This is a genomic window from Brevibacterium sp. (assembly GCF_052105255.1).
GTDB classification, from domain to species: Bacteria; Actinomycetota; Actinomycetes; order Actinomycetales; family Brevibacteriaceae; genus Brevibacterium; species Brevibacterium linens_B.
Map to the genome: position 1 here is coordinate 9,183 of NZ_JBQDYQ010000007.1, position 57,671 is coordinate 66,853.

The following is a 57,671-nucleotide window of genomic DNA, read 5'->3' on the forward strand; positions in this document are numbered from 1 at the left end:
CAGGTACGCGATCATTCGTGCTCGTGCAGACCCCGGAGCCGCTGCGGTCGAAGACGGCGAAGGCCGTGGTGACGGCAGTTGGTGACGAAACAGGCCGGACCAGCGACGCCGAGTTCCCGACGATCAGTGAGCTCACCGCCGAACGCATCCGCCGTGCCGCCGCAGCCCACTCCCCCGGCCTGGACTTCACCCAGCTCGAGGTCAGCGAGGGCGAATAGTGGGCCACCCTACCCACCAGCCGGACACCTGAACACGACTCAGGTCAGCAGGAGCACCGTTCGCACCGCGAGTTCCGGACGATGCGTGACGGTTTTCGGGCGCTGCCTCCGCACGGATCGTCCGAAACTCGGCACAGATACAGGCACAGGCAGGGTTCGCGCGCCCAGATACCCAGATACTGGACCCCTGCACGACATCGGTTCTGAGACTCTGCGAGCGACCAAGCGGACTTCGCAGACAGCATTCGGGTCGGAGTCGTAGGCTCGAGGTGAGCCAGCCGCTCACCGACAACCACTGCCTCTGATGAGAAGGAGCAACAATGTCAGTCGTCGCCATCAACGCCCTCTCCGTTCCCGAACCTGCCCGGGAGGAACTCGAAAAGCGCTTCGCCGAACGCAAGCATTCGGTCGACGGAGCTCCCGGCTTCGAGGGCTTCCAGCTGCTGCGCCCGGTCGCCGGCGGGGACCAGTACTTCGTCTACACCCAGTGGGCGACGAAGGAGGATTTCGAAAACTGGAAGCAGGGCCGCTCGTCCTCGCACGAATCGACCGGCAAGGCCCCGGTCTCCGAGCAGGCGAACCTCCTCGAGTTCGAGGTCGTCGACCTCGGCGACTGAAGCCCGCACCAGCACCCGGATCGGACGCGCCCGGCTCCGGGGCCGCCTCGTCGAGGGACCCTTGAAACCTCAGGCGCCTCCTCGGCGCGGTAATACCAATTGCCCAAGGACGTCGGCCTAAGCGTCGGCGTCCTTGTCCAATTCACTGAACGCTTCGACCTTCTTCGGGCTGCCGGCCACGAGGATCTCGTCGTCGGCGTAGAGGGTGACATCCCGGTCGGCAATGTCCCAATGGCCGCCGCCGCGACGTTTGAACGCGACGATCGTGACGTCATACGTCAAGCGCAGCCCCAGCGAAGCCAAAGGCACGTCGGTCGTGCGCACCGGCGGGGTGGTGCGCGCCAGGACGAAATCCTCGTCGATGGGCAGGAAGTCCGAGATATGCCCCCTGATCAGGTGGGCCAGCCGGCGGCCCATATCGTTCTCGGGGCTGATGACGTTGCCGATGCCCAACTGGTGGAGGATCTCCGCATGGGTTTCGCTGATCGCCTTCGCCCAGATGTGCCGATTGCCGAGCTTGAGGATCCGCGACGCCACGAGGATGCTCGCCTCGAGGTCGCTGCCGATAGCGATGACGACGCGGGAGACCTCGTCGATGCCCAGCTGTCGCAGCACCACCTCGTCGGTGGCATCGGCGCGGGAGGCATGGGCGAGAACGTCGGCGAACTCGGCCACGACCGATTCGTCGCGGTCGACGCCGATGACCTCGACTCCATGCTCGGCGAGCTCACGTGCCAGTGACCCGCCGAAGCGGCCGAGCCCGATCACGGCCACAGCTCCGTCCTTCGCCAGCGGCGAGGGGTCGCCGGTGAAGAACGACGCGGACCGCGCCATCCAGTTCTTCTTCTCGTTCATGGTCTCTTCCTCTCCGGCCCGGCGGCCTCAGCCGATCAGCGGCCGTTCCTTCGGCAGTTCGTAGCGGATGGGGCGTTCACGCAGGGCCAGGCCGGATGCCACGGTCACCGGTCCCAGCCTGCCGAGCGCCATGGTCAGGATGAGGACGATCTGGCTGGGCGCGGACAGATCCGCGGTGATCCCGGTCGACAGACCGACCGTGCCGAATACCGAGATGACCTCGAAGAGGACCCGGCTGAGGCCGAATCTCGGGTCGCAGAGCAGGATGACCATCGTCGCGAGCAGCACCCACCCCAGGGCGAGGACGATGACTGTCGTCGCTTGCCGGTGCACGTATCGGCAGATGCGGCGACCGAACAGGGTGACAGACCGGCCGCCGCTGACCTCCGTCCACGTCGTCGCCGCGAGCACGGCCATCGTCGTGATCTTCACGCCGCCTGCCCTGCCCGCCGGTCCGCCGACGATGAACATGAGGAAGTCCATCCCGAACCACGTCGCCGTGTGCATCTGGCTGATGTCGATCGAGTTGAACCCGGCCGTGCGTGTGATCGTCGATTGGAGCGCCGCGGCCTGGACCTTCCCCCAGACATCGAAGTGGCCCATCGTCGCTGCGTTGTTCCATTCGATCGCGGCGATGAAGACGGTTCCGCCGATGAGCAGAACCGGAGTGAGCACGACAATGATGCGCGTGGTCAGACCCCACTTCAGCGGGGTTCGGTACCGCCGGACGAGTTCGATGAGGACGGGATAGCCGAGCCCGCCGAGGATGACCGCCAGCCCGATCGGACCGCAGATGAACGGGTCGGCCACATAGTCGACGAGGTTGTCCTGACGCAGCCCGAATCCGGCGTTGTTGAACGCGGAGATCGCATGGAAGATCGCGTCCCAAAGTGCCGCCGTGACGGGTTCGTCGTAGTGGAAGAAGAACCGGCAGAACAGCACCGAGGCGACCACGAGCTCCGTCCCGACGGTCAGTGCCGTGATGCGCAGGACGAGCGGCTTGACGCCGCCGATCGCGTCGCTCTTCGTCTCCGAGGCCACGGACTGGCGCAGCCGCAGGCCGGCTTTTCCGGCCAGCAGCAGGGCGAGCAGTGCGGTGAGCAGGAGCACCCCGAGGCCGCCGGCCTGGACGAGGCAGACGATGACGATCTGACCGAAGAGCGTGAAATCCTGACCGGTGTCGAGGACGACGAGTCCGGTGACGCTGAGCGCCGAGGTGGCTGTGAAGAGCGCCTTGAGCAGTGAGATGCCGCCGTCGGCGACGGTGGCCGCCGGGGTCATGAGCAGAGTGGTTCCGGTGACCAGTGCTGCCGTGTAGCCCGCGATGACGCGGACGATCGCCGCGCGATGTGAGCTGTGCACCTGACGAAATGTAGCACCATCGCAACGGTTCAGCGTCCCGGGCAGACAACTCACCGGTAACGGTCAGAATCCTGCTACTCTGCCTTATCGGAGTTGCCGTGATTCGGCTCACGCCGGCGGCACGGCCCAGTATCTGTTCGTCCGTCCACACAGAAGTCTCGAGGTACCCATGAGTCAATCGCAGGCAGCACCAACGGATCGAGGCCACGGCTTCGTCAAAGCCCTCGGCTCGCTCGATGCGCTCTTCATCGGATTCGGCGCGATGATCGGTTTCGGCTGGGTCGTGCTCACCGGCGAATGGCTGTCCGGCGCCGGCACCTTGGGCGCCATCCTCGCCTTCGTCGTCGGCGGCATCATCATGTGTTTCGTCGGCACCGTGTACTCCGAACTCGTGGCCGCCATGCCGCACGCCGGCGGTGAGCACAACTACCTGATCCGGGCGATGGGACCGCAGGTGTCCCTCTTCGGTTCATGGGCGATCACCGGCGGCTACATCAGCGTCGTCATGTTCGAAGCCGTCGCCGTACCGAAGACCGCCCTCTACCTCTTCCCGAACCTCGAGTTCGTCAAACTGTGGACGATCGCCGACTTCGATGTGTACCTGACCTGGGCGCTCGTCGGCACTGTCACTGCGATCATCATCTCCTGGATCAACATCCGCGGCGTGAAGATCGCCTCCCTCGCCCAGACCTTCGTCGTCTCCTTCCTCATCATCGTCGCCCTCATGCTCCTGGCCGGTGGCTTCACCGGCGGCGAGGCCGCGAACACCCAACCGCTGTTCACCGGCGGCGGATCCGGCTTCATCGCCGTCGTCGCGGTCGTGCCGTTCCTCTTCGTCGGCTTCGATGTCATCCCGCAGTCGGCGGAGGAGATCAACCTGCCGCCGGCGAAGATCGGCAAGCTCGTCGTCGTCTCGGTGCTCATGGCGATCACCTTCTACGTCATCGTCATCGGGATGACGTCTCTGGCGATGCCCGCCTCCGACCTGGCCACACATGACCTCGTCACTGCGGATGCGCTGGCGGCCATGTTCAATTCCGCCGTCTGGGGCAAGATCGTCATCGCCGGTGGCCTGGCAGGCATCATCACCTCGTGGAACGCGTTCCTCATGGGCTCGTCTCGCCTGATGTGGGCGATGGCCGTGGCCGGCATGATCCCGGCCTGGTTCGGCAAACTCCACCCGCGCTACCGCACTCCGGTCAACGCGATCCTCTTCATCGGGGCATTGTCAGCCCTCGCGCCGTTCCTCGGCTCGGCGGCGCTGGGCTGGATCGTCGATGCGGGGTCGCCTGCGATCGTCATCGCCTACTTCCTCGTCAGCGTCGCCTTCCTGGTCCTGCGCAAGCGCGAACCGGCGATGGACCGACCGCTGCGCATCGGAGGCAAGGGCAACTCCGGTTTCGCCATCGGTGTCATCGCGGCCGTGCTCACGCTCGTCCTCTTCGTTCTCTACCTGCCGATCACCCCGGTCTCCGCGCAGCTCGCCTGGCAGTCGTGGGCGATGTTCGGCCTGTGGCTGCTCATCGGAATCGTCTTCATGTTCCGCCTGCCGCGCGGAGTCAAGGCCGGCCCGAACGCCGAGAACGAACTGCTCGCCAAGGTCAAGGCGCTGCGCGGGAAGTGATCGCGGGCGTCCGGCTGGCCCAGGCGCATCCGTCACCGCCAGTCGCACTTCGCACGATTGCGAGCACCCCTCACCGTCAGCAACAGATCACCCCTTTGCATCGGGGCGAGCCGTCACTGACGGTGAGGGGTGCTCTGCTGACTGCAGGAACAGCCGCTGCGGGTGAGGGATGCGAACGCGGCCGCCGGCTCGAAGCAACGGCGACCGCGCTCGGTCTCGAGAGCGGGAGTCGGCTCAGACGGCGGCGTCGAGGCCGCGCATCTTCAGACGCTCACGCTGGTTGGGGTTGACGCTCGGGCGGAACGGCATCTCGACCACCTCGGCGCGAACCGGGACTCCGGGAGCATCGGCGAACGGCTCCGGCAGATGCACCCAGTACTCGGTGCCGAGCTCGGTTGCCGACACCGGAACGTGCGCCATGGCGATATTTGCTTCGAGTTCCGGCGAATACCACGGCGAGGTCACATACCCGACGGCCTCGCCATCAGCCGCGGCGGAGACGAGCCAGAAGTCCGGCGCGTAGTCCGTGATCGGTTTGCCGCCGATCAGCAGGCCCACCAGCTGTGTGCGATACGGCGGAGTGCCGGCTTCGATGAGATCGCGCACCTCCTCGAGGCGGGCCTTGCCGATATAGTCGGCCTCCTTCTTCCGCGGCACCTGATAGGACAGGTTGACCTGGAATGGGAGTGTCTCGAAGTCCATGTCCTGACCCCACGAGAGGATGCCCGCAGCGATCCTGCGGTGGTGGCTGGGGGCGACGACCTTGAGGTTGTACGGCGCGCCGGCGTCGAGGACGGCGTTCCACATATCCTCGGCGTACTTCGTTACATCCTTCAGGTAGATCTCGTAGCCCTTCTCCCCGGTGAATCCGGTCTGGGAGATGATGACGTCGCGGCCGCCGACCTGGGCTTCCATGAGTCCGTAGCTCGGCAGCGTGCGCCCCTCCTCCCCGACGAGGTCGGCGATGACGTCGACGGATTTCGGGCCCTGAACCTGCACGGGTGCGACGTCGATCTCGGCGATCGTGACATCGAACCGGCCGCCGACGTTGACCCCCTGCAGCCAGAGCATGAGGTCGGTGTCAGAGAGGCTGAACCAGAACTCGTCGATGCCGACCCGCAGCAGGATCGGATCATTGAGGATGCCGCCGGCTTCGTTGCACAGGATGACGTAGCGGGCACGCATCACCGGGATCTTCGTTGCGTCACGGGTGATGACGAAGTTGACGAACGCCTCGGCGTCGGGACCCTTGACCTGGATCTGCCGTTCGACGGCGACGTTCCACAGGGTCACATCGTTGACGAGGGACTGATACTCGGCCATCATCCCGCCCTCATCGCGGGTGATGTAGCCACGCGGGTGGTACATCCGGTTGTAGATCGACGCCCGCCAGCAACCCTGCTGCATGGACAGTTCCCAGTACGGGGACTTGCGGACACGGGTGTCGATGAGCATTTCGACCGGGGTCGGGCCGGACTGACGTAGGTTGATCGGGACTTGCCTGTCACTTTGGTCCACTGTGGGGACGTTGTTGTCCATGATGTTCCCCCTGCTCGCACAGTTTTATATTATGGAACTCAATTCCCATATCATGGGTACAATGAGTGTAGGATCGAAGGCACCGGGACGCAAGGGACTCGCGCTTGCGAGTTTCATGAATCGACCTCCGAGAAGGAGACGAGGATGTCACAGTCAACCCTGCGCACGCTGTTGAGCACCGCCCGCTATGAAGTTCTGCCCACGGCCGGCATCGTCGAACGCATCGAGGAGTACGTCGCACCCGGGCGCGAAATCACCGTGACCGCGTCGACGGGACTGACGCTTGAGGCGACGCTGGCCACGGCCGAACAGCTCCAGGCTTTGGGATTCCGCGCCGTGCCCCACTTGGCCGCACGGATGATCCACGGCAGACCCGAGCTCACGGAGATCGTCGATCGCCTCGCCGAGGCGGCTGTGGACCGGATCTTCGTCCCCGCGGGGGACGCCACTCCCCCGGCCGGCGGGTACGTCGGAGCCCACGACCTCCTCGTCGATCTCTCTTCCATGGCCGCCCCGTTCCGCCGTATCGGCGTCAGCGCCTATCCGGAATCGCACCCGATCATCCCCGATGATGTGACCGTCCAGGCGATGTGGGACAAACGCGACTACGCCACGCACCTGGTGTCGAATCTGTGCTTCGATCCGGCTCTCGTCGCCGCGTGGGTGGCCCGGGTGCGCTCGCGCAGCATCGAGCTGCCGCTGGTCCTCGGCATCGCCGGGAAGGTAGAGCTGGCGAAGCTCGCCCGCGTCGCGACGAAAATCGGGGTGGGTGAGTCCACCCGTTTCCTGCGCAAGAACACGGCGACGTTCACGCGGATGGCCAAGCCAGGCGGCTACAACCCGCGGAAGTTCCTCGACAAGATCGGCCCGGTGCTCGACGACCCGGACATGGGCATCGCCGGCCTGCACATCTATACGTTCAATCAGATCAAGGACACCGAGGTCTGGCGCCGCAAGCAGCTCGCGGCCCTCGGCGGCGCCGAAGAGGTCTCGACGGCGTGGTGAGCAGCCACCGCAGACAGATAATAGGTCGCAATCGGACACGGCCACACGAATCCAGGTCACCATCGGATACTTTCAGCGCCGAAAAGTATCCGAAAGTGACCTATTTTCGCTCTATCTACCTGTGGGTGACCTTGCGCTTGAGGGTGCGCGAGAGCAGTCCCGCCTCGTCGACGAGCATTGCGCCGAGGCGGTCGTGGTGGTCGGCGATGCGCATCGTCGGTCCGGAGATGCCCACGGCGGCGACGACGTCTCCGTCGATGCCGAACACCGGTGCCGCCAGAGCGTCGAGGCCGATCTCGAATTCTTCGTGGACGATGGCGAATCCGCGTTCGCGCACCGTGTCGAGATCGTCGGTGAGCTCCTTGCGTGAGCCCAGGGTCTTCTCGGTGCGCCGTTCGAGCCGACCTGTCGGCAGCGGGATGACGTCGTAGGCGAACATGACCTTGCCCAGAGCCGAGCAGTGCGGCGGCACCTCGACGTCGGCCCAGTTCGTGGCCCCGAGGACGAAGGTCGAGTCGACCTGTGCGACCTGGACGACTCCCTTGGGGCCCGGCATGGCGAGGTTGACGGTCTCCCCGGTCTCTTCGCTGAGGCGCTGCAGGGTCGGATCGGCCGCGGAGACCAGGTTCTCCACCCGGTCAAAGCGGGAGGCATAGGTCGCGAACAGCGATCCGCCGCGATAGAGGCCCTCACCGTCGCGTTCGACGAGACCGTTGCGCTCGAGTGCGGAGAGCAGGCGTGAGACCGTCGACCGAGCCAATTCGGTCTCGTCGACCACCTCGGTGTAGGAGATCGGTTCGTCGGATCTGACGACCAACGACAGGATCTCTGCCGCCCGGTCGATCGACTGGGTCCCATTGCTCATCGTGCTCAGCTCCGTCGGGGAAAGGGGGTCGGCGGAATCGAGGCCCACCGACCGCACTCACCCTACCCCACGCCCTGAGACTCTGGCCGGGTTGCGCGTCGTGAGTTACAGTTTCGAAATGAGCAACAGCGAAGCGGGCTCGGGAGGCGTCCAATCCGTGGATCGGGCCGTGACGATCCTCGAGATCATCGCCCGCACCGGGCTCGCCGGGATCACCGAGATCGCCGGTGAGCTCGGGGTGCACAAATCGACGGCGTCGCGCATCGTCTCCACCCTGGAGGCCCGCGGACTCGTCGAAAAGGATCACCACCGCGGCCGATACCGCTTGGGCCTGTCCATCCTCCGTCTGGCCGGGGCGACGACCGCGCGCCTCGACATCGCTCAGGAGGCCCGCCCGATCACCAAGATGCTCGCCGAGGCGACCGGTGAGACGATCAATGTCGCCGTCCTCTCCGACGGCGCAGCCCTCTACCTCGACCAGGCCTCGTCGACGTCGTCGGTGCAGAGCCACAACTGGGTCGGTCAGCGCATTCCGCTGCACGCAACCTCCAACGGCAAGGTCCTGCTCTCGGGCCTGAGCGAGGACGGCATCCGCGAGACCCTGGGGGCGAAGCTGACCCGCTACACCCCGCACACGGTGACCTCGGTTCCCCAGCTGCTCACCCAGATCGCCGAGGTGGCCGCCACCGGATCCTCGCTCGTCATCGATGAGCTCGAGGTCGGGCTGACCGCGGTATCCGCTCCCGTGCGCAACGCCCACGGGGACGTCATCGCCTCGATCTCGGCATCGGGACCGAGCTTCCGCTTCACCACGGACAAGGTCGCCTCGGCCAGAGACCTGCTCGCTCAGGCCGCCGCCGACATCTCCGCCCGCCTCGGGTGGCGCGAACACTGAACCCCGCGCAGACCCCTCTTGACACTCCCGCCTCGGCGGAGGACGATCATCGTACGCAGTTCCACATAGCGCGCATCGTTGCATAATTCGCAACTATGCCGGTGAAGGCGACGAAGCCTTCAGAGAGGAGCCTGCTCATGGCTTCCGTCCCCGCCCAGGCCAGCGTCGTCGTTGTCGGAGCCGGCATCGTCGGCAACAGTCTCGTCCACCATCTCGCCGAACTCGGGTGGACCGATATCGTCCAGGTCGACAAGGGCCCGCTGCCGAACCCGGGCGGCTCGACCGGACACGCCTCGAACTTCATCTTCCCCGTCGATCACTCGCGTGAGATCACCGACCTCACCCTCGACAGCATGCGCCAGTACAAAGAGCTCGGCGGCTTCACCGAGTCCGGCGGCTTCGAGGTCGCCCGCACCGAGGAGCGCATGGAAGAGCTGCGGCGGCGCATGGCCTCGGCACGGGCCTGGGGCATCGAATCCTCCCTCGTCACCCCCGCCGAGGTCGCCGAGAAGGTGCCGTTCCTCGATCCCGATGTCATCCTCGGCGCGTTCTGGACTCCGACCGTCGGCGTCGTCGATTCGGTGCGGGCGGGCACGATGATGCGCGAATCCGCCGAATCGACAGGTGCGCTCACGGTCTCGCCCAACACCGAGGTGACCGGCATCGATGTCGAAGACGGGCAGATCACGGCCGTGCACACGACGAAGGGTGAGATCGCAACGCACCGCATCCTCATCGCCTGCGGTGTGTGGTCTCCGCGCATAGCGGCCATGGCCGGTGCCGCGATCCCGCTGACTCCGGCCGTCCACCAGATGATCAGCGTCGGGCCCGTCCCGCAGCTGGCCGAACGTCCCGGTGAGATCTCGTTTCCGATCGTGCGGGACATGGATACCTTCTGCTACGAGCGCCAACACGGCTCCGATATGGAGATCGGCTCCTATGCCCACCGGCCGATCCTCCACGACCCGGATGAGATCCCCTCGATCGAGGCGGCGAAGCTCTCCCCCACGGAGATGCCGTTCACGGACGAGGATTTCGATCCGCAGCTCGAACAGGCCGTCGAACTCATGCCCGAAGTGCTGTCGAATCCGGACGTCGAAATCCGCTATGCCATCAACGGTCTGCTCTCGCTGACCCCGGACGGGGCACCCATCCTCGGCGAATCACCCCAGGTCAAAGGCCTGTGGTCGGCGGCGGCCGTGTGGGTGAAGGAAGGGCCGGGCGTCGGTCGGGCCGTAGCCGAATGGATGACGAACGGCCTGCCCGAGATCGACGTGCAAGGTGCCGACATCGCACGCTTCCACTCTCACCAGCGCACCCGCGCCCACGTGACGGCGCGCACCTCGGAGGCCTTCAACAAGACCTATGGGATCGTCCATCCCGGCGAGCAGTGGAGTTCCGATCGCGACGTCCGCCGTTCACCGATGTGGCAGCGCGAGGTCGAGCTCGGGGCGGTGTTCTTCGAAGCCGGCGGGTGGGAGCGACCGCAGTGGTTCGAGTCGAATGCCGGACTGCTCGACGAGTTCGGCGACGCGGTGATGGATCGCAGCGCCGAATGGGATTCCCGTTGGTGGTCGCCGATCATCAATGCCGAGCACCTGGCGATGCGCAGGCGCGCCGGACTCGTCGACCTCTCGAGCTTCGTCATCTTCGACGTGTTCGGCCCCGCCGCCCTCGACGCGGTCCAGCACATCGCCCTGGCGCAGATGGATGTGGCCGTCGGTCGGGTCGTCTACACCCCGATCCTCGATGAGAACGGCGGGTTCCGTTCCGACCTGACCATCATGCGACTGGCACACGACCGCTTCCGCGTCGTCACGGGCGCCGCCCACGGAATGGTCGATCTCAAATGGTTCGCCGATCGCCTGCCCGATACGGGCGCGCAGATCGCCGATCTCACGAGTTCGTGGACGACGATCGGGCTGTGGGGACCGCGAGCCCGCGACATCCTCGGCGAGCTCACCAGCGCCGATGTCTCCCATGAGGGGTTCGGGTTCGGCACCGCCCGGGTCATCGAGATCGGTTCGCTCGAGGTGCTCGCCTCCCGCATCTCCTATGTCGGCGACCTCGGCTGGGAGCTCTACGTGCCGATGGAATCGGGGCTGACGCTCTGGGATGCGCTCATGGACGTCGGCCGAGGTCACGGACTCCTCCCCGTCGGTCTCGGCGTCTACGGCACCACTGGTCGGATCGAAAAGGGCTACCGCGCGTTCGGGGCCGAGCTCGATTCCGAGCGCAGCGTCGTCGAGGTCGGGATGAGCAGACCGAAGGTGAAGTCCCAGGATTTCGTCGGCAGGGCCGCACACCTGCGCCACCGCGAGGAGGAGCCGAAGACGGTCCTGTGCTCACTCACCGTCGATGACCACACGAGCGCCAGCGGTCAGATGCGGTACATGCTCGGCGGGGAACCCATCGTCTCTGCCGACGGCGATCCGCTGATCGACGGGCACGGCCGGACCTCCTATGTCACCTCGGCGGGGTCGGCTCCCAGCCTGGGCAGACACGTGCTCATGGCGTTCCTCCCACCCGCCGAGGCGGTGCTGGGCAACCGTCTGCAGGTCGTGTACATGGAGGAGTTCTATCCCGTCACGGTGGCATCGGTCGATTCGACGCCGCTGTTCGACCCCGACAACGAGTGCATCAGGAGATGAGATGAACATCCTCGTGTGCATCAAACGCGTCCCCGATATCGCCGGCTCCGTCACCGTCGATGCCACGGGTGCCGGGATCGACGACTCCGGGCTCGGCCACACCATGTCCTCGCACGAGGAATGCGCCGTCGAACTCGCGATCCAGACCGCGGCCGCGACGGGTGGGACGGTCACGGTGCTCACGGTCGGCCCCGCCGAGGCGGTCGAACAGCTGCGAGCGGCCGTGGCCGTGGGTGCGAACGACGGCATCCTCATCGAGGCGGCCGACCCGTCCGTGTTCGCACCCGAGGACATCGCGCAGATCATCGGCGATGTCATCCGCGATCGCGCCGAGGCGGGACAGACCTTCGATCTCGTCCTCACCGGCGACGATGCCGCCGACACCGGCGATTTCCAGGTCGGGATCCGCCTGGCCTACGACCTCGAGTACCCGGTGCTGACGAACATCCAGACGATCAGTGTCGGTGGGACGGATGAGGGCGGCGGGCCCGGCGGCGACCCCGGCTCCGGTCGCATCGAGGCGCGCGGGATCGGACCGGCGGGAACGGAGATCTTCTCCCTCCATCTGCCCGCGGTCGTGGCCGTCCATGAGGGCGGGGTCGATCCGCGGTACCCCTCGATCACCGGGCGGATGAAGGCGAAGAAGGCGCAGGTCGTCGAATACGACGCACCCGTTCCGGGGACGGGCAGTCCCCGGATCCGGCTCGAACTGCCCGAGGTGAAGGCGAGTTCGGTGACCATCCTCGGCGAGGGGCCTGACGCGGCTCCCGCCCTGGTCGATGTGCTCGAAGAGATCGGAGTGATCCGGCCATGACTGTGGTCTACGTCGAAACCGACCCGGCTGGCGAGGTCACACTCACCTCCGCCGAAGCCCTCACCTTCGCCCGCAAAACCCCCCAATTACTACCTGACGGCGGCGCAGCAACCTCGCGCGAGGTATCTGGGCCCCCGTCAGGTAGCACGGAAGGGGTGGTGATCGGCCCGCTCAGCGGTGCCGCCATCGCGGCGCTCGGGCGACTCGGGGTCAGCGTCATCCACCATCTCGACCACCCGGATCTCGCCGAGTACTCCGCGGCGGCCTGGGCGCAGGCGATCGTCGACGTCGCCCCGGAGTCCGGCACACTGTTGGCCTCGGGCACCCCGCGCGGCATGGAGCTCATGGCCCACGCCGCCGTCCGCACGGGTGCGCGCATGGCAGCCAACGTCATCGCCTGCGACGACGAGGGACTGCTGCGGCAGGTCCACGGCGGCACCGCCTACGAACGCCTCCGCCTCGACGGGGACCTGCAGGTGCTCACAATCGCCGGCCACGCCCGCACCCCCGAAGAGACGACCCCGGTGACCCCGGAGATCATCGCCTACGACCTCACCGTCGCCGAGGCGGACCTGGCCACCCGTGCCCAGAGCACCGAGGTCGAGGCCGCCGATGATGCATCCGGGCTGACCTCGGCCAGGGCCGTGGTCGGGGCCGGTCGCGGAGTCGGGTCGGAGAACGGATTCGCAGAAGTCCTCGAACTCGTCGACCACCTCGGCGGGGCCCTGGGCGTCTCCCGCGTGGTCACGGGCCTCGGCTGGCGCCCGCACGCCGAACAGGTCGGCCAGACCGGCAGCCGCATCTCCCCTGACGTCTACATCGCCTGCGGGATCTCCGGAGCGATCCAGCACATGGCCGGAATCGAAGGCGCGAAGACGCTCGTGGCCATCAACACCGATGAGGAATCCACGATGGTCCAGCGGGCCGACTACGCGATCATCGGCGACCTCCACGACGTGGTCGGAGCCGTCAACGAGGAGATCGTCCGCCGTCGCGGCTGAGCGCAGTTGGGCCCGGGCTCCGCCAAGGCCGCTCCGGACAGTACCAAGGCACTGAGAATTTCCGTTGGCGCCGGCCACCTGATTAACTATGGAACGATCGTTCAGACTTCGTTCCCAATCAGCTCCTGGAGGCAGTCATGTCCACTTTCGAACTGTCACCCGAAGTGCGCTGGTCGGATCAGGACCTGCTCGGCCACGTCAACAACGCACGGATGATTACCCTCATCGAGGAATGCCGCGTGCGCTGGATGCACGAGATCCGGGCCGGACACATCACCGGAGGCGGACTGCTCGTGGCCCGCCAGACCATCGACTACCTCGTGCCCGTCATGTACGGCCCCGAACTGAAGATGACCGTGACGGTGAAGAAGCTCGGCAACTCCTCATTCACCGTCAACACCCGAGGTGACCAGGACGGACGTCAGGTCTTCGACCATGACTGCGTGCTCGTCCACATCGATCGGGACTCGCAGAAGCCCACTCCGCTGACGCCCGAGCTGCGCGCAGTCTTCGAACCCTACCTGCAGGACTGAGGAGCGAACCGCTTCACCAAGTGGGAGAAACGGTCGCGCGAAACCGCTGCGGACGTGACCATTCAGCTCACCCAGTATGAGCCTATCGCCCGCCCGACAGCAGCGAGCACCTCCCGGGGGGACGCGCGATCATGGCCGATTCGTTCAAGCCGACTCCCTGCACGTCCACATAGTCTGAAGTCATGAAACTCGACGCGATCTCGATCATCACCTCAGACATGCCCGCCGCCATCACCTTCTACTCCGCGCTCGGCCTCGAGCTCGCCGACGGCGGCCCGGACGCCCCACACACCGAGTTCTCCTCCGGATCCCTGCGGATCCTCCTCGACACCGAGGCGGTCGTCCTCGGCATCGATCCCGAATGGACCCGCCCGACCGGCGGAAACAAGATGTCCTTGGCCTTCGACTGCTCCACCGCCGAGGCGGTCGATGCGACATTCGCCAAGCTCACCGGGCGCGGCGACGGGGGAAGCGATCCCGTGGCCGGAGTCGTCCACGAACCCTGGGACGCGTTCTGGGGACAGCGCTACGCTGTGGTCTCCGACCCCGACGGCAACACGGTCGACCTCTTCGCCACCCTCAACTCCTAATTGCTACGTGACGGCGGCGCAGCAACCTGGCGCTGGACTGGTCCCCAAAAGTTGGACTGCTGTGAGGTCAGCATAGTTCGTAAATAGGCTCACCATCCTTGGCGGTCTTGCTTCGATATTCCATCGGGGCAAGGCCGCCAAGTCGTGTCGAGATCCGTTCGTAGTTATACCAATGAATGTACTCATCGATCGCGGCCTTGAGGTCCTCGACCGTGTCGAATTTCTGCAGATAGAACATCTCGGACTTCAACTGCCCGAAGAAGTTCTCCGCCATCGCGTTATCCCAGCAGTTTCCCTTCCGCGACATCGACGCTGTGGCACCATGCTTGGCCAGGATCGACGCCCACGACACGTGCTGATACTGAAACCCCTGATCGGTATGCACCAGCGGCGTCTGCCCGGGACGCAGTCCCTGACAGGCTTGCGTCAGCGACTCGTTCGTCAATGCCGTGTTCGGTGACGTCGACATCGAGTACGACACCACACCGGCATCGAACAGATCGATCACTGGTGACAGATACAGTTTCTTGTCTTCAACAGCGAACTCCGTGACGTCAGAGACCCATTTCTCATTCGGTTCATCAGCGGTGAACTCCCGATTGAGTACGTTGTCAGCAACGGCACCGACCGTGCCGCGATGGGAGTTGAACTTCTTCTTCCGCACCTCGGTCTGCAGACCCATGTCACGCATTAATCGCAGCACGGTCTTCTTCGCTATAGCGATGCCCTGTTTGACCAAGACAGCCCAGATCTTGCGGTGCCCATAGCGTTTGTGACTCTTCTCGAAGATGTCCTTGATGAGTGTTCTCACCTGCGCGTATGGGTCGGGTCTCACATCGAATCGTTTCTGGTGGTAGAAGAACGTCGACCGGGCCAAACCCGCGACCTGCAGCAGCAATGGCAGTGGATAGTCCGCCTTGAGACTGGCAACGATGCGTGCTTTCACAGCTGCCCTTTTTGCCTCAAGGCCCGAAGTTTTTTCAAGTACGCGTTCTCCGCTTCAGCCCGCAGCAGCTGGTCTTGCAGCTGCCGATACTCAGCCAGGCTGATGTCCTCGACACGAGTCTTCCTCGCCATCAGGTCTGGCTTGGATGGGGCCGGATCAGCATCCGGGTCCTGACCGTTGTCGAGGGCTCGCATCCGTGCTGTCTTGCCTTTGGCCGGCGGCGGTGTCGCGAACGCGTCTTCGCCCTTGTCCCGGTATTTCTTCGCCCAATCAACCACGGTGCGCGAGGAGGCCAGACCAAGCTCCTTGGCTAAAACGACTTTGTGTTCGCCATCGAGATACCGTTTCGCAGTCGCGATCTTCGTCTCTGCCGGTATCCGGCGGCGCTGGTGCGGTTCCATGACCGATATTGTTCCACGCACCAGCCACCGGTCGTGGAGGAGCTTGAGTGAGGGTTTGTGGACGTTGAGGATCGTGGCTGTCGCGGCATAGCCGTGCCCTTGGTCGAAGAGTTCGATCGCGGCTTTGGCTTGTTCGACTGTGATCAGACAGTCCTTACGCATGGAATGGTCCCTTCAAGTTGTCTTGTGTTGATCACAGTCCAACTTTCGGGGACCAGTCCACGCGAGGTTGCTGGGCCCCCGTCAGGTAGTAAATGGGCGGGCGGACTGGTGGGACGAACGCCTAGAGCGCACCCTCATCCGATGAGCGAGCGCTCGTCTCTTCGCAGGTGAGCGGCATCGGCGTACCCGACTTCGGCCGCGGCCGCCGTGCGCGACCGGCCCGCATCGATGAGGTCTCGTGCGGCCTGCCAGCGCAGGATCTTCGCCAGATGCTTGGGCCCGTAGCCGAACCATTCCGCGCTCAGCCGGCGCAGCTGCCGCGGTGAATACGCGAACTGTGCGGCCGCCTCGGTGACGGTCTGGGCCGGCGAATTCGAGCGCACATCCAAGGCCCGGGCCAAGGCCATCGGACGCGGATCCAGCATGGCTCGGTCCGTCAGACCGCCGGCCGTATCAAGCAGCACCCGGGCAACTCCCATCACCGCAGCGGGCCCGCCCTCACCGACTTTCCCGCCACTGGCATGGCTGCCGCCGATGACAGCGTCGAGGGGCGTCACCCGATCGGCAAGCTCCCCCGCCGAGGTGGTCAACAGCTGCGCAAGCACGCCGGAGTCGAATCGCAGGCCCACCGTCGGTGCAGCCGAACCGTGGAACATCCGTGCCGTGGAATCGGCGCCGGCGATGAGTACCTGAGAATCGATGACGATGAGATCCATGCACCCGTCGGGAACGATGAGCGATGGAGCCGCGGCAGGTGCGACAGTCGGCCCGGAAGCCAGACCGGCGGCATTGTTCCCACGATCAGGGTCTGCCGCCTCGGTGAGGGAATCGGCCTTGTCGGGAACGGAGACCCACAGGCTTGCCCGCAGACGTGGGATCCGGGTTTCGCGGTACACGGACTCGGCCTCCTGACGCTCTCGGCGGTAAACTCGTCTGTGTTCATTCTGGTGCGAGCGGCGCGATCTGCCCCCAGAATAACGCGCGAATGGCCCGATAGAGGGTCGAACGCCCAAGCTCACGGGAAGGAATGATGGCTGCAGCATCCTCGGCGCCGGTATCGGCGCGCAGGCAGGCTCGCCATGTCACTGTCTTCCTCGATGTCGATGGCGTCCTCAATTCCTACCCTGTGCCAAAGCTGCGCGGCATGGCCGAGGGGCGGAAGAAGCTGCACGCGTGGCACTACGAACTCCATTACCGGCCGTCCGTCGTCGAATTCTTCGACCGCATCGTCGAGACCCACGAGGTCGATGTCGTCTGGCTGTCGACCTGGTCGCAGCGGTGCAAGTCCGAACTCGAACCGAAGTTCGGTCTGCGCAATTCCTTCGACGTCATCGAAATGCCCGATAAGACCCACAATCGCTTCGCTCACGATCCGCAGCAGTGGTGGAAAGCTCGTGCCATGGAGGACTGGCTGGCCACCCACGAACACGGTCGTGCGATCTGGATCGATGACGACCTGGCGTGGCCTGCCACCCGCAAGTACTTCCTCGAGAACTACTCGTCCAACCGCCTCAAACTCATCGCCCCGGACTTCTCCCACGGCCTGACGAAGGCCCATCTCAAGGAGATCCGGGAGTTCGCCTACCCGAGGACTGGCGTTCCGAAGACCGGCGACACCAAGCCCGGCGGCCCGAACGCCGGCGATTCGAAGACCAGAGAAGCCAAGACCGACGTTCCGACGACATCCGACCTGAAGGGGACTTCATGACGCGCATCGGCCTGCTCGATTCCGGACTCGGACTCCTCGGCACCGCCGACGCACTGTTCAACCTCGCTCCCGACGCAGATCTCGTCCTCGCGATGGACCCGGACTTCACCCCCTACGGCAGCCTGAGCACCGACACCCTCGAACAGCGGGCCCTGCAGTCGGCCGGGGTGCTCGCCGAATGGGAACCCGACGCCATCGTCATCGCCTGCAACACCGCCTCGGTGCAGGCCCTCGAGGCCGTCCGCGCCCGCCACGAACCGGCCATCCCCGTCATCGGCACCGTGCCGGCGGTGAAGATGGCCGCCGGCACCGGGCAGGACTTCGCGATCTGGGCGACCCCAGCAACCACGGGCAGCGAGTATCAGCAGAACCTCATCGACTCCTTCGCCGCCGACCTGCACGTGGCCAAGGTCGCCTGCCCCGGCTTGGCCGAGGCGATCAACGCCGCCGACCTGAACAAGATCGACACCGCCATCGAGGATGCCTTCACCCAGATGGGACCCGGAATGGAGACCGTGGTGCTCGGCTGCACCCACTACGGACTCGTCGCCGACCGGATCATGGCCGCTCGCGCCGGAGCGCTGACCGTCTTCGACTCCCCCATGCCGGTGGCCAAACAGACGCTGCGTCGCATCGGCCTCGAACCCGCCGGAATCGGCGAGGAGCGTTCGGACACCGGACACGTGCTCGCGACCTTCGCCTCCGGCCGCCGCGTCAGCCTGCCCCGCGCCCTCGACGCCTACCCGGCCGGCAAACGACTGCTCGCCCGCGAGGCCTGAGCACCCCGCCTCCGCGTTCCCTCCGAGCCCGGTCTTTCCACGCCGCGCAGGCGTAAAATGGGGTGGACAGTCAATCGTCAAAGGAGGCGATTCGACATGTTGGCGCTCAGTATCCTCGCCGCACTTGTCGCACTCGGGATGACCGCGATCGTCCCCTTCGTCGACAAACTCGAGAAGGTCAACCTCCAGATCGTGACCATGCCGATCCCCGCGCAGGAGGGCATCACCCGCGACAACGTCACCGTCCGCGTCGACGCCGTCACCTATTTCAAGGTCGTCGACCCGTGCAAGGCAGTCATCGACGTCGAGGACTATCAGCTCGCCGTCGGTCAGGTCGCCCAGACCTCGCTGCGTTCGATCATCGGCCAGAGCGAACTCGACGATCTGCTCACCAACCGCGAACGCCTCAATCAGGGTCTGGCGAGCATGATCGACAGCCCCGCCGTCGACTGGGGCGTCCACATCGACCGCGTCGAGATCAAGGACGTTGCCCTGCCGGAGACGATGAAACGCTCGATGTCGCGCCAGGCCGAAGCCGAACGCGAACGTCGCTCCCGCGTCATCATCGCCGACGGCGAGCTGCAGGCATCGAACAAGCTCGCCCAGGCGTCCGAGGCCATGGCCCACACCCCATCCGCCCTGCAGCTGCGCCTCCTCCAGACCATCGTCGAGGTGGCCGCGGAACGGAACTCGACCCTGGTCCTGCCCTTCCCCGTCGAGCTGCTGCGCTTCCTCGAGAACAACACCCCTGCCGCTCCTCCCACCACCGAGGCGGGAGCGAAGTCGACCACGGAAGCAGGAGTCACACCCACCACGGACACCCCCGCCGAGGCGGCCGACCAGTCCGAATCGGACACGAAGTCAAACGTCCCCGCCGACCTCGAGGCCATCGTCCAGGCCATGTCCGAATCGCTCAAACTCACCGGGCTGATGCCCGAGCAGGAACGCGTCACCTCGGACATGCCGGAGCAGGAGCGGACCACCTCGGATTCGGCCGCACGGTCCGACACTGCCGACCAGGAGGAGCACTTCGGGCACGCCTGAACCTGCCCGCCGACCTCGCCTGCCGTCTTCAGCGTCTGTCCAAGCCCGAGGACTAGGCTGTGCGCATGGACCTCAAGCGCACTGGAAGAACAGTCATCGTCAACGGCGTCATCGCCCTCGTGATGGGTGCGCTGATGATGGTCTGGCCAGGCACCTCCGCCGAGGTGGTCGTGCGGATCTTCGCCTGCTGGCTCGCCGTCATCGCCATCTCCTCCCTCGTCTTCGCACCGCCGGGAGGCCGCACCGGCAGCATGGTCACACGCGCGGTCCTGCTCATCCTCCTCGGTGTGCTCATCTTCTTCACCCCGATGCTGTTCGCCTCCATGGTCACCGTGCTGACTGGATTCGCAATCATCTTCTTCAGCTTCCTCGCGCTCACCATGTCCTTCTTCATCCGTCGGATGGGCGTCAGGGCCTGGTGGGCGCTCACCGTCATCGGCGTCCTCGGCATCATCCTCGGCGGCTTCTTCCTCTTCGCACCGGGCGCCGGAGTGACCGCGCTGATCTTCACCCTCGCCGGGTTCATCATCCTCGTCGGCATCGCCCTCATCGCCCTCGGCCGTCGCCTGCGCAGGGTCGACCGGCAGATGAGAACCGACCCGCACCGCAATCGTCCCGACGACGGCGACGGCGATGTCATCCGCGGGGAGATCATCGACTGATTCCGGCCGCCTCGGCGAGCTTCTCCCACTTCATTTGAGCCCGGGTCCGCGCAGATGCGGATCCGGGCTCGGTCTTACCCGCGTTTCGGGCTGCAGTGGTCATTGTCACACAGCGAATCTTGGTCCCCGGCACACCCCTGTGCCACCTTCCGACAGGGCCCGCCGATATAGCACCTGACCTGGAACATCACGTGAACACACGGCAAAACTTACCGACTGTGCATGAGCACTTCGTGAGTCTCGGACGCGGTGTTCACCGTCCGTTCACTTTCGCCGTAACCTGGCGGTCATTCGACCTGCGAATCATGGAGGCAGACAGACACTGCCTCATCGACTGAATCCCGCTAGGAGAACGAATGACCCAGGTTCTGGCCCCGGAGCGCCACACTCCGCCGCCGGCCGTCGGCCGCAGCAACGACCGCCTCTGGCATCTGGCCTTCGGTGGGCTGCTGGCGATCACCCTCATCGCCTTCACCCTGTGGTCCTTCGACTTCGTGGGCCGGGACGCTCCCCGCATGGTGCTCGTCACCACGGTCATCTTCGGCGCCTTCATGGCGTTCAACATCGGCGGCAACGATGTCGCCAACGCCTTCGGCACCTCGGTCGGCGCCGGCACCCTGACGATGAAGCAGGCGCTGCTCGTGGCCGCGATCTTCGAGGTCAGCGGCGCCCTGCTGGCCGGCGGGAATGTCACTGACACGGTCAAGAGCGGCATCGTCGACCTCAGCGGGGTGGCGTTCAATCCGATGGACTTCGCGTTCATCATGATGGCGGCCCTCCTCGGCGCCGCGGTGTGGCTGCTCGTGGCGACTCGGATGGGCTGGCCGGTGTCGACGACGCACTCGATCATCGGCGGCATCATCGGCGCGTCTCTGACGATCGGCTTCGTCACCGGCACCGGCGGACTCGCCATGGTGCAGTGGTCCGAGGTCGGTCAGATCGCGATCTCCTGGGTGCTCTCCCCCGCCCTCGGCGGACTCGCCGCGTTCGTCATCTACGGGCTGATCAAGAAGTACGTGCTCGGCACATCACTGTCGCACACGCTCAAGCCGCACATGCTCGCCCCGGTCTCCGCAGCTGAGGGATCCGTCGACGCACAGATCGACGCCGCCACCGAGGATGCCCCCACCGACGGAGGATCGATCGGCACCCATTCGGCTCTGCAGCGGTGGGTTCCCGTCATCGCCGCCGTCGGTGCGGTCATCATCACCGCGATGCTGCTGTTCAAGGGTCTGAAGAACCTCGACATGAGCGTGTCCACCGTCGGCGGTCTGCTCATCATGGCGATGATCGGCGCGACCGTGTGGCTGGCTGTGTTCGTCTTCGCCAAGACCCTGCGCAAGCAGACGGTTCCCCGCGCAACCTACATCCTGTTCTCCTGGATGCAGGTGTTCACGGCCTCCGCGTTCGCCTTCAGCCACGGCTCGAACGACATCGCCAACGCCGTCGGCCCCTTCGCCGCCGTCCTCGATGTGCTCCGCACCGACAGCATCAGCGGCGAGACGACCGTGCCGTTCGCGGCCATGCTCACCTGCGGCATCGCACTCATCGTCGGTCTCTGGTTCATCGGCCGCAAGGTCATCGCCACCGTCGGCACGAAACTCACCGAGATCCACCCGGCCTCCGGATTCGCCGCGGAGCTCGCTGCCGCGGGAATCGTCATGGCCGCCTCGGTGAGTGGTCTGCCGGTGTCGTCGACGCATATCCTCATCGGTGCGATCATCGGCGTCGGTCTGGTCAACCGTTCGGCGAACTGGAAGCTCATGAAGCCGATCGCGCTGGCATGGATCATCACCCTTCCGGCCGCCGCGGCCATCGGTTCGATCGGCGTCATCACCCTGCGCACCATGATGGGCTGACCCACTGACACGAACGCTCGCACGCGTCCGCCGGACCGCGTTCGAGACATCATGTCGAACGGATCCGCTCCTCGCCCCGCCGGCTTCCACGCGAAGTCGGCGGGGCGTTTTTCGTCCGAACCATGGTCTCGGCAAAACTCCCTGTGCTATCTTGTTCGGCATGGGAACATTGAACAGCAGCGCAATGACTGCGCCTTGCTTCTTCATTCGTCTCCGCAGCGCCTGACAGCGCGCCGGACGGATTCTTCTGCGATCGGCTGACCGACGACGGTCACCCTGATCACCTCTGCAAGCGCGTTGTCCTCCCGGAGAGCCCTCGGCATCCGGGCGATGCGGCAATCGGCTGATCCCATTCCGATCCCCTGACCACTGCGATCATCAGTGATCGACCAGGTCATTCCGGATCGATCTGACTCACCACCATTGCGCTGCCTCGGGTGCCTCCATCTGATTCTTGGAGCACATCCCATTGCGATCCCGCACACCACGACACCATTCGACACGCAGACAGTCCCTTTCGCGTTCGGCCCCGCGGTCACAGCACGGCGGACGGCATGAACTCGGCCAGAATTTTCTGCGCTCATCGACCACCATCTCAACGATTGCGAGCTTGGCTCGTTCCACCTCCGGACCGATCATGGAGATCGGCCCCGGCGATGGGGCAGTCACCGCCGAGCTCTACCGGCTCGGGCGAGAGCTCACGCTCGTCGAACTCGACGAAACGAGGTTGGATCACCTTGAAGTCACGTACCCGCGGGCCGAGGTCCGGCACGCCGACATCCTGACCACTCGGCTCGACCGGCCGGTCATCGTCGGCAATCTGCCGTTCCACCTCACCACTGCCGTCCTCCGCAGGCTGCTGCGCTCCGAGCAGTGGCAGCAGGCCATCCTGCTCACGCAATGGGAGGTCGCCCGCAAACGCGCAGGAATCGGCGGATCGACCGTGATGACCGCGCAATGGGCCCCATGGTTCGACTTCCGCCTCATCACCCGCGTCCCCGCCGACGCGTTCATCCCGAAACCCAGCGTCGATGGCGGCATCCTCACCATCGATCGCTGCCCCACCGGATCGATTCCTGACAATGCTCGATCCGAATATCAACAGTTCGTCCGTGCGGTCTTCACCGGTCGCGGGCGAGGGATGAAAGGAATCCTCTCGCAGATGAGCATCACCGATCACCGCAGCCTGCAATCGACCATGGACCGCAACGACATCAGAGGAGGCGCCTTGCCCAAAGACCTCACCCCCGACCAGTGGACCGGACTGTTCACCGAGCTGGCCGCCGAAACAGATCAGACGAATGCGAAGAAGGGATCGACCATGCGACACAGCAAAGCACCCAAACAGAACCCCATCACCGAGGCGGCTCCGCAGACACCGTTGATCACCGGGGAAATGCCCATCGTCGGCGTCCAACCGGCGACCGAGAAGGTGCAGGCTTCCATCCCGGGCACCGACCCGAAGGCGAAGAGCCATGATAAGGGCCGTCTGCAGGCCGAACGCGGTTTCATGAATCAGCATCAGAAACCGCAACAGCCGCAGCCGCGGTGGAACCTGCCGCGGAGATGAGGAGCGTCCTCAGCGACGACTGCAGCTCCCCCTAGGCGCAGTTGGTGCCCGGCGAGACTCATACCAGTGAGTTCGCCGGGCACCAGCACTTCCGCTTTTGAACACCTTTATGAGAGTATGGATTAAGAGCACACGGGAGGTTCGGAAATGGCTGAAGCAGGGTTCTGGCCCACGAACGACAGCGGCCGAAATATCTGGCAAGGTGCCGATGCGCGGCAGAGACTCAACGAACTCGAGATCGACCTCGACTCGATCCTCGCCTGTCTCGGTGCTGGTGACCTCGCTGATCGACAGACCGACGAGTTCAGCCCGGTGACCGCCTCAGGGACCGAACGATGGAACCACACCGTTCAGGAGCTGCGACGAAGCCTGGCGGCACACGGATGGCGGGTGCAGAACCCGAACAACTCCCCCAGAATTGTACGACCGGATGGGGGCCTTGCCATCGCGGTCGTATCGGGAAACCACAACACCGGCAATCCGAACCGCGAGCCGAGCAATGCGCACGCGCTAGGGCCCACGGTCGACAAGTCCGTGCTGCGCAATCACACCCGCGAAGTGGTCGGCCAGCCCGCCCTCGACAGTGTGGAAGATGCCGCAGTCGAGGACGCCGTCAACCGGTTGGCTTTCGACCCGAAGACATGGATCCTGCTGTACCGGGCTGATCCTGGCACCGGGGTTCGTGCCGAACTGTCCTACCCGAATATGACCGACGACGGTTTCGTCTCGCACTGGCAGGAAAGGATCATCATCCCAACGGAGACGCCGTTGGATGAGACTCTGCCCCTCGAGACTCCGGTCGAAGACGTCCCCTTCGACATCCGCGAGGCATGATCGTTCCGTGAAAGCTGACTTGTCCATGCTCAACCCTGCCCGAATCACCCTTGCCAGAGAACTGCGCGGTCTGACAAAGGCGGCTCTCGCCGCTGAACTCGGTGTCTCTTCACGTACTGTTCGGACGTTTGAATCCGATGGGGCTCCGGCCGCCCGTGCCCAAGCTTTGGCGAAGGCCCTCGCTGTGGGCGAGTCGTTCTTCGTTCTTCCCGACGTCGCAGAAGTTACCTTCGAGGACGGGTTCTTCCGCTCGCTGCGATCAGCCACGGCAGCGCAACGGGCGTCGGCGCGAGCCAGCGCCTCCATCGGCACGGACCTCTACGGCTTCATCACCGACCGATTCACGCTCCCGCGGCTGAATCTTCCCGAGGCCGATCTCACTTCCCCGGAACAGGCCGCTCGCACACTTCGTGCGGCCTGGGGTCGAGGCACTGAACCCCTGCCGAATCTGATTCAGCTCGCGGAGTCCCACGGAGTGCGTGTCATGTCCTTGCCGGTGCAGTCTCGAACGGTCGACGCTTTCAGCTTCATCCGCAATCGGCAGGCTTATGCCTTTCTGTCGACGGCGAAGACTGCGGAGAGGTCTCGCTTCGATCTGGCGCACGAGCTCGGGCATCTGGTGATGCATGCCCACCAACCGCTGACCAGCGACGCTCGGTCATCTGCCGACACTGACCTGGAGCGGCAGGCGGACAGATTCGCAGCGGAGTTCCTCATGCCCGCCGAAGCGGTGCTGCCGCGAAGCAGCAAGGAACCTGCGGTGCCGGAGATCCTCAACTTGAAGAGGAGCTTCCACGTATCGGCAATGGCGATGGCGAAACGGCTCCACACACTGGGACGCGCAACGGAGTGGGCCTACAGAAAGAACTGCGCCGAATTGACCAAACGCGGATACAGAGCAGATGAGCCCGAAGGCATGCCCCGCGAGCGTTCACGTGTCTTCGACGTCGTCTTTCCGTCCCTGCGCAAGAAGGGCAACCTTGAGAATCAGCTGTCGGATGCGCTTGGGATCCGACTGCCGCTGGTGCATGAACTGACCTTTGCGCAGGTGCCGGTCCCGGTATCGGGAGGACAGCAAAGCGTGCCAGTCGGTCGCCCGGAACTTACCCTCGTGAAGGACACCTGACCCCTGGGCCGATCAGGCCAACGCCCGCCCATCTCATGCCGCCTGCACCTTCGCCAGCTCCTCCATCTGATCGATGACCAGCTGGATCGCCTCTTTGCGCCGATCCGGCGGGTACTTGTGCCGGATGAGCAGCAGTTTCACAGATGTCCGCAGCTTGGCGCGAACGTCGTCGCGCACAGTCCAGTCGGTCTTGACATCACGTTGCATGATGCCGACGAGTTCCCGGGCGATCTGCGCCAGTGTGTCCGCCCCCTGGCTCTGCACTGCTGATTCGTTCTCCGCCACCGCATCATAGAAGGCCAGTTCCTTCCAGTCCAGAGGCGGATCGAAATGCTGACCACGGTTGCCTTCGTCGGCCACCTCGCGCGCGAGCTCCACGAGCTCTGCGATCACCTCGGCCGAGGTCAGCTGCTGATTGGTGTACCTGTTCATCAGCTCTCGGATCCGCTCGGCGAACGCCTTCTGCCGCACGAGGTTGCTCTTCGTCAGCTGCGTCGCCCGGTCGGTGAGGACATCCCTGAGTGCTTCGATGGCCAGATGGGGAGTCGGTGACTTCTGGGCTTGGTGGGTGAGATCCGGGGTCAGGTCCTGCAGCGACGGTTTCGCGAGCCCAGCGGCCTCATAGATGTCGACGATCTCCCCAGCATGGGTCGACTCCTCCAGCAGGCCCGCGAGCATCAGCTCGACGTCCTCGGATACCGGGCGTCCCGAGGCCTGCCGCTCCTGAGCGTCGAACTTCGCCATCCACACGCGCACCTCTTCGTAGAACTGCGCATCCGCACGCCTGTCTTTGAGTTCATCGGAACCTCGGGCCAGTGCCCATGCTCGTGCCAGACTTCCTGACAGGCGCCGATAGTTGTCAGCCAGTCCCGAGTCCTCAGCTGCATCCGTGTCCGAAGAGTTCTCGGTGCCGTCGTCGCCGAGCCCTCGAGGCTGTTGTGCCAGCGTCACATCCGCATGCGCGGGGTCGCGCAGATAGTTCGTCAACCCTAGAGCAGCCTTGATGTGACTGCCGGGCTGTCCGTCGAGTTTCGCCCGCCAGTCGTATCCGGCGCACAACGTGTCCAAGGCGTCGAGGAACTCGTGAACGACTCGCACGGCATCGTCGAATTTGCGCCCCATCGGCTCTGTCTCCTGATCACGCGCCGTGTATTCGGCCAGCGCGTTGCGCAGGTTGTTCGCGATCGGAGCATAGGCGACCATGAGTCCGTCGGCTTTGCCCCGATAGGTGCGATTCACTCTCGCCAGGGTCTGCATGAGCAGCGCGTTCTTCAGAGGCCTGTCCAGATACAGCGTGTGCAGCTGTGGGGCGTCGAAGCCGGTGAGCATCATGTCCTTGACGATGACGAGTTCGAGTTCGTCATCGACGTCTTTGATGCGCTTCTGAATCGTCTTGTTCTGCCCCTGCCGCCGGCGATGCTTGGCGATGAGTCCGGAATCCGACGAATTCGATGAGTAGACGACCTTGATCTTGCCGGCGTCGACGTCGTCGCTGTGCCAGTCCGGGCGCAATTCGATGATCTCTTCATAGAGTCGGGCGCAGATCTCACGCGTGGCGCAGACGATCATCGCCTTGCCGGGTGCGGCGATGAATGGCCGCATCGATTCCGAGCGCTGCTCCCAGTGCTCGACGATATCGGCGGCCAGCAGCTGCAGCCGTTCGTGATTGCCGTAGACGGAGTTGATCACGGCGACCGACTGCTCCACGCGGGTGCGTTCGACATCGTCGAGGCCCGCGGTCGCCTCGTCGGCCGAGGTGTTGAGGTCGTCTTCGGAGACCTCCTGCCCCAGTCCCATCTCGATCAGACGCGGCTCGTAGACGACCGGGACCGTGGCTCCGTCGCTGACGGCCCTGGAGAGGTCATAGGTGTCGATGACATCGCCGAACACCTCTTGGGTGTTGCGGTCGGCGAAGGAGATCGGGGTGCCGGTGAATGCGATGAATGAGGCTCTGGGCAGGGCGTCGCGAATGTGTCGGGCGAAGCCGTCGAGCTCGTCATAGTGGGACCGATGTGCTTCATCGACAATGACGATGATGTTCCGGCGATTGCTCAGTTCCGGGTGGTCGAGCCCGTCGGCGCGTTCGCTGTCGGTGCGACCGAACTTCTGCAGCGTGCTGAAATAGATCCCACCCGTGGCCTTATGGGTCAGCGCCCCCCGGAGTTCCCGCCGGGAGGAGATCTTGACCGGATTTTCGGCTAGAAGTTGGGAGCGGTCGAAGGTTTCGAACAGCTGGGAGTCGAGTTCGGTTCGGTCCGTGACGACGACGATCGTCGGATTCTTCAGTTCGGGTCGGATCGCGACGAGATGGGCGTACAGTTCCATCTCCATGGACTTGCCCGATCCCTGCGTATGCCACACGACCCCCGCACGACCGTCGCTGCGCACCGCTTCGACGGTAGTGCCGACCGCCTTGGTGACCGCGAAGTACTGGTGCGGTTTGGCGACCCGTTTGGCCAGACCGTCCGCGCCTTCGTCGAAGGCCACGAAGTTGCGGATGATCTGTCCGAATCGCTCCTGATTGAACACCCCGTCGATGAGCACTTCGCTGCCGAGGCTCGCTCCCGTATCCGTGTGGTCGCGGCCGAGTGCAACCACCGCGCCGTCGTCGTCGACATTCCATGGTGAGTAGTGGTTGAAGGGGGTGAATGGGGTCCCATATTTCGCGTTCACTCCGTCGCTGACGACGGTGAGGGCGCAGCAGGAGAAAGCGTCGGGGAATTCCCGCAGGTACGTCTGCAGTTGCGCGTAGGCCTCTCGTTCATCTGTGTTCGCGTCGCCGGCCCGTTTGATCTCCATGATCACCAGCGGAAACCCGTTGACGTAGAGAACGATGTCGAAGCGTCGTTCGATCTCACGGTTGCGGATCGTCACCTGGTTGATCGCCAGGTAGGAGTTGTCCTCGGGACGGTGGCTGAAGAGGCGGATCGTCGGGTTCTGTTCGGTTCCGTCGGCATCGATGTAGGAGATGCCGCGATAGCCATGGGTCAGGTAACCGTGGAACCTGAAGTTCTCCGCAACCGGATCCGCCGAGGCGGCCGCGAGGATCTCCCCCAACGCTTCGTCGAGGTAGCGCGGAGGAACGCCCGGGTTGAGCGTGCGCAGGGCCTGAGCTGCCCGAGATTTGAGGACGAGGCTGTCCCATTCCGTTCGCCCATCGGTCTGTCCGGGGGCGATGTCCGGGCCGGGTACGTGCTCCCACCCGTTCTCGACGAGGCGGTCGATGTGAAAGGTCTCCCATTCGGATTCGGGGATCATACTTCCTCGTTTCTGGCGATGAGGCGATAACTCTGTTTGGAACTCGACTGCGTGCCGACCCGTTCGACGATCCCTCGTTCCATCAGGGTTCTCAGCCGACGCCATACAGTGGTGTGACTCAAGCCCAATTGCGATGCGATCTCACTTGTCAGCGCATGGCCTGCACCAAGTGCCTGCACCACGGCATCGAGTTGCCCTTCGATCCCGGGCTGACGAGACTGCGTTTCTGAAGGTATCGCAGCAGCCGTGGTCGGTTCGCCGGGCACAAGGTGGTAGCTGGCGTATCGTCTGCCGCCCTTGATTTCGGCTATTCGTCGATCAACAAGGTCTTTGAGGACGGCTCGGGCCTCGTCACCGGGCACGCTCCAGCCTTTGAGCATGGCGACGTTTGTTCGTCCGGCATTGATCATCATCGCGATCGCCAGATGATGAGTGTCCGACAGCCCGGCAAGACCCAGTCGGTTGATCCGGTCCATCGTCTGTGTCGACAACAGTGCCGTCCTCTGCATCGTCACTGTGAGGTGACCTGGTGAAACGTCGAACTCGGGCGGAGACATTCCGACCGCTCTGAGTGCCGCTGTCACTCTGAGCAGACCGGTTCCGCGGTTTTCAACGATGGTCTCCTTCTTCCCGATCACAGGCATATCGGAGAGGAGCTTCGCCAAAGTGGCATTGCGGGAAGTCGAGCCGCCTTCGTCAGTGCCCAGCGATTCTGCCGCCACTTCCCCGTACAGTCCTCCGGGGCTCCGCACTTCCAATCGATCCGGGAACAGCTCGATCTGAATCTGGGTCCCCCGGGATTCTGGACTGTAGTCGCGATGAAGCAGGGCATTGGCGAAGACCTCTCGCAGAGCTTCGATCGGGTAATCATAGCGGTCTTCGCGTCCGATTCCGTGAATGATCGCGGCTCGGCTCATGTGTTTGCGCATTGCGTCTATAGCCGCGTCAAGCTGATCGGGAATCGGACCGTCCAGGCTGAGGTTGTCATAGAAGCGTTCCCCGGACGGTCCCAGGCTCGCTCGATCACGTCCAGGAAAGACTACGAACGAGATGAACAGCTGAGGGAAGAACTGCTGAGGGTATTTTCCGACGGTCAGCAGTCCTGCCAAGGTGGGGCGAGTCTCTCCGCCGGCGGACGTGAGAACCCCCAGTCCTGTCAGCACTTCGTCCTCATTCTGGCCTTTGAACGCGCGCGGAGTGCGCTCTGTAGCCCTCTTGACGAGTTCGGTGCAGAGCTCGTCATCAAGGTGCTCTCTGCTTGCCTCCGCGACCGGTTCGCGGTCGTGAGTCTGCTGAATCGAATTCGTGAGCAGCTGGGTGACCTCATAGCCGGTCAGCTTCCGATCACCGTCTCCGCTGCGGATGAAAGAGCCCTGGTGCGCGCCACGGTCTGTGAGGTGGCACGGTTTGTCCTTGGGCAGTGCTTCAGAAACAACAATGCGGACAATGGCGGAGCCCTCGAATTCGAGGACTTCGACTTCATCGCGAATCGGAGGTGTCAGTTTGTCAGCGCACGCACCGGCGAGAGCATCACGTATCGCAGCGGCGTCGAAGCCGTCAGCTGCGGTGAAGTCGGCCGATTCGTCGATGCCGAGCAGGACAGTTCCGCCCTGACCGTTGGCAAAAGCGCTCAAGGTCTCCGGAACCGTCTTCGGAAGCTTTCCAACCGAGGCCTTGACCTCGACATCGGCCGGCTCGACCCCGAGCGTCCGGAGGCGATGCACGGCTGCAGTCAGTTCAGCGTCTTGCACCTTTTCACCGACCTTCCCTCCTTTTCAGGAACCTTACCACCTTTTCATTTCAGTGAAAGAGTTGTCGAAGTAGCTGTCCAAGTGGGCGCTGCCGGCTCCGAAGCCGGCTGTTCAGACGAATGCAGGTTCGACTGGCTCAGACCGCGTCGCTCACTACCGCCTCCGCATCCTTGACCGTGATCTTTCCGTTCATCAGCAGCGGGAGCAGCTCGTCGCGGGTTCGGGCGAGCTGGCGGTTCACTGCCCGGACGCAGATTTCGGTCAGACCCAAATTATCGATCATGTCGCGACCCAATGGGTCGAGCGCACGAGGATCGGGAATCTTTGCGTCGAGAATGTCCTGAGGCTTCACACGCTGATGGCTACCTGACGTCCCCGCGACCTTCCCTCTCATTTCATCGAAAAAGGCGGGAGTATTCAGGGCCGCCCAGAGAGTCGAGGTGTTCAAGCCCTGAGGAACGAGGACCACGAACTCCGTAGACGCAAGCGCTACCTGGTCGGACAACTTCGGAAGGTTCCAAATGCGCGGAATTCTCGGATTAAGCTTTGACACCAGTACACACGCCGATTCAATCGCAAATTTGTTGCTCTTGATGCTAGATGCAACTACGTTTTCGGGAGCTTCACCAGAGTCAAACGCAGGCAGACTGAAATGCTCAACTTCACCGTCCACAGTCCGAGGATTTACACTCTTCGATCCGCGTATCGAAATATCACCAACGCGAACTATTGCAGAACTCGTGCTGGCGATTGCCTTCATTGTTGACTGCATCGAGGAAAGCAAATTTTCATTGGCGGCGATTTTGTCGTCGAGGGCGCCGAGGACTTCAGCGATCGCCGCCTGCACGTCACGTGGTGGAACGTAGACAGGTATCCCGGCCAAGTAGTTGCGGTTCAATGACGGCTGGGCACTTCCGGAGTTGAAACCGACGAAATCGATTCCCTTCAACATCCAATACACCCACCGTGGGTCGTTGCCCTTGAAATCGGTGACGAACAGGCAGGTGTTCAGCGGCCAATACGGTTCTTTAACGTAGGTGGCTACGCCGATTGATGCTCCACTTCGGCCAATAGCCACGCCAGGCCCTGGGTATCGAGCAACATCATGAACGCCTGTAATTCCGGACGAACCAACTACGGGAATTTGCCCATCGGCCGCACGATGGCTTTCCGGCAAATCGTGTCCACGCTGAAGGGTCACAAGCTCCGATAAGTTTCGAGTTAGCCAACTCATCCCAAACGCTCCAACTGCTCGCGGACGACCTTTTCCAGACGGGCCGACTCATCGAAAGCGTCGATCAGCTCCCCCTTGAGCCTCGCGATCTTCTCGTCGATCGGCTCCAAATCCTCAGGCTCGGGCGCGGACCCGACATAACGGCCCGGGGTCAGCGCGTATCCGGCTTCCTTGATCTCGGCCAACGGCACTGTCCGACAGAATCCGGGCACATCTTCGTACTCTCGTCCGGCCGCCTCGGCGGATTCAGAGCCGATCCACGCATGATAGGTTCCGGCGATCTCGGCGATGTCCTCATCGGACAGCGAACGCTCTGCACGGGAGATCATGTGCCCCATATCCCGGGCATCGATGAAGAGCACCTCGCCGGCCCGGGCCCCCTTCTTCTTCGCGAAGAACCACACGCACACAGGAATACCGGTCGAGCGGAACAGCTGCGTCGGCAGCGCAAGCATGCACGAGACCAGATCCGCCTCGACGATCCGAGCACGGATATCGCCCTCACCGCCGGTGTTCGACGTCATCGACCCGTTCGCCATGACCACGCCGGCCTTGCCCTCGTCGGTGAGCTTGGACAGGATGTGTTGGATCCAACCGTAGTTCGCGTTCTTCTCCGGCGGGACACCGAAAGTCCACCGCGGGTCCTCCTCACTGCGTGCCCACACTTTGAGGTTGAACGGCGGATTGGCCAGGACATAGTCCATCGGGGTATCCGCGTGGATGTCGCGAGCGAAGGTGTCTCCCCACTTCTCGCCGAGACCCTGGACCTCGATCCCGTTGATGGCGAGGTTCATCTTCGCCATCCGCCAGGTCTCCTCGATCGACTCCTGGCCGTAGACCGCGATGTCCCTGGGGTCGCCGTTGTGGTCTTCGATGAATTTCTCCGACTGGACGAACATGCCGCCCGAGCCGCAGCACGGATCGTAGACCCGCCCCTTGAACGGTTCGAGGATCTCGACCATCGTGCGCACCACAGGTCGCGGGGTGAAGAACTCGCCGCCCCGCTTGCCCTCCGCGCGGGCGAACTCGCCGAGGAAGTATTCATAGACCTCCCCCATGAGGTCACGCGCACGGAACTCTCCCTGCCGGGAGAAGCGCGTGCTGCTGAAGAGATCGACGAGCTCACCCAGACGACGCTGATCGAGATTGTCCTTGTTGTACAGGCGCGGCAAGGTTCCCCGCAGGGACGGGTTGGCCTTCATCAGCTGATCCATCGCCTCGTCGATGAGAGCACCGATGGTCCTGCCGGCTTCGGCCCCCGAGGGCGCCTGGCCTTTGGCATTCTCAGCCAGGAAATCCCACCGCGCGGCAGAGGGAACAAGGAAGATGCCCTCACCGACGTAGGTGTCCGGGTCCTGGAGCAGCTCAGCGATGTCCTCCTCGTCGATGCCTTGCTCTTCATAGTCGGACCGCAGCACCGTCTGTTCCTCCTCGAACGCGTCCGAGACGTATTTGAGGAAGACGAGACCGAGGATCACGTCCTTGTATTGACTCGCGCTCAGCGAGCCCCGGAGGCGGTCAGCCGCCTTCCACAGAGTCGCTTTGAGTTCGCTCATCGTCGTCGGCTGTTCGACGGCGTTCTTCTTCGTGGCCATGTCACCTTCCTTGTGATGGCTGCGGCTCGAGGCTGCTGCCCATCAGTTCCATCGTCCCGGCCGCGACACCACTCAAGAGCGAATGCCCCAGCGTCTTCGCGGCACGTTCCTTCACCTGCAATTGTTGTCGATATCCGGCCAATCTCCGCATCGCGTCCTCGACCACGTCGACCTGGTCGGCAGGAATGCGGGGAATCTGCCAGTTCGCGTACTCCTTCGACTGCGCATCGTTGATGACCGCGGCCAAGGTGTGCGGACCGATCGGGGCGCCACCGGCCCTGCGCAAGATCTTGTTCGGCGAGACCACCAGCGCCCCGCCCCGGTCATCAACCCACGCTGCCGGCGGATTCGAGCAGAAGACGACGTCTCCCGGTCGGGTCCTCATGCTGCGACGCAGCGAGCTTTCGGCGACGAAGGCATCAACTCGGAACACTTCGCCACCGCCCCTGGCATCGACGACCGGCACCGCACCAGCGTCCTCCGCCAGCGATTCGTCGATCCGACTGCCGCTGTGACGGGTGACCGTCCCGTTGTCGATCATCGTTCCGAGCGAAGTCGATCCCACCACCAGCGAGGCTGGGCGGTCGGTGACATAGATGTCGAAGACCTCGGTCGCCTCGGCGGTTTCGATCGAAGCGGCGCGCACGTCGTCGATGAAGTCCTGCCGCCCGGTTGCGAAGCTCACCGCTCGGGTGCCGGGCGGAACAACGGCCTCGCCGCCGAGGATCGACCGAAGATCACGCGACCTGACATATCGGAACGCGCGAGCCGGCAGCTCGTTCGGCACGGTTCCGGCAGCCAGGGCTCCAGCCACATCGGCCGACAGATCAGACCGGTCGACCGAGACCTCGCTGAGATCGGCCACCCATGGGTGGTCGAGAGTGGCACCTCCTTTGAGCAGCCACAGTCCGCTGCTCTGTCGCGGAGCGTGTTTCCACAGACCGCGAGGCAGACGCAGCGCACAGACGAGAGGTCCGTGGTTCGCAGAACGGCTGCTTCGCAGTGATTCCGAACGGCGCTGTTCCGCGAAACCGTCGAGTCTCCCGCAGAGCAGGTCGGCAGGACCGGCCACGATCGCGTACTCATTGGGGTTGAGATCGAGGATCACCCGATCGAGTCTTTCGAGCACCTCTGTGCTCTCCAGACCGTAGACGGCGACGACTGACACCGTCGGTCGTTCGGCGTCGAGGGCCAGCCACCCGCGCAGGAGCGCCCTCCGTCGCAGGTCACGGATGTGGGGAGAGTCGGTGGTCACGTGCGAGGCCAAACCGTCCACCGTCTCCGCCACAGCGAGGAGGTCAACGTCCTCACACTCGAGAACGAGTTCCCCCGCCGCCGAGGATCCCAGCTCATCGGAGGCAGACTCGCCGTCAGCGGCGACTCCCTCGACGACGGAGGCGATGACATCCACGAGTCCGGCATCGAAACCTCGTCGTTCCTGGCTCCGGCTCAATCGCCCGGATTCCAACCGGTCCAGGGCATCGGCGGCACCGAACGACGCGGCATAGAGGTCGTCGACGTAGTCCAGCGTGGCAGCAGCGAACTCGGTGTCGATGACCTCGCTGAGGAGAAATCGATCAGCAGGATCGAGGGAGGCGGCGATCTCGACGAGCATCGACTCACCGAGGTTGCTGAGATCGTCCTCGGCATTGTCCCTCAGACACAGAAGAACCAGCGCCTGGTCGATCGACACCCCAGTGGGAATGCCGGCGGCCGGAGCATCTTCGACGAACTCCGCATTATTGCCGCGGCCCGTGTGCCGCAGCCATTCGACGACAGCCTCGGCACGGAAGAGTTCACGCCCGTCCGGGCCTTCGGTCCCCTCCGGGAAGGGGATTTCGCGACCTCTGACCGTGGTGCGTCTGCGCCATTGGGACACTGCCGGCCGGGAGACACCTGCCAAGTCGGCAATGTCCTGCATCGACATCATTGCGTCGCTCACTGTGCCTCCCGTTGCACTCGCGGTTTCCGTTGTGCCTCGATCCTAGGCGACTCTGCACAAGTTCTTATATGCATTCACTGTTAACCCCACTTAACGGCGTATTCGTTGCTCCAGTGCATCCGGATGTCGTGAACTGAGTTCTCAACGACCGGCCGAACCATGCTGGTCGATGCACCCCGACCAGCGATAGGACGGCCCCGAATGAACTCGTTCCCACATCCGCCTCCGCACCATGACGGCGGACATCAACACCCACAGCCCTACAGCGCCCCATCCTCCCCAGCGCCTCTGACACCGCAGCGGTCCACCAAGCACATCTGGTTCGGGCTCGGCGGTCTGGCGATCGGGCTGCTCCTCGGAGCGGGAACGGTCGGGGGAATCGTCGGGGTCAGTTCTCTTGCCGAGGCCGACGCTCAGGCGGCTCAGGCAGAACTCATGGCCGACGGCTACGAGACATGCTCGCTCGGCTCGGTCGACGGAGCGACACTCAGCGCCGACAGGTTGAGCGTCGACTTCGACGGTGCCGGGATGTACTTCGGCCCAGATCTTGCCGACGTGTACTGCCTCGGCGACGTACTGGGCATGCCCGACTCTGTGAGCTCCCGGATGGGGCAGACACGGGCGCTCGACGGAACACAGACCGCGGATTGGGACTCGTTCTCAGTGTCGTGGAACTACCACCCCGATGACGGACTCGGTGCGATCTTCGAGTACGTCCCGGATTCGTGACCCTTCGCGAACAGTCCACCTGACTGCCCGCTGCCCGCCGCCGGTCGGTGGCCTGCACGCCGCTCGCCGGTCGGCGCATCGCGCACGGCCAGCCGAGGCGCCCCAACCGCCCATCACCGCCATTCACATCACACCGCTATACACACCAAAGGAGAATCATGTCCCACAACCCACACGAACAGACCACCCGATTCGCCACTTCGAACAACAACCTGCCGCAGGAATCAGCCAAAAGCTTCGTCCTGACCTGGCTCTTTGCGTGGTTCCTCGGCTTCTTCGGAGTCGACCGCTTCTACCTCGGCAAGGTCGGCACCGGCATTCTCAAACTGGTGACGCTCGCGGGATTCGGCATCTGGTGGCTGGTCGACGTCATCGTCGTCCTCGCCGGCAAGGCGACTGACAAGTCCAGGAGACCCCTAGCAGGATACCGGCAGCATCGCACTGTGGCGTTCGCGGTCACTGCCGGCTTCGTTGCAGTCGGCATCGTCGGGAGCAGCATTGCCGGATCCAGCGGTGCCGAAGACGTCTCCGGGCCGGCCGTCGCGGAAGACCAGCGTTCCGAGGAGACGTCGCCCAGTAAGGACACGCCGGCGCAAGAGTCACCTGCGGAAGAGGCGCCTGAAACCGCAGAGCCGGCGGTCGAGGAGCCCACGACAGAGTCCCCGGCAGACGAAGTCGACGCCGCATCCTGGGCAGACGATAAGTACGGAGCATTCACCACCGTCAGCGAAAACGGAACCGGCGACTCGATCATCACGCTTCCTTCCGACGCGACCGCAGGGCTCGTCACTGCGAACAATACGGGCAGCGGCAACTTCGTCCTTGACGTCCTCGACGACTCCAACCAGTCGACCGGAGACCTCCTCGTCAATGAAATCGGTTCCTACGAAGGCACAACGGCCTATGGAATCAACTCCTTCGGAGAGTCTTCTTCTCTCCAGATCACGTCCGACGGCAATTGGGACATCACGATCGAACCGATCTCCGCAGCACCGGAACTCGAACCGACCGGCTCAGGAGACGCGACGTTCCTCTACACCGGAGCGCCGACTCAGCTGACAGCCACCCATAACGGCGACTCGAACTTCGTCGTCTACGAAGATACCGACGAGTTCTCCATGGGGCTGCTCATCAACGAGATCGGCACGTACGAAGGCACTGTCCCCTTGTCGGCAGGTCCATCGTTCATCACCGTCAACGCCGATGGCGAGTGGAGTCTGACGACCGACTGATCCGCAGCCGGCGAACAGGGCCGCCACCGGCGGTCGGCGGCCAAGTACAAGAAAGGGATCGATATGCTCACCGCACTGTCGGACATCGCCATCAGCACCATTTCAGCAGTCCTCGGCGCACTCATCGTCGCGGCCATCCCGATCGGGACCCGCCCTTCACTGTGGACGGGAAGCAGCCGGACCTCGGTGAGGAACAGCAATGGTCAGCAGGTCTATGCCCCCAACAGCACCGGCCCGATCAATCCGACACAGCACAATGTGGTTCTGACGACCCACCAGACGATCCACCAGAACATCCAGTCCTCTGCGACGTCCACCGGCACGACGCAGACGGCCCCGGACAATCGCCCGTGGGCCGTGGTGCTCGGTCTCGCCATGTTCACTCTCACCGCGGTCTACAGCCGTGGGTACGAGGCAGCCGTCGGATTCGCCATCGGAGTCAGCATTGCGCTGGCGGCGATCCTCGTCGTCCTCATCTACCGCACGTACAAGGCAGAACTCTTCGCGGCCCAGTCTCTGGCGGCCAGCGCACGGATCCTCAGCGGCATCGTGCTTCTGCTCGCGGCATCGTGGTCAGCGCTGGGCAGAACATGGGGCGGATACTCCATGGCCGATGTGAGAACCCACCTGGAAGAACTGACCGAGCCGACGGCACTCGACGCGGGCGTCGTCCCATGGGCCGGATCGCGAACAACTGTTCCTGCGTTCAAGATGTTCTTCTCAGAACCACAGTTGGCGCTGGTCGGGACATTTGCGCTCGGCGCGATGATCTTCGCACTGATTTGGGCATGGTCGGCAGTATCGACAGCCTTCGCGTGGAGTTCGTATCTCGGATTTCAGCACGGTGCGACGACAAAGAAGCGCGTCATCGCACGAGCGTCGGAGTTCGAAGCACTCGATACCCGCTTCGCCTGGTCGTCGCTGGGGGTCACGGTACTCTTCGCCACAGTGATCTTCGGCTTTCCCTGGTTGATGACGATGTCGTTCACCGGTGAGCTCTCTCAGTGGCTCTTCGGCCAGTGAGGACCGAGGAGACCCTGCACAGCCGCAGATCGGGCTCAGCCTCCGCTGCCTGTGTCAGACTCCCCCGCTACACTGAAATCACGTTCGCGAGTTGTGGCCATCGGTACCTGGCCGGCCACACGGCAACCCGTCATCGACCGGGTGCCCCAGGGGAAGAACGGGCCCGGGCAGCCAGCCTGGGCAAGCTTCGATCCGGGTCAGCGCTGCCGAAGCGCGCCCGAGAAGGACGGTGTGCCATGTCCGCAGACTTCGACAACGACTCCGCCGATTCCCACAACGACGCCGAGAACCGTCGCAGGGCCGCTGAACAGTGGCCGGGTTTCGACCCCGACGAGGCCCTGCACTGGTCGAAGGTGCTCCTCCACCACTCCCCCGACCCGCAGCGTGCCGGCATCAAAGCCCAGATGAGCTCGGCGCTCAAACGGGGCATTCCGATTGCCGGACCGGGTTGGGTGAGCACGGCCGATGCCGCGCGCAGTGATGGCTTCACACCGGTGCTCTATCAGACCCTGTTCGAAACGCTGCGAACCATTCCCAAGACGGCATTCCGGTCCCACCCGTGGCATCGACGCAACACGCACGGAACCTACCTGCCCGGCACCCCGTATGAATCAGAGCTCTGGGGCGACTGGCCGAAGCTCTTCCTCTCCGAAGGCTTCGACGCCCACGCAGCCACAGCGCTGACCCTGCTGCGTGCCGAACCGAAGTTCCCCCGCCCGCGCACACGCGGCGAAGGCGAGAGTGCCTGACTCAGCGCGGCGAAGGCGAGAGTGCCTGACCCCGCACAGCGAAGGCGAGAGCCCGGTCCCGCCCGTCACCCCCGGTCCGCCCGTCACCTCGCCGCGGCCGCCTCCAGATACACGGCCGCGGCGAGCGCGGCAGCGATCGTCTCCCGCCTCCCGCCGATGTCCACGGTTACCGCGTCATCGGTGCGATCGACGACGTCGAGCGCGACATCGGGAAGCACACCCGCCTCGGCGAGCTTGCCGAGAACAACAGGATCGGCGTCGGAGACCCTCAGCACCGCATAGGACCCGGCAGCCGCCTCGGCGAGGAGGGTCGGAGTATGGGAATCGACGGCACCATCGGCACCCGGGATAGGGTCGCCGTGCGGGTCAGACGTCGGGTGGCCGAGGAATGCGTCGATGCGGTCGATGAGCCGATCCGAGGCGGCATGCTCGAGGATCTCGGCCTCGTCGTGGACCTCGTCCCAGCCGTACCCGAGCGACTTCACGAGGAACGTCTCGATGAGCCGGTGCCTGCGCACCATCGACAGGGCGATCGCCTCGCCCTGCTCGGTGAGCACGGGCGGACGGTAGGGCACGCGAGTGATGAGACCGAGTTCGTCGAGTCGTTTGAGCACCTCGGTGACATTGGCCTTCGTCGTTCCGAATCGGTTCGCAAGCTCGGTGGCCGTCATCGGGTCCCCGCCCCATTCCTGGGCCGACCAGATGGCCTTGAGGTAGTCCTGACTGACCTCGGAGACTTCACCTGCACGCATGCGCCCAGTATTCCATGGACGCGTCGCACCGGCTCCGGCACTTCACCCGAAGTGAGCGATCGGGCACAGATGTTCCCAAACGATTACGACCGACCCACCCCATCGCCGAGGCGGCCCTGCCAGAATCACATTCATGACCTCCCATTCCGTCCCCTCCGACTCGGTTCACCCAGCCGACGACGCCGACCGACCGGAGTCGGTGCGCCCCGCCGTCCCCGACGGCCCCTCACTCGCAGAGGGCGGCTGGTTCCCGTTCCGTGCGTTCCGCCGCTGGGCGAGGACCCGCAGAACGGAGTCTCGCCCAGCAGCCCAGCGGGGGTCCACCGCCCCGGACAGCCCGCGACTACGATCAGAGCGGTTCAATGCACGCGGCCTGTTCCGCCCCTGCGAGATCGAATACGCGCGGCTGCGGAGCCTGCCGCCGTTCGACGCCGATCTGCTCATCCTCACCAACGTGCGGATCATGCGGGTGCGCACCGACGCTCAGGGTTCCATCGCCCAACTCTCGGAAGCGACGCCTCGGCAGGCAGCTGACGTCCGTGCCGAAGAATCCCGTGGACGGGCGACCGTGACCGTCGAGCTGCACGTCGGATCGTCGATGCGGTTGGAGGAGACCACCCCCGCCGAGGCGCAGCGCTTCGTCGACACCTTCACCGAGGTGGCCGCCCGCTCACGGACTTGAGCGCCGTCTCCCGAACCTGAGCAGCCCCGTTCCCCGCCCGCTCACGGGCCTGATCCTGGTATCCCTGCCCCTTGGTCTGCTTCCTGAGAAGAGGGGGTGCTGAATTTGTGAGAAACCTCCACTCGTAGAATGGATCGGGCCCATTTTCGGGCCCAGTCCCTTTTCGTCTACCGGAGGTCGATGCGTGCAGGATCCGAACGAAGAGAAGTTGAAGCGCCCAGTCGTCGAACGTGAGCGATTCGGCGGCACCGACCGGGCGAGAAGAACCGGCAGGGACATCGACCCCGAGAAGCGCGCTCCGATCGACAGCACGGAGATGAGCAAAGGCCCTGAGGAGCTCTCCGACGAACGCGGCTCCCGGGTCAACTGGCGAGTCTTCATCGTCGCCTCCCTCATCATCCTCGCGTTCTCCGTGTGGGCGATGGCCATGCCGGCTGCGGCGCAGTCGACGATGAAGACCGTTGTCGACTGGATCGCGGAGAACCTCGGCTGGTTCTATGTCGTCACCGTCACCGCGGTCATCGGCTTCGTCCTCTGGGTCGCACTGTCGAAGGAAGGTTCGGTCCGCCTGGGCCCCGACCACTCCCGCCCGCAGTACAACCTCTTCACCTGGGTCGCCATGCTCTTCGCCGCGGGCGTGGGCATCGACATGCTCTTCTACTCGGTGACCGGACCGATCACCCAGTACCTCAACCCCGTCAACGCCTCGCCCGAATCGGCGGCGGCCGCCCAGGATGCCGTGGTGTGGACGATGTTCCACTACGGCATCGCCGGTTGGTCGATGTATTCGCTGCTGGGCATGGCGATGGGGTACTTCGCCTACCGCTGGGGCATGCCCCTGTCGATCCGCGCGGTCCTCTACCCGCTGCTGGGCAAGCGCGTGCGCGGAACCACCGGTGACGTCATCGACATCTTCGCCCTCGTCGGCACCGTCTTCGGAGTGGCCACCTCGATGGGCATCGGCGTCGTCCTGCTCAACGTCGGATTCGCCACCCTCTTCGGCCTCGAACAGGGCCTGGCCCTGCAGATCGCGCTGGTCATCGTGGCCGTGGTCATGACTGTCGCCGCCTGCACCTCGGGCGTGGACAAGGGCATCCGACTCGTCTCGGAGCTCAACCTCTGGTCGTGCGCGGCGATGATGCTCTACATCCTCGTCACCGGCAAGACGGCCTTCCTGCTCAACGCCATGGTCGAGAACATCGGCCGGTTCATCTTCACCCTTCCCGAACGCACTCTGTCGACGTTCGCCTACGTCGACGGCGGTTCCGAGTGGATGGGCGGCTGGACCCTGTTCTTCTGGGCCTTCTGGCTCGCCTGGGGTCCGTTCGTCGGTCTGTTCCTGGCGCGCATCTCCCGCGGCCGCACCCTGCGTGAGTTCGTCATCGCCGCGATCACCGCGCCCGTCCTCTGTGACTTCATCATCGTCACGATCTTCGGCAACTCCGCCCTGTCCGAGGTGTTCAACGGCAACGACGAGTTCGCACAGACAGCCATCGCCTCCCCGGAACAGGGCTGGTACGACCTGCTCGAGATGTTCCCGGGGGCGACGTTCCTCATCGGGCTGGCCACGCTGTCGGGTCTGCTGTTCTACCTCACGAGCGCGAACTCCGGTGCCATGGTGATGTCGAACTTCTCCTCCTCGATCCCCAATCCGGAAGAGGACGGCAAGAAGTGGCTGCGCATCTTCTGGGCGCTGGTGACCGCAGTGCTCACGATCGCCATGCTCGTCGCCGGCGGTGTGACGACGATGGAGTACGCGACCCTGATCTTCGCTCTGCCGGTGACGATCATCGCCTACCTGGTCATGGCCTCGTTCTCGAAGGTGCTGCGCATGGAGCGCGCCGAGCGTGAGGGACGGATCCGTCGTCGCCGCGCCACTGCCGCTCACGGCGGGCGTGCCCCGGAGAAGACCTGGCGTCAGCGTTTGGCGACTCTGCGGTCCTATCCGACGAAGAAGTCCGTCGAACGCTTCGTCGCCGAGGTGGTCGGACCGTCCCTGGATGCCGTGGCCACGGAGTTCCGCGAACTCGGCTACACCGTCGAGCACCTCCAGACCCTCGACGAGGACACCGGCATCACGACGAACACGCTCAATGTCGACATGGGCGAGCAGCGCGACTTCCACTATGAGGCTGCGGCCGTCGAAGCGAATGTGCCGTCGTTCGGTGCCCGCAACGCCCCGCGCGGCGACGACAAATACCTGCGCATCGAGGTCTTCACGCAGACCGGTTCGGAAGGCTACGACCTCATGGGCTTGAGCTCGCAGCAGATCATCGACGACGTGCTCGACCGGTACGAGAACCACCTGTCGTTCCTCGCCTATTCGCACGAGCACTCCTACCAGTCGGTCGTCACCCCTCCCACACCGCCGACCACGGATTCGATTCCGGCGGTGCCCACCTCGGCGGGTGAGGTCGAGGAGCTCGAAGAGCCGAAGCACTGAACCATGCCCCGCGCCGAGGCGGCCGTGCCCACCCGTGCACAACCGCCTCGGTGACGGGGTGGGCGCAGAAGGAGCGGTGACCGATACGGTCACCGCTCCTTCTGCATTCATTCCGACGCAACGGATCCGAAACATCTTCGCGCCCCATGCTCGCTGCGTTCCTGCCAGGATAGAGGTATGAATAGGGACAGACACTCCCGAAGCAGTGCGCTCGTGTTCGGGATCGGGTTCGCCGTCTTCGCCTCGATCGCCTCATCACCACGGTCGCCCTCATCCCGGCCCGCCTGTTCGCCGTTGCCCGAGCGCTCGTCACCAGCCGGATCGATGCGGCCCACGAGGCTCGAATGCAGTCTCTGCTGATGACGCTCGCCCCGGGCGAGAACCTCATGCTCCACTTCGCCGACAGAGAGAACCCGGCCGGACAGATTCTCGCCGCCACGAACCAGCGACTCCTCCTGGCCGCACCTGCCGGCCCCGGAGCCGGATCCGCCCGACCGGGACAAACACGCATTCTCGACCAGGCTCACCCCGGACAGCTGCGCGGCGCCAGCACTGAGTTCCGGCCGGCCGGGCACACCACCTCGGTGCATTTCAGAGGCCGCCCTGACATGGAGCTCGTCGGCGGAGACCCGACGGCCGCAGACAAGTTCGCCGAAGCACTGACCTCTCTGGCCACGACCGGACATCTTCCGCAGGAGGAGGATACTTAAGCCATGGACCTCAGCCAGGTGGTCGCTCTGCTCACCGCTGGCGACTACACGATCTCCCGCGAGATCATCCAACGCGGTATCGCGCTGCTCTTCCTCATCGCCTTCGCTTCCGCGTTCAACCAGTTCCCGGCACTGCTGGGCGAACGGGGACTCACCCCTGCTCCACGATTCATCGCTCTGACCTCGGCCCGACAGGCGCCGACGATCTTCCGCTGGAAGCGGTTTGTGTATTCGGACCGACGGCTGCGCTTGGTCTGCGTGGCCGGAATGGTTCTGGCCGCCTCGGCGATCATCGGGCTGCCCCAGGCCGGTCCCGCATGGGTGCCGATCCCGGTGTTCTTAGGCATGTGGGCGCTGTACTTCTCGATCGTGTCGATCGGGCAGCGCTTCTACGGCTTCGGCTGGGAATCGCTGCTGCTCGAGGCCGGATTCCTCGTCGGCTTCCTCGGCTCCCACGAGGTGGCCCCGACGTGGGCGATGATCCTGCTGCTGCGCTGGTTCGTCATCCGCGTCGAATTCGGAGCCGGAATGATCAAGATGCGCGGGGACTCAGCCTGGCGCGACCTCACCGCCATGGACTACCACCATCAGACCCAGCCGATGCCGAACCCGCTCTCCCGCCGCGCGCACCTCATGCCCGGCTGGTGGCACAAGGGCGAGACCCTGGGCAGCCATATCGTCCAGCTCGCCGCGCCGTGGCTTCTGTTCATGCCCCAGCCGATCGCGTCGTTCGCCGCCGTGGCCATCATCATCACCCAACTCGCGCTCGTCATCAGCGGCAACTATGCGTGGCTGAACTGGGCAACGATCCTGCTCGCCTGCTCGGGCATCAGCGATACGTTCTTCCGCTGGATCGTCGGCGGCCCGTTCCCAGACTGGGGATGGAATTCCGTCGTCGGAATATTCACCGATCCCACCACCGAGGCGGCCGGTTCGTCGGTGGGCGCCGATCCCTCTCAGCCGATGCCCGTGTGGTGGCTGATCATCGTCCTCGTGTTCGTCGCGTGGCAGGCCTGGCTGAACGTGCCGGCGCTGCGCAATCTCTTCTCTTCTGGTCAGCTGATGAACGCGAGCTTCAATCGGCTCGGGCTCGGCAATGCCTATGGCGCTTTCGGATCGATGACCGAGACCCGCAACGAGATCATCATCGAAGGGTGGGACGGCGAGCGCTGGCGCGAGTATCGGTTCAAAGGCAAGCCCGGTGACGTTCTTCGTCGCGGGCCGGTCGTCGCGCCCTATCATCTGCGCCTCGATTGGCTCATGTGGTTCGCCGCTCTCGGTGACTACCGGCAAACGTGGTTCGCCGAGCTGCTGCGCGCGATCGGCTCCGGCGATGCTCAGATCCGCCGCCTCATGGGCCCCGATCCCTTCGACGGTGCCGCGCCTGAGCTCGTCCGCGTCCGCGTCTTCACCTACCGCTATGCCACCCGCGCCGAACGCCGTGAGGCCGCCGCTGCCGGAGAACCGAAGCCGTGGTGGGTGCGCTCGGACCCGCGCGTCCTCGTCCGGCCGATAGACCTGCGTCAGGGCTGAGTCCGCCCGGGAACGCGTGACCGTCACCCCCGACTGAACCGACCGACGATGTCCGCTTCCCAGGGAATCACCGCAGGGATTCTTCCCCGACCGACGACCCGCCTCGGCGACGGTCAGTCCAGACCGAGGGCGAGCAGGACGATGAGAACGACGTTGAGGGCGATGATGAGCGCCGAGGCGGCCGCGGCGATGACCGTGATCCACCGGGAGTTCGCGAATTCGCCCATCACCCGGCGGCTGCTCGTGAGCCTGACCAGGGGAATCATCGCAAATGGGATGCCGAGGCTGAGCACGACCTGGCTGAGCACGAGCGCCCAGGTCGGGTCGACGCCGATGGCGAGGACGATGAGCGCCGGGATCATCGTGAACGCGCGCTGCCACACGATCGGAATGTGCACGCGCAGCAGACCCTGCATGATCGAGGCGCCCGCATAGGAGCCGACGGCGCTCGAGGCCAACCCCGAGGCCAGCAGTCCGATGCCGAAGAAGAGGCCGACGACCTCGCCGAGGTTGGCCGTGACGACCGCGTGCGCTCCTTCGATGGTGTCGGTGCCGGTCTGCCCGCGCAGCGCCGCGGCGGCCAGCAGCAGCATGGCGATATTCACGGACCCGGCGATGACGAGGGAGAGCACGACGTCCCAGCGGCTGGCGCGCAGCAGCTGCCCGATCGAGGTGGTCGCATTGTCCCGGTGACGGTCGACCGAGAGCGCCGAGTGGAGGTAGATCGCATGGGGCATGACGGTGGCGCCGAGCATGCTCGCGGCCAGGACCACGGAGTTCGTGCCCTCGAGCCGTGGCACGATTCCACCTGCGGCTTGCCCCCAATTCACACCCCCGACGAACAGGCCTGCTAGAAAGCCGATGGCGATGATGACCAGGAAGGCGATGATGACGAACTCGAAGGGACGCTGACCGCGGGTGGATTGGATCGACAGCAGGAACAGCGACACCACCCCGACGATGACCCCGCCGAGCAGGAGCGGCAGATCGAAGAGGATCTTCAGTGCGATCGCCCCGCCGATGACTTCGGCGAGATCGGTGGCGATGGCGACGATCTCGGCCTGCCCCCAGTATGCGAGGCGAGACCGCCTGCGAAGGCGATCACCGAGGAGGCTCGACAGCGACTGCCCGGAGACGAGTCCGAGCTTCGAGGACAGGTATTGGACGAGAACGGCGACGAGGTTCGCTGCCACGAGCACCCACACGAGCAGGTACCCGTACTCCGCACCGGCGGTGAGGTTGGCCGCGACGTTGCCCGGATCGACATACGCGATGGCCGCGACGAAAGCAGGGCCGAGGAGGACTGCAGTGGAGATCTTCTTCCGGCCATGCTTCTTCAGTCCACGCTCGCGGGTGCGCACCGATGCTGAGGGATCGACGTTCATGAAGTTAAGGTACATTAACTTTCCTGCCGAAGACAACACGACACTTGGTCTGGAAAGTGAACACGGAAGGGCTTAAGGTTCGAGCATGGTCAGTGAACACGTTCAATCGAGGTCGGGAAAGCGCCAGAAGACCGAGGATCGGATCATCGGTGCCGCCGCCGAACTGTTCCTCAAGCATGACTTCAAGGCCACGACCATCCGGGCGATCGCCAGGGCCGCCGAGGTGTCGGTGGGCCGAGTGATGTCGGTCGGTGACAAGGACGTCATCCTCGTCCGATGCTTCGATCGGTGGATCGGGCAGCTGCAGAACGGGACGTACACACCACCAACGCGACGAGCGAGCCTGTCCCGTCGGGGAACGGACACCGGCGCGACAACGGGACCGCCCCGACCATCCTCGGCGGTGCAGCGTCACCTGCTCGAACTCTTCCTGCCCTTCCTCGAATTCTTCGCCGAACACGAGGACCTGTCCCGCGACTATGCGGCGGCGATGATGCGAGTCAAGGGCGAGCCGGAGGTGTTCAACGCTCTCGCCGTGGACCTGCAGAGTCGCCTGAGCGAGTCACTGGTCTCGATCGGGATCAATGAGGACCACGCGCGGGCCAGTGCCGCGGCACTCTACGACTCCTACCTGGGCATCCTGTTCCGGTGGGCGGCGACGACGATGAGTCTTGACGACGCCGTCGAGCCGATGCTCGCGAGCATCGTCTTCCACACGCGGGTGAGGAGCTCGCTGTGACGCTCCTGCCCGAACCGGTCAGGCCGGTCGTCGTCCTCGCGGTCATCGTCTTCGGCGACGCCCTGCTCACCTTCCGTCCCCCGCGGGCGATCGCCGCCTGCCTCGACGGCGTCGGCTTCCCGCGGGAGTGGTGGTGGGTACTCGCCGTCGTGAAGTTCCTCGCCGCGGCAGGACTGGTGACGGGGATCTGGATTCCCGGGCTCGGCGCGGCGGCCGCGGCGGGCCTCGTCGTCTACTTCCTCTGCGCCGCTGCCGCTCACCTGCGAGCGAGGTATGTCGGTCGGGATTTCTGGCTCAATTGCCTGGGAATGCTCGTCGTCTGCATCGCGGTGCTCGTGTTCTGCTTCCTCTGAATAGCCCATGCCTCAGTCCGGAGAATTCTTCGCCATATCCCGCTCCTCGATCCTGTTTTGGCCTAGAGTCGAAGTACGGCACCCGCGCCCCTGCGGCGCCCAGCCGTCCGGCAGAGTTGCAGAACTGCTCGGTGATGGTGCCGAGCCACCCGGCAGAGGAGTGTGGACATGCCCGAATATGCCGACAGCAGTCGCACGCGCGACGAGACTCCCCATGAACGCCACGAGCGATGGGCCTGGATCCATGAGACGGCGGCGATGACCGGGTGGGATTTCTCCCCACTGGCCGGCCACCTCGTCGCCGATGATCCGCCGTGGAACTTCGATCAGATCTGCCTCGATGCGATGGCCGAGTCGAGCAGATGCCTCGACATGGGAACGGGAGGCGGCGAGCGCCTCAGCGAACTCATCGATCGGCTCGACGAGGCCAGGCCTCCCGGCGAACCGTCGCCGACGATCTCCGCGGCCGAAGGGTGGGAGCCCAATGTTCCCCTGGCCGCCTCGACGCTGCAGGACTATGGCGTCGAGGTCACCCGGTACGACAGTGATCATCATCCGGAGATGCCGTGGGGCGACGGTGAGTTCGACCTCGTGATGAATCGACACGAAAGCTATGACCTCGCCGAGGTGGCCCGTGCCCTCTCCCCGGGCGGGCTGTTTCTCACCCAGCAGGTCGACGGCACGGAGGCGCAGGAGTTCCGCGATTTCTTCGGCGGCGGGGTGGGCGATCTGCGCCAACAGCTCGAACCGTGCCTCAGCGATGCCGAGAGTCAGGGCCTGTCGATCGAGGCGGCTCGCAAATGGCAGGGGACGATGCGCTTCACCGACGTCGAGGCGGTCATCGAGTACCTCGCCTACATTCCGTGGGATGTCCCCGGGTTCACCGTCAAGTCCAACCTCGATGTCCTCAGACGCTTGGCCGAGTCGAGTGAGCCGATCACGGTCACGCAGAAGAGGTTCCTCATCGTCGCCCGCAAGCCCTGACTCGCGCTGCCTGCAGGGTGGTTTTCCCGACCCCACTCTTGGGATAGCAGGGTGGGGCGCCGCCTTTCTGCGACGATAGCGTCGAAGCATGACTTCGACGGACTTCTCGTACCCCCAGCCCACCGACGATGAGCTCGCGGCACAGCAGCCCCGAGTCCCCGCCCCTCCCGTCCATCCCGTCTATGCCTCGCCGCGGCCCGACGATCTGGCTGATGCGCACAACGGCGTCAACACACGAATGGATGGCGCCGCCTCGGTGAAGTCGCCGGCGCTGGGCAAGGTGGCCGTGGCGCTCTCGATCGTCGCCATGGCCCTGAGCCTGGCCGCCTCGGTGATCTTGGGCGTGACCGTCGGGCCGTCCGAGGCCGCGTCCGGCTACTACTTCACGGACACACCGGATTGGTATCAGACCCTGGCGACCGTTCTCGTCGGAGTCCAGGGCCTGTGCACCTGCTTAGGTCTCACAGGCATCATCCTCGGCATCACGGCCGCGGTCACCGGGCGGGGCCGAACACCCGGCATCATCGCCATCGCAGTCGCTGCGATCGCCCCGTTCGTTTCATTCGGCACCTTCGTCGCCCTCGCCTTCATCGCCGCCTGATTTCCTGGCGCGCGCCTCTCCCGACTTCGCCGAAAAACGGGCTGAGCGCCGAAGAACGCGTGTGCGCATGCGTTTCTCGACACTCACCCCGTTTTTCGACGAACTGTCCGAAATTATCTACGGCTGCCGGACGATCCGGGTCAACGATTCCGGGGGCCGATCACCGACTAGAATTGCGGGATGACGACCTTGCCGCTCTCCCTCGCCTCGGCGGATCATGGGCGCCTGCATTGCGGGTATTTCGAGCGCGGGAAATGCCGTTCCTGCGCCCTCATCGAAACGCCCTACGAGCAGCAGATCACGGACAAGGAATCGTGGTGTCGGGAGACCCTCGCCGAGGCGGCTCCACGTGAATGGCTGCCAACCTTCGCCGGCGGGGTGCGGGACTTCAGGAACCGGGCGAAGCTCGCCGTCGGAGGGTCAGCCGGGCACGCCACCTTGGGCATCCTCGATCAGGAGTTCCACGGTGTCGATCTGCGTGACTGCGGGATTCAGGCCCCCGCGATCCGTGCAGTGATTCCGGTACTCGCGGAATTCCTCGATGGCACGGGACTCGAGCCCTATGATGTCGTAGCGCGCCGCGGGGAATTGAAGTTCGTCCATGTCACCGCGGCGCCGTCGGGTGAGCTGATGATCCGGTTCGTCGTCCGCACTCAGCATGGTCTCGATGTGCTGCGGTCGCGGAAGGGTCCGCTCTTCGAACTCGTCCCAGCTGCGTCCGTGGTGTCGGTGAATCTGCTGCCGGAGCACAAGGCCGTGCTCGAAGGCAGCCGCGAGGAGATGTTCCGCGGGGAATCGCTGCGGATGAATCTTGATCGGGTCGATCTGCATCTGCGGCCGCAGAGTTTCTTTCAGACGAACACCGCCGTGGCCATCGGACTGTACAACCAGGTCGCCGAATGGGTGGACTCAGTGGAGGCCAAGAACCTGTGGGATCTCTACTGCGGCGTCGGTGGATTCGCGCTCTACTGTGCAGACAGCTCCCGCCACGTCACCGGTGTCGAGATCAGCGAGCAGGCGATCGAATCCGCGAAGATCAGCGCCAGCGAGCTCGGCATCGACGCACGATTCCTCGCCGGCGATGCCACAGAGTTCGCCGAGGAGCACCTGGGTGGTGCTGGTTCCTCGCCCCTGGTCGACGTTCCCGCCTCGTGCGCTGAGGAACACCTAGCCACGGATGAACGGCCGGACTGCGTGGTCGTCAACCCCCCTCGGCGCGGGATCGGGGCCAAGCTGTCGTCTGTGCTCGAGGATTCGGGTGTCGAGCACATCGTGTATTCGAGCTGCAATCCCGTCTCCCTGGCCAAGGACCTCGCCCGGATGCCGAGCTATACCGTCGAGCGGGCGCGGATCTTCGACATGTTTCCGCACACGAAGCACCTCGAGGTCGCGGCCCTGCTGCGCCGGCAGTGAGAACGGAGGACTCACAGCGTTGGAAACTCACACCGTGTAATCCATACCCTCGGCCATGCGCACCTCGGCAAGCGTCGCCTCGGCGACGGCATTGGCCCGCTCGTTGCCGGCGGACAGGACGCGCCTCACCGCAGCTTCGCGGTCACCTCGGCGGCGGTGGCGATGACCTTCTCGGCCAGCGACGCCAATGGATCGGAGTCCACCCCAGACCCCTGATCCAGGTCCTTCCCCGCGCCCTTATCCGCCCCCGTTCCCGCGGCCTTCACGCTGTCGGACACTGACAGTCCGACGGCGGCGATCGGGCGTCCCAGCACATCGAACACCGGTGCCGCGATCGTCGAGATGCCCGGCGTCACCTCTCCATGTTCGATCGCCCAGCCGACTCGCCTCTCCTGGGCGAGCACGGCGTTGAGGGCCTTGACCGAGGTCGGGCCCTTACCGGTGCGGGTGACGAATCCGGTCTCGGACTGCAACATCGCGAGCACCTCGGACTTCGGCAGCTGCGCGAGGATCGCCCGCCCCGTCGCGGTGAGGTAGCTGGGCATGCGCACCCCGGTGGCGGTGATGACGGCAACCGACTTCAGCGACTGCTCCTTGAGCACGTACTCGGTCTCCCAACCGCGGATGATCGCGAGCTGTGCCGTGGCGGCTGTGTCTTCGGCCAGCTGTCGCACGATCGGCTGCGCCAACCGCTGCAGCGGGTTCGTCCGCAGGTAGGACGCCCCGAGCTCGTGCACGCCGGCCCCGAGCACGTACCCGGAATCAGTGCGCGCCACGAGTCCGAGCTCCTCGAGGACGTTGAGGATGTCGTAGGCGCTCGATCGCGGAATGTCGAGGGACCGGACCAGCGCGCCGGCCGTGATCGCCCGGTTCGACACCGCCATGTGCCGCAGGATCGCGATCGCCCTGCGCAGCGCGGGAACCTCAGCCACGGCGACCACTTCCGATCCCGGCAACCCCGGCGTGCCTGCCCGCAACGACCTCAGCCACGATTCAGCCTTCCATCTCCAGCGCCGCGAACGCCTGCGCGTAGAGCTCGGAGATGTCCCCGAGTTCGGCGTGCACGCCGTCGCGCACGCGCACTCGACCGCCGCTGACGGTCACGGACACGTCCGCCGAGGTGGCCGTGAGGATGATCTGTTCGTCCAGTGATCCCATGGTGCGCATGCTGTCGGTGCGCAGGGCGACGAAATCGCACGCCTTCCCGACCTCGAGCGCGCCGACGGGCAGGTCGAGGCTGCGTGCCCCTCCTTCGGTGAGTGCCGTGATGAGTTCGGTCGGTGAGAATCGGCCGCGCTGACCGGAGCGCAGGCGTTCGCCGGCTTCGAGCCCTTGGGTCTCGCGCAGGGCGTCGAGGACGACGTGCTGGTCGGAGCCGAGCGAGATCACAGCTCCGGCGTCGGCGAGTTCCCGGGCCGGTCCGATGCCGTCAGCGAGGTCCGCCTCGGTGCACGGGCACATGACGATCGTCGACCGGGAGCCGCCGAGGATCGCGATGTCCTCCTCGCTCAGGTGGGTAGCGTGGACGGCCGAGAGCCGGTCGGTGACGACTCCGGAACGTCCGAGCACCTCGGTGGGACTGGCTCCGTACGCACTCTGGCAGGCCTCGTTCTCCGCGGGCTGTTCGGACAGGTGCACGTGCACGGGCCCGGTGAGTTCGGCGAACCTCGGCAGGTTCGCGGCCGGGACTGCGCGGATCGAGTGGATGGCCGCGCCGACGTGGACGAAGCTCTCACCTGGAGCGTTGACAGGGAACTCCTCGGCGAAAGCTTCGGTGAGTCCGGCATGACGGTCCATGTACCCGTCGATGGTGCCGTCGCCGAATCGGGACTGTTCGGCCGAGAGTTCGGCGTCGATGCCCCCGGTGAGATAGCAGGTGTCGAGCAGTCGGATGCGGATCCCCGCCGAGGCGGCCGCCCGTGCCAGCGCTCGTTCCATCGCGTGGGCGCGCAGTTCGTCATCGTTCGCGTCCCCGCGGGGACGTTCCGTGCCGTAAGGGGTTCCGTCCTGTGCATGGTGGACGTAGTGGAACTCCCCCACCGAGGTGTAGCCGCCGGCGAGCATCTCGGCGAACACGGCACGGGCCACGGTCCCGTAGGACTGGGGGTCGAGTTTCGCGGCGACGGAGTACATGACTTCGCGCCAGGTCCAGAAAGTGCCGCCGTCGCCGTGGGTGCGGCCGCGCAGCATCCGGTGGAAGGCATGGGAGTGTGCGTTGACTCCGCCGGGCAGGATGAACCCGTGCACCGCCTCGGCGTCGGACGGGGCGGTGTCGATCCCGGTTTCGACGGCGGTGAGCGTTCCGGTGTCGTCGGCGCTCAGCAGGACTCCGCGGGCGACGGCTCCGTCGACCCAGGCGGATTCGCACCAGTAACGGGTGCTCATCGTGCACCTCCGTTCGTCGGGCCTCCGACACTGCCGTCGACAACGGCGTGTTCGATGCCGAGTTCGCGGGCGAGCACGTTGACGAGCGCGTCGACCCCGGCCCTCTGGTCGTCGACCTCGCAGGCCTCTTCGGGAGCGTGAGAGACGCCGGTCGGGTTGCGGACGTAGAGCATCGCCGACGGTACGTGAGGTGCGAGGATTCCGGCATCGTGTCCGGCTCCCGAAGGCAGGAGCGGAGCGTCCGGCAGCACCGAAGTCAGGCGCGAGTTGAGGCCGGCGGTGAAGTGAGTCGTCGGAGAGTAGGACTCCTGCGAGATGGTCACCTCGACACCGGAATCAGCGCCATGGTCCTGGGCACGACGGCTGATCGCCTCGAGCACCTGCTTGACGACGGCATCGTCAGGGTGGCGGATGTCGAGCCAGAAGCTCATGGTCGAAGCGATGACGTTCGTCCCGCCGGGGTGGATGAGGGTGCGACCCACGGTCGCCACGGCGCTCGCGTCAGTGGCGGCCGCTAGGGTCGGGATGTCCCCGATCACGCGGGAGGCCGCGACCACAGGGTCGGCGCGATGGCTCATCGGAGTCGTGCCGGCGTGGTTGCCCTGACCGGAGAAGGCGAAGTGCCAGCGCCCGTGGCCGATGATCGAGGAGCCGATGGCGACGGCCTGATCGGTGCCTGCCAGACCGATGCCCTGTTCGACATGGAGTTCGATGAAGGAACCGATTCCGGCCAGCCGAGACTGGTCACGCCCGATCCGATCCGGGTCGAGGCCATAGCCACGGGCGACGTCGGCGAAGGTGTCACCGGCGGCGTCCTTGAGGCCGAGCGCGCGGTCAGCGTCGATGGCGCCGGTGAGCAGCCGCGAGCCGAGACAGGCGACGCCGAAGCGTGAGCCTTCTTCTTCGGGGAACACTGCCAGAGCGAAGGGCCGGGTGGCCTGGTCGAGCGCGCCGGAGGCCTTGAGCACATCGAAGGCCGCCAGCGCCGAGGCGACACCGAGAGGACCGTCGAACTCGCCGCCGCCGGGCACCGAGTCAAGGTGGGAACCGGTGACCACGGCATTGTCACCAGGCGGGGTGGCCCAGGCCCACGTGATTCCGTTGGCGTCGATCTCCGTGTCGAGGCCACGGCGGTCCGCCTCGGCTAGGAACCACTCACGCAGCTTCCGTTCGGTGGCCGAGAATCCGGGCCGCTGGTAGCCCGGCCCGCGGGTGTCGCGGCCGGTGTCCTCGATCTGGCTCAGCAGCGAGACGACATCGCTCATTAACAGTTCACTCCGTTCGAAATCGGTCGGGCCCGGTGATGTGTCGGTCCTGCAGTCGGCCGGCCCTGGCGTCATACGCCCGACGGTCGGGTCCGGTCGGCGACAAGCCCCTGCCCCGTGTCAGTCCTGGTGGGTGGTGGCTGCAGAGGTGCCCGAAGCTTCGGCGGCGGCTTCGAGGTTACCCAGCGCAGTGAACTCTGGATCGTTGACGGCCGGTCCGCCGTCTTCCGGCTGCCAGGTTCCGGCAGCAGCGGTGACGGTGTGGGTCAGCGGTGCAACCGCCTCGGCGGCGGCGATAAGCGAACCGTCCTTGACCTTCGCAATGGTCTCGGCGAGTTCGGGCGAGAGGAACCGGTCGGGTCCGGGTCCGGGCACGGTCTCACGGATCGCCGCGATCACGGCTCCGGTCACCGGTGCCGGTGCGGCGTCGCGCATATCGCAGGCACGGGAGGCGGCATAGAGTTCGATGCCGACGACGGAGGCGAGGTTGTCGATGACCTTGCGCAGCTTGCGTGCGGCCGACCACCCCATGGACACGTGGTCTTCCTGCATGGCCGAGGACGGGATCGAGTCGACCGAGGCCGGGGTAGCGCCGCGTTTGGCCTCGGAGACCATGGCCGCCTGCGTGTAGTGGGCGATCATCAGTCCCGAATCGACGCCGGCGTCATCGGCGAGGAATGGAGTGAGGTTCTGGTTGCGGGCGACATCCATCATCCGGTCGGTGCGGCGTTCGGACATCGAGGCGACGTCGGCGGCGACGATGGCCAGGAAGTCCAAGGCATGGGCCAGCGGTGCACCGTGGAAGTTGCCGTTCGAAGACACCGTTCCATTGGTGAGCACGACGGGGTTGTCGATGGCGGCCCGCAGTTCGCGTTCGGCGACCTGGGCGGCGAAGGCGACGGCGTCGCGGGCGGCGCCGTTGACCTGCGGGGCGCAGCGCATCGAATACGCGTCCTGGACGAGGTGGGTTGAGTCGCGGTGGCTGGCGGTGATGCCCGAGTCCTTGAGCGAGGCGAGCATGTTCGCGGCCGAGGCGGCCTGACCGTCGTGCGGGCGCAGCGCGTAGTGGAGTTCGGGGGCGAAGACGGCGTCGGTGCCGAAGAGTCCTTCGATGCTCATGGCCGCGGACACGTCGACGGCGGTGAGCAGGTTCTCCAGGTCGGTCAGGGCCATGATGAGCATGCCCAGCATGCCGTCGGTGCCGTTGACCAGCGCCAGGCCCTCCTTCTCAGCCAAGGTGACCGGGGAGATGCCCGCAGCGGCGAGGATCTCATCGGCAGGTCCGGCGACTCCGTCGGGTCCTTCGGCCACGCCTTCGCCCATGACGACGAGTGCGCAGGCGGACAGGGGTGCAAGGTCACCCGAGCAGCCGAGCGACCCGTACTCGTGGACGACCGGGGTGATGCCGGCGTTGAGCAGGTCGACGTAGGTCTTGAGCACCTCGGCACGGACTCCGGCGCGGCCGGTCGCCAGCGTCCGTGCGCGCAGCAGCATGAGGGCGCGCACGACCTCACGCTCGACGGGGTCGCCGACGCCGGCGGCGTGGGAGCGGATAAGGGATTTCTGCAGCTGGGTGCGCTGTTCGGCGGGGATGTGGCGCTGCGCGAGTGCCCCGAATCCGGTCGAGACTCCGTAGACGGGCTTGTCTGCCTGGGCGAGGGCGTCGATGGCCTCGCGGTACTTGTTCACCCGGGCCAGAGTGGCCTCGGACAGGGAGACCTTCGCGTCGTGGCGGGCGACGTCGACCACCTCGGCGAAGGTGAGTGTGTCGGGGTCGAGGTCGATGAATGTGGTCATGAAGAGCCTTTCCTTGTGTTCGTCGTGGATGAAGTTCAGTCGCGGGATCGGTTGTCGACGATGAGCTCACCGCCGGAGTAGACCCTCTCGACCAGCTGGACACCCGGCCGGTAGGCCAGGTGGCGGTAGCTGGGTGCGTCGAGGATGGCCAGGTCGGCGCGGGCTCCCGCTCCGAGGTGGCCGACATCGGTGCGCTGCAGGGCGTTGGCTCCGCCGGCTGTCGCCGCCCACACTGCCTGTTCGACGGTGAAGTGCATGTCGCGAACGCCGATGGCGATGACGAAGGGCATGCTGTTGGAGAACCCGGAGCCGGGATTGCAGTCGCTGGCGATCGCCAACGAGACTCCCGCGTCGACGTAGCGGCGGGCGTCCGGGTAGGGCTGGCGGGTGGAGAATTCGATGCTCGGCAGCAGTGTGACGACGGTGCCCGCCTCGGCGAGGATCTTGAGGTCCTCATCGGAGGCGAAGGTCGCGTGGTCGACGGAAGCGCAGCCGAGTTCCGCACCGAGCTTGAGCGCCCCACCCTCGGTGAGCTGGTTGGCGTGCAGGCGCGGAATCATGCCCGCAGCTTTGCCGGCATCGATGATGCGCCGGGTCTGGGCTTCGGTGAAGGCACCGGTTTCGCAGAACACATCGATCCACTTCGCCTTGCCCCCGGCCGCAGGGATGATCTCGTCGATGACGAGGTCGACGTAGCCTTCCGGATTCTCTTTGAATTCAGGCGGGACGACGTGCGCGGCGATGAGGGTCGATTCCTCGGTGTGCCGGTTGATGATGTCGAGGGCCTGGATCTCGTCGGGCACGGTCAGCCCGTAGCCGGACTTGATCTCGAACGTCGTCGTTCCCTGCCGCCTGGCCTGATCGAGCAGGTGGACGAGGTTCGCCTCGAGTTCGGATTCCGTCGCTGCGCGGGTGGCGGCCACGGTGGTGGCGATGCCCCCGGCCGAGTACTTCTGCCCGGCCATCCGCGCCGCGAATTCCTCGGACCGATCACCGGCGAAGATGAGGTGATTGTGGCTGTCGACGAAGCCCGGGATGACGGCCTTCCCATCGAGGTCGATCGTCTCGAGTCCGCCCAATTCATTCGCCGAGGTGACTTCCCCATTGACGATGTCATCGTCGTTGACGTCGTGTGCGATCGCCTCGCCGAGGTAGTTCTGCACCGCCGTGTCCGCCTGTGCGGACGACCCCGACCAGATGATCCGGCCGTCTTCGACGAGCAGAGCGGCATCTGTGACGACATCGAGTTCGCCGAGGCTGTCGAGGTCGTTGACGACCAATTCGCTGATCCCGGTGAATAGCTGCATGACGGTCGGCCCTTTCCGATCGAGTGTGGTCCACAACCAGTATGGACCGCGCGGAGACAACAGAGAACGACCCGAAACGAGATTCGTCCGACATTTCGGACAGTGGGCGAGGGCAGCTGCCTGGCACGAAGAGGTTCAACGCCACCGCA

The 57,671-nt window shown here is 64.8% G+C and carries 48 protein-coding genes, 3 pseudogenes and 1 riboswitch; of the genes and pseudogenes, 31 read left to right on the plus strand and 20 right to left on the minus strand.

Features of this window, described 5'->3' with window-relative positions:
• Together ACTIIH_RS03815 and ACTIIH_RS03820 are read left to right on the plus strand one after the other, a co-directional pair.
• Positions 1-218: pseudogene (locus ACTIIH_RS03815) on the plus strand (site-specific DNA-methyltransferase); the annotation flags it as partial.
• 320 nt (positions 219-538) lie between these two features.
• Entirely contained in the window at positions 539-835 is a 297-nt protein-coding gene (locus ACTIIH_RS03820) for an antibiotic biosynthesis monooxygenase family protein (protein ID WP_101595851.1), read from the plus strand.
• Between the two features lie 117 nt (positions 836-952).
• Here the strand turns inward: ACTIIH_RS03820 and ACTIIH_RS03825 are convergent, their stop codons facing one another.
• Complete coding sequence (locus ACTIIH_RS03825; protein ID WP_441450559.1) at positions 953-1,690, minus strand: potassium channel family protein; 738 nt, start codon at positions 1,688-1,690, stop codon at positions 953-955.
• A 27-nt stretch (positions 1,691-1,717) separates the two neighbouring features.
• The gene (locus ACTIIH_RS03830) at positions 1,718-3,052 is read right to left on the minus strand and encodes a TrkH family potassium uptake protein (protein WP_441450561.1); all 1,335 of its coding nucleotides are present in this window, start codon (positions 3,050-3,052) and stop codon (positions 1,718-1,720) included.
• Positions 3,053-3,221: 169 nt separating this feature from the next.
• Here ACTIIH_RS03830 and ACTIIH_RS03835 point away from each other — a divergent pair, with 169 nt between their 5' ends.
• On the plus strand, positions 3,222-4,676 hold the full coding sequence (locus ACTIIH_RS03835) for an APC family permease (RefSeq protein WP_101595854.1): 1,455 nt from the start codon (positions 3,222-3,224) through the stop codon (positions 4,674-4,676).
• Between the two features lie 234 nt (positions 4,677-4,910).
• Here ACTIIH_RS03835 and ACTIIH_RS03840 read toward each other — a convergent pair whose 3' ends face one another.
• Positions 4,911-6,215, minus strand: coding sequence for a glycine cleavage T C-terminal barrel domain-containing protein (locus ACTIIH_RS03840; RefSeq protein ID WP_441450563.1), 1,305 nt, complete (start codon positions 6,213-6,215; stop codon positions 4,911-4,913).
• 144 nt (positions 6,216-6,359) lie between these two features.
• On the opposite strand from ACTIIH_RS03840, the gene ACTIIH_RS03845 reads away from it, so the two are divergent.
• A complete protein-coding gene (locus tag ACTIIH_RS03845; RefSeq protein ID WP_441450564.1) occupies positions 6,360-7,220 on the plus strand; it encodes a methylenetetrahydrofolate reductase in 861 nt (286 codons plus the stop codon).
• Positions 7,221-7,335: 115 nt separating this feature from the next.
• Here ACTIIH_RS03845 and ACTIIH_RS03850 read toward each other — a convergent pair whose 3' ends face one another.
• Positions 7,336-8,085: an IclR family transcriptional regulator gene (locus ACTIIH_RS03850; protein WP_101554830.1), complete on the minus strand. Its 750-nt coding sequence runs from the start codon at positions 8,083-8,085 to the stop codon at positions 7,336-7,338.
• 118 nt (positions 8,086-8,203) lie between these two features.
• Between ACTIIH_RS03850 and ACTIIH_RS03855 the strand changes: the two genes are divergently transcribed.
• The 6 genes from ACTIIH_RS03855 to ACTIIH_RS03880 all read left to right on the plus strand — a co-directional run bounded on the left by ACTIIH_RS03855 (position 8,204) and on the right by ACTIIH_RS03880 (position 14,569).
• The gene (locus tag ACTIIH_RS03855) at positions 8,204-8,980 is read left to right on the plus strand and encodes an IclR family transcriptional regulator (RefSeq protein WP_101554776.1); all 777 of its coding nucleotides are present in this window, start codon (positions 8,204-8,206) and stop codon (positions 8,978-8,980) included.
• A gap of 137 nt (positions 8,981-9,117) precedes the next feature.
• A complete protein-coding gene (locus tag ACTIIH_RS03860) occupies positions 9,118-11,631 on the plus strand; it encodes a GcvT family protein (RefSeq protein WP_441450566.1) in 2,514 nt (837 codons plus the stop codon).
• A 1-nt stretch (position 11,632) separates the two neighbouring features.
• Positions 11,633-12,445 carry an electron transfer flavoprotein subunit beta/FixA family protein gene (locus ACTIIH_RS03865; RefSeq protein ID WP_441450568.1) on the plus strand — a complete coding sequence of 271 codons (813 nt, stop codon included), beginning with the start codon at positions 11,633-11,635 and terminating at the stop codon, positions 12,443-12,445.
• On the plus strand, positions 12,442-13,446 hold the full coding sequence (locus ACTIIH_RS03870) for an electron transfer flavoprotein subunit alpha/FixB family protein (RefSeq protein WP_441450570.1): 1,005 nt from the start codon (positions 12,442-12,444) through the stop codon (positions 13,444-13,446). Before ACTIIH_RS03865 ends, ACTIIH_RS03870 begins: the two co-directional genes overlap by 4 nt.
• A gap of 137 nt (positions 13,447-13,583) precedes the next feature.
• A complete protein-coding gene (locus ACTIIH_RS03875) occupies positions 13,584-13,979 on the plus strand; it encodes an acyl-CoA thioesterase (protein WP_441450572.1) in 396 nt (131 codons plus the stop codon).
• Positions 13,980-14,161: 182 nt separating this feature from the next.
• Entirely contained in the window at positions 14,162-14,569 is a 408-nt protein-coding gene (locus ACTIIH_RS03880; RefSeq protein WP_441450574.1) for a VOC family protein, read from the plus strand.
• A 67-nt stretch (positions 14,570-14,636) separates the two neighbouring features.
• Here the strand turns inward: ACTIIH_RS03880 and ACTIIH_RS03885 are convergent, their stop codons facing one another.
• From ACTIIH_RS03885 to ACTIIH_RS03895, 3 genes are all read right to left on the minus strand, one after another.
• Positions 14,637-15,515 carry an IS3 family transposase gene (locus ACTIIH_RS03885; protein ID WP_441450575.1) on the minus strand — a complete coding sequence of 293 codons (879 nt, stop codon included), beginning with the start codon at positions 15,513-15,515 and terminating at the stop codon, positions 14,637-14,639.
• Positions 15,512-16,078, minus strand: coding sequence for a helix-turn-helix domain-containing protein (locus ACTIIH_RS03890; protein ID WP_441450577.1), 567 nt, complete (start codon positions 16,076-16,078; stop codon positions 15,512-15,514). The genes ACTIIH_RS03885 and ACTIIH_RS03890 overlap by 4 nt, the downstream gene beginning before the upstream one ends.
• A gap of 134 nt (positions 16,079-16,212) precedes the next feature.
• Complete coding sequence (locus ACTIIH_RS03895; protein ID WP_441450578.1) at positions 16,213-16,974, minus strand: helix-turn-helix domain-containing protein; 762 nt, start codon at positions 16,972-16,974, stop codon at positions 16,213-16,215.
• Positions 16,975-17,108: 134 nt separating this feature from the next.
• Here ACTIIH_RS03895 and ACTIIH_RS03900 point away from each other — a divergent pair, with 134 nt between their 5' ends.
• The 8 genes and pseudogenes from ACTIIH_RS03900 (at position 17,109) to ACTIIH_RS03935 (ending at position 25,660) form a co-directional block, all read left to right on the plus strand.
• On the plus strand, positions 17,109-17,786 hold the full coding sequence (locus tag ACTIIH_RS03900) for an HAD domain-containing protein (RefSeq protein WP_180959383.1): 678 nt from the start codon (positions 17,109-17,111) through the stop codon (positions 17,784-17,786).
• Entirely contained in the window at positions 17,783-18,565 is a 783-nt protein-coding gene (locus ACTIIH_RS03905) for a glutamate racemase (protein ID WP_101596099.1), read from the plus strand. Before ACTIIH_RS03900 ends, ACTIIH_RS03905 begins: the two co-directional genes overlap by 4 nt.
• A gap of 96 nt (positions 18,566-18,661) precedes the next feature.
• The gene (locus tag ACTIIH_RS03910; RefSeq protein ID WP_441450580.1) at positions 18,662-19,609 is read left to right on the plus strand and encodes a slipin family protein; all 948 of its coding nucleotides are present in this window, start codon (positions 18,662-18,664) and stop codon (positions 19,607-19,609) included.
• 65 nt (positions 19,610-19,674) lie between these two features.
• Complete coding sequence (locus tag ACTIIH_RS03915) at positions 19,675-20,271, plus strand: HdeD family acid-resistance protein (protein ID WP_441450582.1); 597 nt, start codon at positions 19,675-19,677, stop codon at positions 20,269-20,271.
• A gap of 356 nt (positions 20,272-20,627) precedes the next feature.
• Entirely contained in the window at positions 20,628-22,130 is a 1,503-nt protein-coding gene (locus ACTIIH_RS03920; RefSeq protein ID WP_441450584.1) for an inorganic phosphate transporter, read from the plus strand.
• A gap of 469 nt (positions 22,131-22,599) precedes the next feature.
• A pseudogene (erm, locus tag ACTIIH_RS03925) lies at positions 22,600-23,400 on the plus strand (23S ribosomal RNA methyltransferase Erm); the annotation flags it as partial.
• Positions 23,401-23,847: 447 nt separating this feature from the next.
• Positions 23,848-24,534, plus strand: a complete 687-nt coding sequence (locus tag ACTIIH_RS03930) for a hypothetical protein (protein ID WP_441450586.1) — start codon at positions 23,848-23,850, stop codon at positions 24,532-24,534.
• Between the two features lie 25 nt (positions 24,535-24,559).
• Positions 24,560-25,660: an ImmA/IrrE family metallo-endopeptidase gene (locus ACTIIH_RS03935; RefSeq protein ID WP_441450643.1), complete on the plus strand. Its 1,101-nt coding sequence runs from the start codon at positions 24,560-24,562 to the stop codon at positions 25,658-25,660.
• Between the two features lie 33 nt (positions 25,661-25,693).
• On the opposite strand, the gene ACTIIH_RS03940 is transcribed toward ACTIIH_RS03935, so the two are convergent.
• The 6 genes and pseudogenes from ACTIIH_RS03940 to ACTIIH_RS03965 form a co-directional block, all read right to left on the minus strand.
• The gene (locus ACTIIH_RS03940; RefSeq protein ID WP_441450588.1) at positions 25,694-28,918 is read right to left on the minus strand and encodes a type I restriction endonuclease subunit R; all 3,225 of its coding nucleotides are present in this window, start codon (positions 28,916-28,918) and stop codon (positions 25,694-25,696) included.
• Positions 28,915-30,027, minus strand: coding sequence for an ATP-binding protein (locus tag ACTIIH_RS03945; RefSeq protein WP_441450645.1), 1,113 nt, complete (start codon positions 30,025-30,027; stop codon positions 28,915-28,917). The genes ACTIIH_RS03940 and ACTIIH_RS03945 overlap by 4 nt, the downstream gene beginning before the upstream one ends.
• A gap of 285 nt (positions 30,028-30,312) precedes the next feature.
• Positions 30,313-30,669 (minus strand): annotated as a pseudogene (locus ACTIIH_RS03950) (AlbA family DNA-binding domain-containing protein); the annotation flags it as partial.
• Between the two features lie 136 nt (positions 30,670-30,805).
• Positions 30,806-31,903 carry a restriction endonuclease subunit S gene (locus ACTIIH_RS03955; protein WP_441090609.1) on the minus strand — a complete coding sequence of 366 codons (1,098 nt, stop codon included), beginning with the start codon at positions 31,901-31,903 and terminating at the stop codon, positions 30,806-30,808.
• Positions 31,900-33,498: a type I restriction-modification system subunit M gene (locus ACTIIH_RS03960; RefSeq protein ID WP_441450590.1), complete on the minus strand. Its 1,599-nt coding sequence runs from the start codon at positions 33,496-33,498 to the stop codon at positions 31,900-31,902. The genes ACTIIH_RS03955 and ACTIIH_RS03960 overlap by 4 nt, the downstream gene beginning before the upstream one ends.
• Before the next feature lies 1 nt (position 33,499).
• A complete protein-coding gene (locus ACTIIH_RS03965; protein WP_441450591.1) occupies positions 33,500-35,440 on the minus strand; it encodes a hypothetical protein in 1,941 nt (646 codons plus the stop codon).
• 201 nt (positions 35,441-35,641) lie between these two features.
• Between ACTIIH_RS03965 and ACTIIH_RS03970 the strand changes: the two genes are divergently transcribed.
• The 4 genes from ACTIIH_RS03970 to ACTIIH_RS03985 all read left to right on the plus strand — a co-directional run bounded on the left by ACTIIH_RS03970 (position 35,642) and on the right by ACTIIH_RS03985 (position 39,173).
• Positions 35,642-36,169 carry a hypothetical protein gene (locus tag ACTIIH_RS03970; RefSeq protein ID WP_441450593.1) on the plus strand — a complete coding sequence of 176 codons (528 nt, stop codon included), beginning with the start codon at positions 35,642-35,644 and terminating at the stop codon, positions 36,167-36,169.
• A gap of 158 nt (positions 36,170-36,327) precedes the next feature.
• On the plus strand, positions 36,328-37,401 hold the full coding sequence (locus tag ACTIIH_RS03975) for an NINE protein (RefSeq protein WP_441450595.1): 1,074 nt from the start codon (positions 36,328-36,330) through the stop codon (positions 37,399-37,401).
• A gap of 63 nt (positions 37,402-37,464) precedes the next feature.
• Positions 37,465-38,424, plus strand: a complete 960-nt coding sequence (locus tag ACTIIH_RS03980) for a hypothetical protein (RefSeq protein WP_441450597.1) — start codon at positions 37,465-37,467, stop codon at positions 38,422-38,424.
• A gap of 82 nt (positions 38,425-38,506) precedes the next feature.
• Positions 38,507-38,617, plus strand: a riboswitch (SAM riboswitch).
• A 43-nt stretch (positions 38,618-38,660) separates the two neighbouring features.
• Positions 38,661-39,173 carry a hypothetical protein gene (locus tag ACTIIH_RS03985; RefSeq protein ID WP_441450598.1) on the plus strand — a complete coding sequence of 171 codons (513 nt, stop codon included), beginning with the start codon at positions 38,661-38,663 and terminating at the stop codon, positions 39,171-39,173.
• Positions 39,174-39,256: 83 nt separating this feature from the next.
• On the opposite strand, the gene ACTIIH_RS03990 is transcribed toward ACTIIH_RS03985, so the two are convergent.
• On the minus strand, positions 39,257-39,925 hold the full coding sequence (locus tag ACTIIH_RS03990) for a metal-dependent transcriptional regulator (RefSeq protein WP_441090602.1): 669 nt from the start codon (positions 39,923-39,925) through the stop codon (positions 39,257-39,259).
• Between the two features lie 133 nt (positions 39,926-40,058).
• Between ACTIIH_RS03990 and ACTIIH_RS03995 the strand changes: the two genes are divergently transcribed.
• The 4 genes from ACTIIH_RS03995 (at position 40,059) to ACTIIH_RS04010 (ending at position 45,293) form a co-directional block, all read left to right on the plus strand.
• A complete protein-coding gene (locus tag ACTIIH_RS03995; protein WP_441450600.1) occupies positions 40,059-40,607 on the plus strand; it encodes a hypothetical protein in 549 nt (182 codons plus the stop codon).
• Positions 40,608-40,791: 184 nt separating this feature from the next.
• Positions 40,792-43,050 (plus strand): choline BCCT transporter BetT, encoded by a 2,259-nt coding sequence (gene betT / locus ACTIIH_RS04000; protein ID WP_441450602.1) that lies wholly within the window; start codon positions 40,792-40,794, stop codon positions 43,048-43,050.
• 359 nt (positions 43,051-43,409) lie between these two features.
• On the plus strand, positions 43,410-43,760 hold the full coding sequence (locus tag ACTIIH_RS04005; protein ID WP_441450604.1) for a hypothetical protein: 351 nt from the start codon (positions 43,410-43,412) through the stop codon (positions 43,758-43,760).
• A 3-nt stretch (positions 43,761-43,763) separates the two neighbouring features.
• Positions 43,764-45,293 carry a lipase maturation factor family protein gene (locus tag ACTIIH_RS04010; protein ID WP_441450605.1) on the plus strand — a complete coding sequence of 510 codons (1,530 nt, stop codon included), beginning with the start codon at positions 43,764-43,766 and terminating at the stop codon, positions 45,291-45,293.
• A 113-nt stretch (positions 45,294-45,406) separates the two neighbouring features.
• Here ACTIIH_RS04010 and ACTIIH_RS04015 read toward each other — a convergent pair whose 3' ends face one another.
• The gene (locus ACTIIH_RS04015) at positions 45,407-46,693 is read right to left on the minus strand and encodes an Nramp family divalent metal transporter (RefSeq protein ID WP_441450607.1); all 1,287 of its coding nucleotides are present in this window, start codon (positions 46,691-46,693) and stop codon (positions 45,407-45,409) included.
• A gap of 70 nt (positions 46,694-46,763) precedes the next feature.
• Here ACTIIH_RS04015 and ACTIIH_RS04020 point away from each other — a divergent pair, with 70 nt between their 5' ends.
• From ACTIIH_RS04020 to ACTIIH_RS04040, 5 genes are all read left to right on the plus strand, one after another.
• A complete protein-coding gene (locus ACTIIH_RS04020; RefSeq protein WP_441450609.1) occupies positions 46,764-47,417 on the plus strand; it encodes a TetR/AcrR family transcriptional regulator in 654 nt (217 codons plus the stop codon).
• Positions 47,414-47,770, plus strand: a complete 357-nt coding sequence (locus ACTIIH_RS04025) for a DoxX family protein (RefSeq protein WP_441450611.1) — start codon at positions 47,414-47,416, stop codon at positions 47,768-47,770. Before ACTIIH_RS04020 ends, ACTIIH_RS04025 begins: the two co-directional genes overlap by 4 nt.
• Before the next feature lie 168 nt (positions 47,771-47,938).
• On the plus strand, positions 47,939-48,754 hold the full coding sequence (locus ACTIIH_RS04030) for a class I SAM-dependent methyltransferase (RefSeq protein ID WP_441450612.1): 816 nt from the start codon (positions 47,939-47,941) through the stop codon (positions 48,752-48,754).
• An 88-nt stretch (positions 48,755-48,842) separates the two neighbouring features.
• Positions 48,843-49,355: a hypothetical protein gene (locus ACTIIH_RS04035; protein ID WP_441450614.1), complete on the plus strand. Its 513-nt coding sequence runs from the start codon at positions 48,843-48,845 to the stop codon at positions 49,353-49,355.
• 180 nt (positions 49,356-49,535) lie between these two features.
• Positions 49,536-50,768: a methyltransferase domain-containing protein gene (locus tag ACTIIH_RS04040; protein WP_441450616.1), complete on the plus strand. Its 1,233-nt coding sequence runs from the start codon at positions 49,536-49,538 to the stop codon at positions 50,766-50,768.
• A gap of 125 nt (positions 50,769-50,893) precedes the next feature.
• On the opposite strand, the gene ACTIIH_RS04045 is transcribed toward ACTIIH_RS04040, so the two are convergent.
• The 5 genes from ACTIIH_RS04045 to hutI all read right to left on the minus strand — a co-directional run bounded on the left by ACTIIH_RS04045 (position 50,894) and on the right by hutI (position 57,522).
• Positions 50,894-51,700 (minus strand): IclR family transcriptional regulator, encoded by an 807-nt coding sequence (locus ACTIIH_RS04045; protein WP_101554827.1) that lies wholly within the window; start codon positions 51,698-51,700, stop codon positions 50,894-50,896.
• Between the two features lie 61 nt (positions 51,701-51,761).
• On the minus strand, positions 51,762-53,153 hold the full coding sequence (locus ACTIIH_RS04050) for a formimidoylglutamate deiminase (RefSeq protein WP_441450618.1): 1,392 nt from the start codon (positions 53,151-53,153) through the stop codon (positions 51,762-51,764).
• A complete protein-coding gene (locus tag ACTIIH_RS04055) occupies positions 53,150-54,418 on the minus strand; it encodes an allantoate amidohydrolase (protein WP_441450620.1) in 1,269 nt (422 codons plus the stop codon). Before ACTIIH_RS04055 ends, ACTIIH_RS04050 begins: the two co-directional genes overlap by 4 nt.
• A 120-nt stretch (positions 54,419-54,538) precedes the next feature.
• Positions 54,539-56,215 (minus strand): histidine ammonia-lyase, encoded by a 1,677-nt coding sequence (hutH, locus tag ACTIIH_RS04060; protein ID WP_441450622.1) that lies wholly within the window; start codon positions 56,213-56,215, stop codon positions 54,539-54,541.
• Between the two features lie 35 nt (positions 56,216-56,250).
• Positions 56,251-57,522, minus strand: coding sequence for an imidazolonepropionase (gene hutI / locus ACTIIH_RS04065; RefSeq protein WP_441450624.1), 1,272 nt, complete (start codon positions 57,520-57,522; stop codon positions 56,251-56,253).
• Between the last annotated feature and the right edge of the window lie 149 nt (positions 57,523-57,671).

Coding starts and splice junctions, on each gene's coding strand:
- ACTIIH_RS03900 (WP_180959383.1), top strand. CDS start 17,109: ATGGCTGCAGCATCCTCGGCGCCGGTATCGGCGCGCAGGCAGGCTCGC.
- ACTIIH_RS03920 (WP_441450584.1), top strand. CDS start 20,628: ATGACCCAGGTTCTGGCCCCGGAGCGCCACACTCCGCCGCCGGCCGTC.
- ACTIIH_RS04005 (WP_441450604.1), top strand. CDS start 43,410: ATGACGCTCGCCCCGGGCGAGAACCTCATGCTCCACTTCGCCGACAGA.
- ACTIIH_RS03970 (WP_441450593.1), top strand. CDS start 35,642: ATGAACTCGTTCCCACATCCGCCTCCGCACCATGACGGCGGACATCAA.
- ACTIIH_RS04040 (WP_441450616.1), top strand. CDS start 49,536: ATGACGACCTTGCCGCTCTCCCTCGCCTCGGCGGATCATGGGCGCCTG.
- ACTIIH_RS04010 (WP_441450605.1), top strand. CDS start 43,764: ATGGACCTCAGCCAGGTGGTCGCTCTGCTCACCGCTGGCGACTACACG.
- ACTIIH_RS03960 (WP_441450590.1), bottom strand. CDS start 33,498: ATGGCCACGAAGAAGAACGCCGTCGAACAGCCGACGACGATGAGCGAA.
- ACTIIH_RS03985 (WP_441450598.1), top strand. CDS start 38,661: ATGTCCGCAGACTTCGACAACGACTCCGCCGATTCCCACAACGACGCC.
- ACTIIH_RS03845 (WP_441450564.1), top strand. CDS start 6,360: ATGTCACAGTCAACCCTGCGCACGCTGTTGAGCACCGCCCGCTATGAA.
- ACTIIH_RS03905 (WP_101596099.1), top strand. CDS start 17,783: ATGACGCGCATCGGCCTGCTCGATTCCGGACTCGGACTCCTCGGCACC.
- ACTIIH_RS03840 (WP_441450563.1), bottom strand. CDS start 6,215: ATGGACAACAACGTCCCCACAGTGGACCAAAGTGACAGGCAAGTCCCG.
- hutI (WP_441450624.1), bottom strand. CDS start 57,522: ATGCAGCTATTCACCGGGATCAGCGAATTGGTCGTCAACGACCTCGAC.
- ACTIIH_RS03825 (WP_441450559.1), bottom strand. CDS start 1,690: ATGAACGAGAAGAAGAACTGGATGGCGCGGTCCGCGTCGTTCTTCACC.
- ACTIIH_RS03955 (WP_441090609.1), bottom strand. CDS start 31,903: ATGAGTTGGCTAACTCGAAACTTATCGGAGCTTGTGACCCTTCAGCGT.
- ACTIIH_RS03915 (WP_441450582.1), top strand. CDS start 19,675: ATGGACCTCAAGCGCACTGGAAGAACAGTCATCGTCAACGGCGTCATC.
- ACTIIH_RS03875 (WP_441450572.1), top strand. CDS start 13,584: ATGTCCACTTTCGAACTGTCACCCGAAGTGCGCTGGTCGGATCAGGAC.
- ACTIIH_RS03990 (WP_441090602.1), bottom strand. CDS start 39,925: ATGCGTGCAGGTGAAGTCTCCGAGGTCAGTCAGGACTACCTCAAGGCC.
- ACTIIH_RS03870 (WP_441450570.1), top strand. CDS start 12,442: ATGACTGTGGTCTACGTCGAAACCGACCCGGCTGGCGAGGTCACACTC.
- ACTIIH_RS04050 (WP_441450618.1), bottom strand. CDS start 53,153: ATGAGCACCCGTTACTGGTGCGAATCCGCCTGGGTCGACGGAGCCGTC.
- ACTIIH_RS03980 (WP_441450597.1), top strand. CDS start 37,465: ATGCTCACCGCACTGTCGGACATCGCCATCAGCACCATTTCAGCAGTC.
- ACTIIH_RS03860 (WP_441450566.1), top strand. CDS start 9,118: ATGGCTTCCGTCCCCGCCCAGGCCAGCGTCGTCGTTGTCGGAGCCGGC.
- hutH (WP_441450622.1), bottom strand. CDS start 56,215: ATGACCACATTCATCGACCTCGACCCCGACACACTCACCTTCGCCGAG.
- ACTIIH_RS04055 (WP_441450620.1), bottom strand. CDS start 54,418: ATGAGCGATGTCGTCTCGCTGCTGAGCCAGATCGAGGACACCGGCCGC.
- ACTIIH_RS03835 (WP_101595854.1), top strand. CDS start 3,222: ATGAGTCAATCGCAGGCAGCACCAACGGATCGAGGCCACGGCTTCGTC.
- ACTIIH_RS03930 (WP_441450586.1), top strand. CDS start 23,848: ATGGCTGAAGCAGGGTTCTGGCCCACGAACGACAGCGGCCGAAATATC.
- ACTIIH_RS03865 (WP_441450568.1), top strand. CDS start 11,633: ATGAACATCCTCGTGTGCATCAAACGCGTCCCCGATATCGCCGGCTCC.
- ACTIIH_RS04020 (WP_441450609.1), top strand. CDS start 46,764: ATGGTCAGTGAACACGTTCAATCGAGGTCGGGAAAGCGCCAGAAGACC.
- ACTIIH_RS03820 (WP_101595851.1), top strand. CDS start 539: ATGTCAGTCGTCGCCATCAACGCCCTCTCCGTTCCCGAACCTGCCCGG.
- ACTIIH_RS03935 (WP_441450643.1), top strand. CDS start 24,560: ATGCTCAACCCTGCCCGAATCACCCTTGCCAGAGAACTGCGCGGTCTG.
- ACTIIH_RS04030 (WP_441450612.1), top strand. CDS start 47,939: ATGCCCGAATATGCCGACAGCAGTCGCACGCGCGACGAGACTCCCCAT.
- ACTIIH_RS04015 (WP_441450607.1), bottom strand. CDS start 46,693: ATGTACCTTAACTTCATGAACGTCGATCCCTCAGCATCGGTGCGCACC.
- ACTIIH_RS03855 (WP_101554776.1), top strand. CDS start 8,204: ATGAGCAACAGCGAAGCGGGCTCGGGAGGCGTCCAATCCGTGGATCGG.
- ACTIIH_RS03880 (WP_441450574.1), top strand. CDS start 14,162: ATGAAACTCGACGCGATCTCGATCATCACCTCAGACATGCCCGCCGCC.
- ACTIIH_RS03850 (WP_101554830.1), bottom strand. CDS start 8,085: ATGAGCAATGGGACCCAGTCGATCGACCGGGCGGCAGAGATCCTGTCG.
- ACTIIH_RS03910 (WP_441450580.1), top strand. CDS start 18,662: ATGTTGGCGCTCAGTATCCTCGCCGCACTTGTCGCACTCGGGATGACC.
- ACTIIH_RS03975 (WP_441450595.1), top strand. CDS start 36,328: ATGTCCCACAACCCACACGAACAGACCACCCGATTCGCCACTTCGAAC.
- ACTIIH_RS03940 (WP_441450588.1), bottom strand. CDS start 28,918: ATGATCCCCGAATCCGAATGGGAGACCTTTCACATCGACCGCCTCGTC.
- ACTIIH_RS04035 (WP_441450614.1), top strand. CDS start 48,843: ATGACTTCGACGGACTTCTCGTACCCCCAGCCCACCGACGATGAGCTC.
- ACTIIH_RS03890 (WP_441450577.1), bottom strand. CDS start 16,078: ATGCGTAAGGACTGTCTGATCACAGTCGAACAAGCCAAAGCCGCGATC.
- ACTIIH_RS03995 (WP_441450600.1), top strand. CDS start 40,059: ATGACCTCCCATTCCGTCCCCTCCGACTCGGTTCACCCAGCCGACGAC.